Origin of the sequence: Actinoallomurus sp. NPDC052274, assembly GCF_040679475.1 — a bacterium.
Classification (GTDB): domain Bacteria; phylum Actinomycetota; class Actinomycetes; order Streptosporangiales; family Streptosporangiaceae; genus Actinoallomurus; species Actinoallomurus liliacearum.
Window position 1 is genome coordinate 170083 of sequence record NZ_JBFAUT010000005.1, and the last position, 56717, is coordinate 226799.

Below are 56717 nucleotides of genomic sequence, written 5' to 3' on the forward strand. Positions count from 1 at the left end.
ACCCGCCTGACCCGCGCCGGGTGCGCCGTGCTGTGGCTCACCCCCGACAAGACGAGCCATCCAATGGACGGCGCGCACGTGGTCACCCTGACCGACCCCGCCGAGACCGCCGCCACCATCGGCCGCGCCGCCGCCCGTGCCCTGGCCGCCACCTGACCACCCCGCCGGGGCGGCCCTGCGCCAGCACGCCGCCCCGGACAGGTCACGCCATCACCACCCACTACCGGTGCCGCACACCGGGCCACTGACGCACAGGAGTCACAGATGAACGAGTTCACGCAATACCTGTTCCACCTCCGCGACGAGGCACTCGAAGCCGCCGGTAACACACGCGGCCGCCTGATCCGCCTCCTGGAGGAGGCCGACGATGACCTCGCCGAGACCGTCGCCGACGTCACGGTCAACCAGTCCTACGCCCACTGGTGGATGGCCGTGACCGACCACATCGAACACGGCGGCCTTGACCCCGTCACCGCCCTGACCCGGGTACGCCAGGCCGCCTACCGCGCTGTGCTACGCGGCCCGGGCCCGCACACACCGGCGCACCAACACGCCCAATCCCTGGCCCGCACCGACGCCGCCCGCCTGTTCTACAACGACACCACCGCACTCGACCCGGCCACCGTCACCGGCTCGGCCTCTATCGCGCCCGCCGGGTGACCACCACACCGCCCGGGCACACGAAACCCCCGTGCTGGCGGAGCCGGGTTTCCCGGTCGACTTGTGTCGGCGCATCGAGACACGCCACGCTCCCGCCCCGCCCGGTCCCCGGTGCGGGCCGAACACCCATCCACGAACAAGGGGAGAAGCGATGCAGCCTTTCGCCCAGCATCTGTTCACCTTGCGCGACAACGCCAAAGACGCCGCCGAGGAGGCATGCACCCGGCTCATCGGCCAACTGCGCGTCGCCGCACCTGACCTCGGCCCGGCCGTTGCCGAGGTCGCGCACCTGCAGGCCTACGCCCGCTGGTGGACCACCCTGACCAACCACATCGAACACGCCCACGTCGACGCCGTAACCGCGCTGGTTCGCACCCGCGAGGCCGCGCGCCGTCTCCTGCTCGAAAACGTCATCCCCCGTAGCGAGTGCCCCTTCACCGACGCCCAGGCCATCGCCAACCTCGAGGCGGCCCGGCACTTCTACCACGACACCCACGTTCTGGAAGTCGTCCCGCTCCCCCCGCCCGGGCCCACAACACCCACCAGCGGCCCGGCCACCCCGCCGCCTGCCACCGGCCCGGCTATCCCGCCCACCGGCACCTACCCGGCCATCGACCCTCGGAGGCCGATGTGACCACCGCGCCTGACCTGGTCTGGCTGTTCCCCGGCGAGGCCGCACGCACCGAACCGATAGCGAACCACCACCGTGCCCTGACCGAGGCGATCGAGCACCTCGCCTCGGCCCGCGATGTGGAAGTCAGCCAGGCAGTCATCGAAGGCCTCACCTCGCGCGTCGTCACCATCGCCACCGAGTTCGCCTCGGCGATCGAGCCGCTGATCATCCACCTGCCCGCCATCACCTCCGCGCTACGAGACGCGGCCTACTACCGGCATCTGGACAGCGAATGCTGCGCGCAGGATCCCGACTGCCGGGTCGACGTTCCCTGTGGCGCACCGGCACACGGCCTTCAGCAGAACCTGGCCGATGCCTACACCACCGCCTTGCACGCCATCACCGGGTGAAATCGCACCGGCCGCAGACCGGGGGCGGGCCGGGCACCAGCACACGAGGGGGCTGCTGGTGCCCGGCCCATCCCCACCAAGGTCTTCGCCACCACCTCGGCCGGCATCGACTCCTTCCAGGCCATCTCGCACCAAGAGCACACCGGCCGCCTGCGGCGGCCCTCACCACGACGTTCATGCCGGAACGGACGCCCACGCCAGTGGCCCACCGACTGCTACCTCAAAGAACCGAGACACTGATGAGAACGATCCGTATCGACGATGAAGTCCTCGCCTGCCTCCAACAGCACGCCCGCCCCGGCGACACCCCCAACCAGATGGTGCGGCGTTTCCTAGGCCTGAACGACCTGCCGCCCAGGGCGTACGCCCCTTACGCCGTGACAGCGGCGTTGCAGGCCAACCCCGGCTCGACCGCCGCCGAAATCGCCCGCGCGGCAAAGGTCGGCTACTCCACTGCGGTCCGTGTCCTCACCGCCCTCGCCGATGACGGCACGGCAACCCGCAAACCGGGCGAACGCACCGGCCCCGACCGCCGAGGGAACACCGGATACCGCTGGTGGCCCGCCCAGCAATGACCGGCACTCCTCAAAGCCACACAAGGAGGCTCGACCATGACCTGTGCAACGCGCTGCCGCACCGACCCCGGGACACCTCGTCCCCGATCTCCCTCCCCCCGATCGGGCCGACGACACCCACCACCGAACTGGGCGCCCGCCGCCTGTCACCGATACGGGCCAGCGATCCCGCCCACCGGCACCTATCCCTCCATCACGCGCACGCCGATGCGAGCACCACCCCGGGCAGCGCCGTCCTGGTCCCCGGGCAACGTGGCAACGCCCAGACGCGTCGGCTGAGCCGTCGGCGCGCCGCGCCGACCGGAGCACTCGTTTCATCTCGCGGGCCGCAGACTCGCCGGCCGGAGGGTACTCGCCCGCATGCCATCGCCACCGCAGACCGGCGACCACGTACGGGCGCTGATCGCGCACCTGCCCGCCGTACGGCCCGGCTACGCTGCCGGACGCGGTTGATGAGGGACCAAAAGGACCGGACAGGCCAGGCACCAGCACACGAGGGGGCTGCTGGAGCCTGGCCCGTCCTACTCCAACGAGCCGTTCGTCTGCGCGGAGACGAACGGGCCCGGTGGCGTGGTGACGATAGGCGTCGATCCAGGCTCGGCTCACCCACGCACGTCAAGGCCCGGCTACCCGCCCCGTGGGCAGGCGTGGGCGTGCGTGCACGACGTCGGGCGAGGCAAGCAGCGAATCAACCTGGGCCCGTGGAACCGTTCACCGAACGTGGCTAGGCCACCGACCGGGCGGCCGGATGCCGCGACCGAGTCCGTGACCACCGTCAGGCGGCGGAATCGTATCAGCCGATCGAATGCGACCCACGCGGATGCTCATCCGGCAGGGTCACCGACCGTCTCCCGCGCTCGAGGTACCGCCCGAAGAGGCTTCAGATTTCCTGAACCTGTCATAAGGGCGGGTGAACCCGACAGCGCCTCCGGGATAGGTCTTGTACGACTGGATGCGGACGCGCGCGCCGGTGTGGGGCGCGACGATCATGATTCCGGTGGCGGGGTTTTCGACGATGCCGACGTGGCCGGGTCCGGTGTGGCCGGGCTTGTAGTCGAAGAAGACCAGGTCGCCGGGCTGTTCGGTTCCGGCGGGGATGTGCGTGCCGAACCAGTACTGGGCATCCGACAGGCGAGGGATCGTGATGCGGGCGGCGCGGTAGGCCATCATCGCCAACCCCGAGCAGTCGAACCCGTCCGGCCCGGTGCCGCCGGAGACATACGGTTTGCCGATTTGGGCGCGGGCGTAGGCGATGACGGTCCCAGGCACGCCGCCCGGCGCGCCCGCGAACGCGTCCACGTCCCCCGGGCACGCCTGTGGGCCGGTTCCCGGGTCGGTGATGGCGGGGCTGTTGGCGGTGGCGTAGCGGGCGGCTTGGGCCATGACGTGCCGGACGTAGGCGGGGTCGGGGTTGTAGGCGAACACCGCACGGTCCAGGTGGGTGGGTGCGCCGTGGGCGAGCAGGAACCGTGCGGCGCCGGGGATGGCGTCGGCGGGGGCGTGGACGTCGACCCAGCCGTCGCCGTTGCCGTCGATGCCGACGCCGCCGGTGTGCTGGCCAGCGGGGTGGCGGGGCGTGCCGCCCCAGTTGTTCCCGGCCCGGCCGCCGACGCCGATCTGCATCGGCCCGGCCGCTCCCGCCGAGTTCGCGCCCGAATGGACGCCGGGGCTGGTGTCGCGGCCGTGGTCGGATTCGGTCTTGCCGATGGCGGCGAGCAGGTTCCACGGGATCCCGTAGCGCTGCCCTGCGGCCTGGTATAGGCGCAGGTAGACGGCGGGGATGTCGCCGGTGGCGGCGGGTGCGATGCCGGGCTGCGGCATCGCCCGCTGGCCGCATGCGGCCTGGGCGCCATCACGGTGTCCGAGTAAGGCCGCGCCGAACAGGACAGGCAAACCCAGCAGCGCCGCGACGGCGATCACGAGGATCGTCTGCGCCGACCCGGTGTCCGTAGCCCCGGCCCTGGGCGATGCGGCCGTCATGGGATACCTCCGTCTGAGTCGCCGGCCTGCCCGGTGGCGGCGAGTTCGACGTCGTACACCTTCCAGCCACCACCGGTGGTGGGGACGAGGGTGATGGCGTAGCGGACGGTGTCCTGCCGGGTGGCGTAGGCGGTGGTGATGTGCTCGGTCACGGTGACCACGAAGGTGATCGAGGCAGACCCCAGTTCCCGGATCGCTTCGGCCCGGGCCTCGCCGACGCAGACTTCCTGGACGCGTTGCCGCTGCACCACGACAGCCGGATCGGCGGCGGCGCGTTCGAGGACGGCGCGCAGCGAGGGACTCATCATCGGCGCGAGCCGCTGAAGGTATTCCGCGGGAGACTCGTTGTAGCGGTGGGTGCTGTAAGCCGCGGCGAAGGTTTCCGCGAGCCTTGCGGCTTGGCTGATCTGTTCGGGTGGGAACGGCAGCAGGCGTCCGGCGTCTCGCGCCGTACGGGACCACCGCGATGCCGTCGCGCCCGCTGGTGCACGAGGAGACGTGCCGTGCGGGGTGTGGGCTGGTCGCGTGGGGCGGCGGGTGGACCAGGTCAGGCAGACCAGCACGAGCACGAGTCCGGCGGCGCCGGCCAGGAGCAGTCCGCGGTTCACTGCGCGCCTCCGGCCAGGTCGATGAGCCGCCGCCGGGATTGCGCGCCGATGGTCCGCCAGACCTTCCCGGCCGGTCCGCCTTCCTCGCCCAGGACGGCGGGTGTGGCGGTGGCGATCAGTGGCGTCCTGGTAGTGATCCGGTCGTGCAGGTGCTCTTCGCGGGCCTGGGCATGCAGCGCGAACAGGACGGGCGTGCTGATGCCGGTCAGGTCGGTCAGGCAGCCGTAGTCGGCGATCTTGCCGAGGAGGCGGTGCAGGGGTTCTGTGCCGGTGTCGTATTCGACGAAGAAGTCGACCTGACGGCCGTCTTGTCGCCAGCGCCCGAACCCGTCGGGCCGGACGGTCTTTCCCCAGGCGCTCTGGCAGCGGCGTTCGGACCACCAGGCGGCCAATTCGGTGTCGGGGTGGGTGCGGGCGTGGGCGGCCAGGGCGGTGAACAGGCCGTTGCAGCCGACCAGGTGCGTGGCCTTGTCGGAGTGGGCGATGGCCAGTGTGGTGTCGATGCGGTACCCGAACTGGGCCACGGTCAGTCCGCGGCGGGCGGCGAGCACGGCGGCGCCGGACGGGCCCAGGACGTAGTGCATGGGCGCGGAGCCGGTGGCCCGGGCGGGGCGGAACCGTTCGACGGCCCGCAGCTGCCACAGCGCCAGGAGGCGGTGGGTGGTGGTGCTGATGGAGGGGAAGGCCAGCTCGCGGATCTGGTGGGTGGTCAGCACGCGGTGCTCGTGGAGGATCTCCAGCAGCCAGCGGTCGCGTTCGGTCAGGCGGGTGGCCAAAGAGGCGATCAGTTCGGGGGTGACCTGCGGGCGGGCCGACAGGCGGGTCCGACCCGACCCCACGTAGGTGGTGCGTGGCCGGGGTCTGTTCTTCGGTGCCGTCATGGGATGGTGCTCCTTCCTCGTGGACATGGGCTCGGGCGGAAGCCGGGCGCGGGGTCAGGACGGGGGTTGTGCCGATGGGGCGTCGCTCTGCGGCACGGTCGTGGGCATGGACTCATCCGACGTGCCGTCCGAAGACGCAGGGTCGCGGCGGGGGTCGTGGATCTCCAGGCGCTGCCGGGTACTCTTCGCGTTCACACCTGCGGCTTGGCGCAGTAGGTCGGCGCGGCCGGGTGCCGGGTTGGGCAGGGGCCGGGTGGTGAAGGTGAACGCGGGTGTTTCGGTGTTGTGCACGATGAGGCGGGCGGCGGCCTGGTAGGCGGCCAGGTTCGCCAGATCATGGGCCGTGAGGTTCGGTGCGGTGACGGTGGCGAGTTGGCGGGCGTCGTGGGCGGAGATCGAGAAGATGATTTTGTTGCGGGCGTTGGCGGCGACCGCCTCGCGCATCCCGGCGGGGAACTGGGCCAGGTTCTGGTGCGCGAGGACGATGGACAGCCGGTGAGCGCGGGCTTCGGCGAGCATCTCCTCGAGTCCGTGGGGCAGGTTGAGGAAGCTGTGCGCCTCATCCACATACAGGGCGGCATCGCGGCGGGTTGCTTCGGGTTGGCGGGCGCGGCGGGTGGTGGCTTCCCAGACTTTGGCGATGACGAAGGAGCCGAGTAGCCGGGCGGTGTCGTCTCCGAGCGTGCCTTTGGGGACCCGGACGAGGAGGATGCCGCCGGTGTTGAGGAGGTGGTCGGTGTCGAGGCCCGGGCCGTGGGCGCCGACCACGGCGCGGACGAAGGGGCGGAGCAGGAAGTGGCGGAGTTTGTTCATCACCGGCCCGATCGCCGCCGCGCGTGCCTCGGGGGATAGGCCGGTGTACCAGGCCCAGAACCCGGCGAGGACCTCATCGCGCAGGCGCCCGGTCGCGCGGAGCCGGTAGGCCTCGTCGGTCAGCAGCCGGGGAATGTCGGCCAGGGTCGCGCCGGGGGTCTGCTGGAGGGTCAGGACGGCGGATCGGAGGATGTCGTCGGTGCGTGGCCCCCAGGAGTCGGCGAAGATCCGGGCGAAGATCCCGACCAGGTTGTCCGAGGCCAGGTTCGCGTCCTTGCCGGCGAGGACTCCGAGGGCGGGGGGTGGCGTGGTGTCGGGGTCGATCAGCCAGACCCGGTCGGCGGCCTGTTCGGGAAGCCGGTCGAGCAGGTCGTTGATCAGGTCCCCGCGCGGGTCGATCACCACTACCGCTCGCCCCGCGCCGGCGTCGGTAAGGATCATCTGGGCGATCAGCGTGGACTTGCCCGCCCCGGTCGCGCCAAGGACGTGCAGGTGCTGGCGCGCGTCGGTGACGCGCAGTGCGATGGGGCGGGCGGGTCCGGCGTCGGCGTCCCCGAGCGGTTTGCTGCCCTTCCCGCCGGTCGGCACGTTCGGTGGCGGGGGAACTGAGTTCGCGCCGGCCCTAGACAGGCCGGGCACCGCGGGGTCATGCGGCAGGTGCGCGATCGCGGCGAGTTCGGCGACCGACAGCAGGTCTCCCCAGCCCAGTCGCCGCTGGTTCAGCGTCTGGGTGGGGTGGTGGAGGCGGTGCCGGTCGAAGTAGTTCCGGCCGGCGAAGACCGCGAACGCTGACGCGAGTGCGTGTGCCCGGCCGCGTGCCCATGCCCGCGCCGCCTGGACTTCCTCGGCGTGGGTGGTGGCTGCGGCGTATCGGATGGTGACGGCGAAGCGTGGCTGGGCGGCCTTGTCGAGAATCGCCTTGATCTCTCCGGCGCGTTCGGGATGCGCCGCCGCGACAGTGCCCGGCCGGGCCGGTCGAGCAGGTGGGCCGGGGGTGAGCAGGTCCAGGAGCCGCCCGGTCAGTGTGGGCTGGGTGGTGCCGCGCAGGTGGGCGGCGGCGCGGTGCGCGCGTGCCAGACGCCGCCCGGTGATGGGACGGGCCAGCACCTGCACCACCGCCCGCTGCCCGCCGGTGATGCCGGTGGCGGCGCCGAGCAGGGCCCGGAGCGGGTCGTCTTTGTGGCCGGTGGCGATGGGGTGGTGGTCGGGTCGGGCGAGCCGGAGCGTCCCGCCGGTCGCGACGGCGCCCGTGGGGATGAGGTCGGTGGGGGTGGTGATGGTGGTGCGGGCGGCCGGCCAGGCCGCTTCGATGGCGCGGGCGACCAGCATGGCCGGGACCGCCCCGGACACCCAGACCTGGATGCCGAGTTCGGGCCCGTCCCAGTGGTACTCGAAGCAGATGTGCGGCTGCCCGAAGACCCAGCGCCGCCAGCGGGGGCGCAACAGCCCGATCAGGTTCGCCCAGAACGTCGCGGCAGCGGAGGCGTCGACCTGGGGCGGCACCCGCATCTGCACCAGCTGTGCGCCGTCAAGGAGCCGGCGGTGCTGCCACCGGCTCAGCAGGACGCGTGCGGCGAGGATCAGAACGATCGCGCCGACCGCGGCCGGGGCCGTGACCGGCAGGTGAGTGATGAGGAAGTGGCCGGTCTGCTGCCCCAATCGGGTGAGTGTGCCGAGCGGGTCGGTGAGGAGCTGCCCGAGCGGCGAGTCGCCGCGCGGGTGAGCTGGAACGGCTTCGGGCGCCTGGATGTGTCCGGCGAGGATATGCGGGGCGTTCATAGGTCGTCGTCCTCCTCATCAGGCAGCGCGTACGATCCGCTGCGAGGCGAGCCGGGGCCGGTGAAGACCCCAGTGGGCTGGTGACCGGAAAGTTCTGCGAGGAACTTCGGGTCGGTGGTGGCCAGGGCGTGTTCGGCGGGGCTGGCCACGACGTCGAAGGCGACGCGATCGGAGCCAGCGGCGAGCAGTCCTTGGCCGCGGTGGGCTGAGGCCAGCAGTTGGCGTTCGCCGTCGGTGAGGTTGAACGCCTCGGTGATCTGGTCCAGGGCCTGGGGGGCTTGGCGCAACAAGATCTGGGTGGCGGCGTTGGCGACGACGGCCTGGCCGAGGTCGGAGCCCAGGACGTCGGCGGCGTCTTGGGTGATCACGGACAGGCCGGCCCAGTGTTTGCGGCTGGCTTTGGCCATGCGGAACAGGAAGCGGGCGCCTTCGGGCTGGCGCATCAGCAGCCAGCCTTCGTCGACCACCACCAGGCGGGGCCTACGAGTGCTGGGGTCGGTGACGCGGCGCCAGACGGCATCGAGGGTGAGGAGCGTGCCGACGGTCTTGAGCTCCTCGGGCAGGTCCCGGAGGGAGAAGACGATGAGGTGGGAGTCGGGGCGGGTGGTGGTGGGGCCGTCGAACAGCTGTCGCCAGGTCCCGGTCACGTACGGGGCCAGCCGGGCGGCCAGCTCACCGGCCGCCGGGTCACCGTCGGTCTGAAGGGTGTGGGCGAGGTCGGCGAGGACCGGGGGCTGGCGGGTCCACGTGCGCGGGTCGGCGGTCAGCCCCTTGCCGTGGTAGGCCGCGACGATCGCCCGGTCCAACGCCGCACGGTCGGCGGGAGTGAGCGGGGTCTCCAGCAGGACGGAGATGAAGGTGTGGATGAACAACGCCCGCCTCATCAACGCGTCCCCGCTGCTGCGGTGCGCGCCGGGTGGCAGGTCGAACGGGTTCAGCCGAACGCCCAGGGCGCCGAGGGCGATGTGTGCGCCGCCGACCGCGTGGGCGAGGCGTTCGTATTCGTTTTCCGGGTCGATGACGCAGACCTCGACGCCGGTGAACAGCGACCGCAGGATGTCGAGCTTGGCCAGGTAGGACTTGCCCGCCCCCGAGCGGGCGAGGATGACGGAGTTGTGGTTGTCGCAGGTGAACCGGTCCCACATCACCAGCGACGAGGAGGCGGCGTTCACCCCGTACAGGACGGCGTGTTCGCCGAGGTCGGCGTGCAGGTCCGGTGAGGTGAACGGGAACGCTGCTGCCAGCGCGCTGGTGTCGAAGGTGCGCTTGACGTCGAGCAGGTCGACGCCGAGGGGCAGGGTGGTGATCCAGCCCTGCAGCGATCGGAACGTGGCGGGTTTGGCATCGATGAGCAGACCCGCGGCCAGGGCCCGGACCCGGGCGATCTCATCGTCGAGCTGGGCGGTGGTGTGGGCGTGGATGGTGAGGGTCAGGCCGACGCGGAACAGCCGCACTTCGCTGCGGGCCAGGCGGGCGGCCAGGTCTTGGGCGTCGCCGGCGGCGGTGTCGGCGCCGAAGTCGACCAGCCGGCCGTGCTCGAAGTCCGAGCGGGCACCTGCCTCGAGGCGGGCGAGCTGGCGGCGCAGCCGGGTCGCGGCCAACTGAGGCGGGATCGGCTCGACATGCACGGCGACGTCCAGACGGCCCGGGTAGGTCAGCAGCGGTTCGAGCCAGCCGAGGCCGACCTCGCGCGGATACCCCGTGACTAGCAGCGATGCGCAGACCCCCTCCCCCAGGTCCAGGCGGCGCGGTTGCACCGCGATGCCCGGCGGCCCGATCGGTGACGGGGCGGCCGCAGGTTCGGCGGCGGTACGGGTGCGGGCCCGCAGGCGTCGTGCGCTCATCGCGTGCCCCCGGCCGTCGTCGTGGTGATGGGCGCCTCGGGGGCGGCCTGGCCGAAGTCCATGGGTGGGGCGGTCGGGTCGGCGGCTGCCGCGAGCACGGCCGCGGTCTGGGCGCCGTCCAGGAGGTAGGCGTTGATCCCGGCGGCGGCCAGCGCCCGTGTGGTCTGCTCGGCGCGCCGGAGCACACGCTGGGCTGCTCCGTCGGCATTGCGTCTCCCCCGCCCGTTCGAGCCGGTCTCGGTGGGGCCGTAAGGTTCGCGGAGCACGATGAGGACCTGGCGGTCCAGCAGTTCGCGGGTGGTGGCCAGCTCGGTGAGGAAGCCGGCGTGGTCGTGGGCGGCGGCCTCCAGCGCCGGGTGAGGCAGTCCGGCGGCACGCTCCCGCAGCAGGCTGATCGCAGGGGTCAGGTTGACCGGCTGGGCGTGGACCAGGATTTGCGCCGGGCCGGTGAGGGAATTTAGCCAGCCGCCGAACGCACCGACCAGGGCGGCCTGCTCGCCGGGGGTGCGCAGGGCGAAGCTGACGGTGGTGCAGGCGATGATGACCGCAACGCCCTCACCGCCGAGGCTGATGGCTCCGTCGGCGCGGATCGCGCGGGCCGGCAACCGCAGCGGTGCCGGAAGCGGCGACGCTTGGTCCGGGGCGGTGGCCCAGGCGGGCAGCGCGGGGACCCCATCGGGGGCGACCACGAGGCGACACGGCTGACTGGCCTGTCTGATCGCGTAGGCCAGGAGGCGGTCCAGGGGGATGCCGTCACGTTCGACCAGCGCGAGCGCCGCCGCCACCCCGAGGACCACCACGACGAGTACCGCGAAGACCGGCAACGGCAGGACGTTAGCGGTGCCCAGGTACAGGGCCCACACCAACGCGACGGCGGGGGTGAGGATGGCGAGCTGGCGGGCGGTGAAGTTCGCCAGCACCCGGTCGGGCTTTTCGATGTCGGCGGGGATCGTCACCGAATACGGCGTGCTCATCGGTTCCTCCACGGGTTCGAAGACGGAACGGTCGTGCTGGCTTGGGCGCGGGCTTCGGCGTCGCGCAGCGCCGCGGTATCGGCGAGGCGACGCGGGGAGCGGCCGGCCTGTGGGCTGCCCGGTGGCGGGAAATGCAGGGGCAGTTCCGGCTGGGTGTGGCCCCGCGCGGGTGGGGCGGGCAGCCGGGTCTGGGTGTAGCGGGGACGGATCGGCAGCGCGGTCTGCTGCCAGCGCGATGGCCTGCCCGAGGTGGCGGGCAGCCGAAGCTGTGTCCACCCCGGGGAGGGCGTGGCGGACTGGGGTGGTGGCGTGATCGGCAGCTGCAACTGGGTCCCGCCGGCCGGTGGTGAAGGCGGAAACGGCAGTTGCGGCTGCACCCACGTCGGCGGATTCGACGGCGGCACAGGCGGCGGCAGATTCGGTGGGGGCGGGGGCAGCCTCGGAGGCCGACGCGGTCCGCCGGCCGCGCGGCCGGCCTTGAGCGCACCCACGTTGCGGAAGATCAGAAGCGCTGCGATGGTGCGGGCTGCCCGGACGATGGGGCTGCGGCCCAGGCCACCGCGGAAGATCATCTGGGAGACCCAGAACGGGATCCGCGCCAGGATGTACAGCAGGCAGATCACCAAGATCAGGTCGAACGTGCCCCTGCCGGACCGGGCGCCGAACAGGTCGGTTTGGTCGGAGGTGAAGAACACCCGCAGCGCGGTGGCCAGCACCAGGGCCTGGGCGACCTGGATCGCCAGCACCCCGGCGACGGCGCGCCACCACATCCGGGCCAGTCCCTCTGCCTGCGGGAGGGCGTGGCAGGCCAGCGCGAGTGGCGCGGCGGCGGTCAGCAGCACCAGCAGCATGACCCGGATCGCGAAGGTGAACAGCACCACCAGACCGGCGATCACGGCGACCAACGCCAGCAGGCCGGTGAAGGGGTCGGTGGCGTCGGTCAGGGCGTGCAGGATCAGGCCCTTGAGCGTGTTGGCCGCCTGGGCCTCATCGACGCCACGCCCCATGAACGTCTGAGAAAGCGCGTTGGCGAACTCGATGGCCTGCCCGATCAGCGGCAGGTTCATGTTCGCCGCGACGATCGCGACCACCAGGCGCGGACCGAGATCCTTGGCAGTGAAGGACGTCTGCAGGGTCTGGTGACCCATGATGAACAAGCCGCCGAGGAGCACCAGGAGGACGAAGCTGGTGTCGGCGATCCAGGCCGAGGTTGTCCACAGGCTGTGGACACGGCCCATCTGGTCGACGCGCGGGGTGGACAGGACCGAGCGGGCCAGGAACCGGAACACCGGGTTGAGGGCGTAGGAGACCAGGCCGCGGAAGAACCCGTTGACCGCCTGACCGAACTCACACCCCAGGTCGAAGAACCCGCACCCACCCGACCCGCCGGCCGGTCCCGTCGACGGGCCCTGGCCGGGTGCAGGCGCGGGTGTCGAGGAGACCGGCGGCGGAACGGTCGCAGGCGTGGTGGTCGAGCTCGGTGCGGCCGGAGCCGTGGCCGGGGCCGAGGAAGGCGCCGAGGGTGGTGAGGGGGTCGGCGACGGAGTGGCCGCCATCTGACGCGCGCCCGTAAGCGTGTGGGCGTGCGCAGCACCGGTAGTGCCGGTGACCGCGGTGGCGGCCAGCCCGGCAGCGGCGATTATGAGCAGGGCCTTGGTCCAGGCGGGCAGGAGCGTTCGCATCGCGCTCACGCCCCGACGAAGCCTTTGAGGATCTGCACCAGCACCGGGGCCAGCACAGCGACGCCGTAACCGATCGCGGCGTACTTCAGGGTGTCCTTGGCCTTGGCGACCTCCCCGGGGTCACCACCGGCCAGCAGGTACCGGACCCCGCCGATCGTCAAGAACAACGTGGCCAGCGCGACCAGCATCCCCACCAGCCACCTGGTGATGTTGCCGATCACCGCGTTCAGATCCTTGGCCACCGCGTAGGCCGCGGCCTCGGCAGCCGGGGCCGTGGCGATGACGACCGCGGCAGCGGCCATCACCACCACCGCGCACCCGGCGGCCAAGACGACGCCAGCCACGCGCGAGGCGGGGCGGGATGGGCGGTTCATGACGCATCGCCGTCGGGTCGCCGGGCTCGGCCGTCTCCGGGACGGCGGGTGCAGGTCCGGGGTCCCCGGTAGTGGCGCCGGCCAGCGTCCCGATACCGACGGCGTACGCCCCGGGCGGGGGTGGCCTCCGGTGAGGCGGCGGGGTTGGGGGTGGGGTGGGGTGCGGGACCCGTGCAGAAGGCTCCTTCCTCGTTGGGGTCCTTGGCGGATCCATCCGTGTCGGGTGTGCCGTCCGAGATGGTGGATCGGCCCCGCACCCGCCCCTGCTCGAGGTTTCCTCCGCTCGCCTTGTGAAGACCGGGATTGGGTCGGTGAGCGGACAGGCGATGTTCGACATCACCGTTCTTCATCGCGGCGACCAGCCGGGCCTCACCGCGCTGCCGTGCCTTGCACGCCGCCTCGTAGGCGATGCCGAGTTCGGCGGCGGCGTCCTTGAGGGTGAGGTCTTCGAGCCGGCTGCGGCCGATCAGCTCGGCCTGCAGCGGCGAAAGGACGCCCTTGGCGACCGCGTCGAACAAGATCAGGTCCGGGTGACCCCACGGCACGGGCGGCGGCTGCGACTCCGCCGGCGGGAGGGACATGGGCATGAGACCGTCGCGGGTGTACCGGATGGTGATCCCGGCCCGGTAGGCGCACCACCGCAACCGGGTGATCACCCCCGGCCGGTCGACCTCGATCCGGCGCAGGCCCTCCAGGAACCCGGTCAGCACGGCCGAGTCGATGTCGGCCGCGTCACCGCCGTAGCCCTCGGCGAGATCGGTGGCCATCTTCCGCAACGCGGGCAGGGCGACGCCAGCGGCGGCGATCGTCCAGGCCGGACGCTGGGAGCGGGCCTGGTTGATCAGGTGCCGCCACGCCGCGTCCCGGCACGCCCGCCCGGTCGCCGGGTGCAACAGGATCGCGCGCAGTTCCCCCAGCGGGATCGGCCGGCGCGGCAATCCGTGCCCGATGGCCCTGCCGTCGAGGGTGATGGGGTTGGGGCCGGCGGTCAGCAGGTAGAACGTCGAGGCCACCGTCTGCAGCGAAGAAGACGGCCTCTGGCGTGTCCGGCGACGCCGTTGCGGGCCGTCTTCAGGTGCACCGGGGTTGCTCTGGTTCGGGCGAGGGTAATCAGGACTGACCATCGTGAGGCTCCTTCGATCCGCAGTGGTTCGGGAGCTCTCATGCAGCCAGCCGCCATAGGCATTTCTTAGGCACACCACCTGACCTGCACGTATAGGAGGGCGTGCCTACCAAATGCCCATGCCGCACACACGTCTGAACGCGCGCCTACGCCCCCGCCCACAGCGACAAGAAGCGCTACACGTTCGGTAGGGCGTGGGGGCGCTCACCTGTCTGGCCGTCGGGTTGCGGCTACGGCATGGCAATCGCTACGACCGTCCGCCGAGCTTTACCGTCGGGGTTCATGGCGATGCCGCTGCGCGCATGCTGCTCGGCCGAGGCCAAGCTGACGAAGGACGAACGCGCGGCGCTGCCCGATACGGCCGAGACCAGTTCGCAGCGGGCCCGACTGCTGTGCGAACGGACACACCGGACCGCACTGGAAGGCTGTGTCAGTGAGTTGGGCACCACCGGGATAGTGACGGTGGGGCATTGCGGTGCTACTCCGTATGGGGAGGACGCCGTACGCGTTGGCTACGCCAGACTGGGCCAGTGCAGCCAGAGGAGGTTGACGGCATCGCTGCGGCGCTTGGCAGCGCCGTGGTGGGGACGACAACGTTGGCGGGCGGGTTCTCGCACGAGACATGCCTGCTCACGCTGACCGACGGCCAGGTCGTCGCCCGGCTCGGCGGAGCGGCCCCCGCCGTCGAAGCCGCAGTCATTGCGGTGGCCCGCCGGCACGTGCCGGTCCCCCAGGTGCTAATCGTCACGGCATCCGCGGCGATGGGTGACGGCACACGTCCGGCCATGGTCCTGGAATACATCTCGGGGACACCGCTCAGGCCACGTGCTTTCCGAGGAGGAGCTCAGCGGGACATCCCTGGGTGATCTCGGCGCCGAGGTGGGGCGTGTGGTAGCGGGAATCGGCGCGGTGACGCTCGATCGCCGGGGCTTCTTCGCTGATGAGTATCTGTCCGTCCGTGCGGAACGCCCGTGGTCCCAGCAGTTGCCCGAGGTCGCCGAGACCTGCATGGCCGCTACTCCCGAGACCCGTCTGGACCACGGCACGCGGCAGGCCTGGGTGGACCTGTGCACGGCCCACGCCCCCGCTCTGGTCAGCATCGATGATCACACCCGATTGGTGCACGCGGACATCAACCCCAAGAACATTCTGGTGACCCGCACGCGTAGCGGCTGGCGGGTGGACGCGGTGCTGGACTGGGAGTTCAGCTATTCCGGATGCCCCTACGGCGACGCCGCGAACATGGCTCGGTTCGGCGGCGACTACCCAGCCGGTTTCCTCGACGGTTTCCGTACCGCCTTCGCCGATCACCAGCCCGCTGATCTGCCGCTCGTCGACGACTGGGCCTACCTGGGCCGCGTCCTGGACATGTTCGCTCTCAGCGACCTTGCCACCCGTCCTGTCGGGCATGCCATCGCTGACCAAGCCGCACTCCAGATCCGGCGCTGGGTCACCGAAGGCATACCTCACCTCAGTTAATCTGCACGCCGAGAACGCCGGCGCCCCTGCTCGCCGCCTACAGCGCCTCGCGTGGGCTCGCTGGCGCCTGACGATCGGCCGATGGTCACGGCCTGCACTGGCCCCGCGCAGCGCCGGAAACGGTCGGTCCGGCGACATGGCCGAGCCAAGCGTTGACCCACGAGGCGGCTCTGGCGGTGGCATAGACCGTGCGCTGTTCGGCGCGCTTCCCCACGATCCGCAACGTGCCTAAGCATGCGGGAACGCGCTCATCGCTTGCCTACGATGTGCCTAAGGTCGTGCCTACAGGGCGGGCGGCTTGCCTACGTCCGCGTATCCGGCCATCAACGTGCTCACCGATTACTTCCCGCGTGCCTACGCCCGTGCCCAAGGCATGCGCCGCGTGCCTAAGTCGGTGCCTAAGATCATCGCCGGCCTATTCGGGGTCTGCTGGTGGGATGCTCAAGGGCCGTGCCTAAGAAATGCTTACGCGGCCGGGTCACCTGGGGGCGTGCCGTTCGAGACGGGTGGACGCGCAGAAGCACCCGTCATGAATCTCAACCCTGACCAGCCTGACCGCCGCAACGCGGGCCGGCCCGACCACACCCGCCGCACCCACCGCGACTCCGCACCACACGCCGGCCCGGCCGAGCCGGTGCCGCTGTCGGTGTGGGCGTGCGCGCAGCAACCCGCCATCACCCAGCGGAAAGGCCGCTACCTGGCCGCGGCGACCGCGCACCCGGCCAAGATGCTGCCCACCCTGGCCGCCACCGCCATCACCTCCTACACCCGCCCCGGTGAGCTCGTTCTCGACCCGATGTGCGGGATCGGCACCACCCTCGTCGAAGCCGTCCATCTGGGCCGGGACGCGATCGGGATCGAATGCGAACCCCGCTGGGCCCATCTGGCCCGCGCCGGCCTCGACCACGCCCGCGACCAGGGCGCGGCCGGGACGAGCGCGGTCATCACCGGCGACGCCCGCAACGCCAGTTCTCTGCTCACCGACCCGCACGTCGCCGGACGGGTGGCGCTGCTGCTGACCTCACCCCCGTACGGGCAGGCCACGCACGGGCAAGTCCGCTCCACCCGCGCAACCGGCCGCCCCGGCGTCCAAAAGACCGACTACAGCTACGGCACGCAGGCCGGCAACCTCGCCCGCACCAGCCACGACCGGCTGCTGGCCGGGTTCACCGACATCCTGCTCGGGTGCCTGCCGCTGCTGCGGCCCGGCGGGATCGTCGCTATCACCACCCGCCCGTTCCGCCACCACGGCCGCTACGTGGACTTCCCCGCCCAGGTCTGGGCCGCCGCGCAAGACGCCGGCCTGGAGCCGGTGCAGCGCCTGGTCGCGCTGCTGTGCGGGATCAAGGACGACCGGCTGGTGACACGGGCGTCGTTCTTCGCCATGCACGAGACCCGCAAAGCCCGCGCCGCCGGACTCCCCCTGCACGTCAACGCCCACGAAGAAGTCCTCATCCTCCGGCGCCCACAGCCCGAGGACCAGGTATCCAGCCCGGGCGGGATGTCATGAGGGTGGCCAGGGTCGACCTCGGCGGCGTCGTGCTGTGGACCGGTGACGCCTGCACCGTACTGGCGCTACTGCCGGACACCTCAATCGACTGTGTGGTGACCAGCCCGCCGTATTGGGGGCTGCGGGACTACGGCGTGGCCGACCAATACGGCCGCGAAGACACCCTTGAGGATTACGTCAACCACCTGCGCGCCGTATTCGCCGAGCTGCGGCGCGTCCTGAAGCCAGCGGGGACCGTGTGGCTGAACCTCGGCGACAGCTACAGCGCCCGGCGCAGCGGCTCACCCGGACGCACCTGCCGGATCGGCCGGACCGCCGCCGAGCAGGCCACGGCCCGGCGGGACGCTCAGATCGCGCGCAAGAACCTGCTGGGAGTGCCCTGGCGGGTGGCGCTGGCGCTGCAGGACGACGGGTGGATCCTGCGCTCGGAGATCATCTGGCACAAGCCCAACGGCATGCCCGAATCGGTCCACGACCAGCCCGCCCGCAAACACGAACACCTGTTCCTGCTCACCAAGAACCCTCGCTACTACTTCGACCTGGACGCCATCCGCCGGCCCTACACCGGCGACCGGCCCATCTCCCGTCGCGCCAGGCGCGGCGGAACGAGACCCCACAGCATCAGCACCGCGTGGCCGACCGAGCATGCCCGCGCTCAGGCGGTACCGCTGGGACACACCCCGCAGGCCATCAATCGGCACGGACGCCACGACGGCGCGCACGCCAACGGTGCCAACCCGGGAACGGTGTGGTCGCTGCCCGCCCGCCCCTGCCGCCACCACCATTACGCCGCGTTCCCCATCGACATTCCGCTACGGGCCATCGCGACTGGATGCCCACCTGGCGGGGTCGTGCTGGACCCGTTCTCCGGGTCGGGCACCACCCTGCTGGCCGCCCGCCGTCTCGGCCGCGAGGCGATCGGCATCGACCTCAATCCCGCCTTCCAACTCATCGCCCAGCGACGCCTCGCCGAAGACACCGCCGCTCAGCTGAACGGCCCGGCAGGTGCGCCATGAACCCGCCTGCGACCGCACCCGACAGCCCGGGTCGCATCGACTTGACCAGCGTGATCGAGGTGGGCGTACATGGGCCGTGCCCTGGGCGGCAGGCCAGCCGGATGGGGCCACCGCATGGGAAGCGGTGGCCGTCAGAGGGCCATCCGGGCCGCGGTCACCGCCCAGGGCACCTGCCGTCTCCCCTCCCGGCCACGGCCCGGCGACGAGCCACCGGGACTGGCCGGCCGAAGAACGCTGTTCACGCCGTGGCGGCACGGATCGGCGCCCTGCCGGACATCGCCGGTCCAACGCTCATGTTCGGGAGCATCGGTCAAACGCCGACGGGATCGGTTCGTCCGGCCGGATCCTTCATGCGGCCGGCCTGCGCCGGCCCGCAGCGGACCCTCCTGCCCCGGTCTCGAGCGCGGACAGACCACTTCGACCCCGGTCCTCGCCGATGGACCTGCCGGCCCTCCGCGCGGCGATGGCGTCCGCCCCGGGATGCCGCCGTAGCGGATGCCGGCATGTGCGGCCCGCAACCGGCGAGCACCCAGCGGCGACCCGCAATCGTGGCCTGCGGTGACCAGCGGATTCGGCTTGACCCCGCCCATGGAGGCGAGCGTCGATGTCCCCCGCCCCACACCACCGCCCACGCCATGGACGGTGACCCGGCGCACCGGAACCGAACCGTTCCCAGTAGCGCCTGCGGGGTGCCAGCGGCGACCGCACCCGCCCCCGGCGGCTCCCCGATCGGGGGGTGGCCGTGGTGAGGGCCGGGATGTCGCTGGCCGAGCTGGGCGAGTTGCCCACGGTGGTCGACCTGGTCACCGCGGGCAGAGCCCTGGGGCTGGGCCGCACCAAGACCTACGAACTCGCCCAAGCCGGTGAGTTCCCCTGCCGGATCATCCGCATCGGCAAGAAGTACCTGGTGCCCACCCCCGAACTACTCGCCCTGCTCGGCTACCAACCAACCCATTCCGAACCCGGGGAGTGAGTGATCCGAGATGGCCAGTGGGCGAACGTTCAAACGATGCAGCTGCCGCGACCCCGAAACCGGACGCCGCCTGGAAACCAAATGCCCGAAACTCCGCCGCGCCGACGGCCGGTGGAGCCCCCACCACGGCACGTGGTCCTACCAGCTCGAACTCCCCCCGACCCTCGACGGCAGACGCCGCAACCCACTACGGCGCGGCGGCTTTACGACCCAAATGGCGGCCGAGGAGGACCTGGGTAAGGCCCAGGAGCTTCTGGCGATCAGCAACGATCGGCGGATCAGATACAAGGTCACCGACTTCGTCCTCGACACCGTCAAGAAAACCGGAGAGCTACCCGACGCCGACACCGTGCGGAACAAGGTCCGAACCGGCCAGCAGCTCGACCGCAAGATCCTGCTCGGCGACTGGCTCGACATCTGGCTCGAGGGCAAAAAGAAGATCACCGCCACCACCAAGGCCCGGTACGCCAGCGACATCCGCCTCTACCTCAAACCACACCTCGGCCACATCCCCGTCGAAGAACTCCGGGTCGCCGACATCTCCGGAATGTTCGACGACATCGCCGACTACAACGAGCTCATCCGCCAAGCCCGCGCCAGCAACGACCCCACCCTCCGCGCCAAGGTCAAATGGCGGCGGGTGGTGAACCCGCCCACCCTGCGCAACATCCGCGCGACCCTGCGGCATGCCCTGAACATCGCGATGAAACAAGAACGCCTCATCGACTTCAACCCCGCCGCCGTCGCCGAACTGCCACCCGCCACCCGGCCCAAGCCGGTGGTATGGACCGACGAACGCGTCCGCGCCTGGCAGACCGCCCACCGCCAGCACCTCGCCGCCGTCCGGGAACGCGCGGGCGGTAAACGCATCAACGTCATCGAGGCCTACATCGGCACCCCACGCCCCTCACCGGTCATGGTGTGGACCCCAGAACAAACCCGCCGATTCCTGCAACGCGCCACCCGCCACCGGCTCTACCCCCTGTTCCGCCTCATCGCCCTGCGCGGCCTGCGCCGCGGCGAAGCATGCGGCATCCACACCACCAGCGTCGACCTCAAAAACGGGACAATCGCGGTGTCCTGGCAGATCACCCAGCTCGGCTGGAACCCCCACCACGGCAAACCCAAAAGCGACGCCGGCGACCGCACCATCGACCTCGACCAAGAAACCATCAAGATCCTTCGCACCCACCGGGCCCGGCAAAACCGCGAACGCCTCGCCGCCGGACTCGGAGAATCAGAGTTCTTCTTCACCGACGAAAACGGTGACCCCCTCCACCCCGCGCACGTCACCGACCAATTCCAATGGCTGGCCTACGAGACAGGCCTTCCACCCATCCGCCTGCACGACCTACGCCACGGAGCCGCATCCCTCATGCTCGCCGCCGGTGTCGACATCAAAATCGTCCAGCACACCCTCGGCCACGTCACCAGCGCCTTCACCCGCGACACCTACACCAGCGTCTACCCCCAAATCTCCCGCACCGCCGCCGAACACACCGCCGCACTCATCGCACCGGACACGACCGCGATGCCATAACTGGACCTTGACCTCGCCGGGTGCCCATGGCCGGTGGTGGTTCAGAGGCAGTCGGCAACGCGCAGCCGGGCCAGGGTGCGGCGGCCGCGTTCGACGAGTTCCAGATCGCCGTGCGCCGTGCCGTACCAGATGCCGGAAACGGCGTCGAGCACGGCGTCGACGACGAGGCGATCTTCCTCAGCCGGGGTGAGCGGCCTGCCGTAGCCCGCCATGACCGCGTCGTACAGGTCCGGGCGGGCGGCCAGGCGTCGGACAGGCGTACGAAGTCACGGCGACGACGTCCTCGTGCGGGCCCATCCAGGTGGCCCGATGGCAGATGCCACAGCCCTGTGGCGTAGATCTGCCCGGCCCGGCGGGACAGCAGCCGCAGTGCCGTCGCGGCGCAGGATCAGGTGGACATCGACCGGCTCGGTGTGCCGTGGCTTGTCAGCGGGGTCAGCGAGGAGCAGACGCAGGGCGGAGGCATCCCGTTGCAACTGCTGTTCGTCCTGGCGACCGTGGTCAAGGAAGGTGAAGGGAAGCGGGCCGCGACGGTGGCGATCCTGACCATCGTCTATGGGCCGTGGCTGTTGCTCGGTCTTCCGGTGATCGCGCTGATCGGCTGGTCGGGGGTCCGTCTCGCCCACCACACTCCCGCCCAGGTCATCGCCGGCACGCCGGTGGGCGCGCTCGCCGCGCGGCCGCCCTCTTCCTGCTCACACGCTGAGACGATCCCCTATCCACGTCTGGAGCCGGGGCCCTCCGCCATCGCGCGAAGCGCCACCAGGTAAAGCCGGGCGACCGGAATCCGCACGTCCAGCTCGACGGCTCGGCGGCTCGGCGGCTCAGCGCAACCGCCGCGCCTGACGGTATTCACGGATCAGCACCGCGGCGGCAGGCACCGAAGCTCGCGTCGATCGGCCCAGCACAGCGACGCCTTTCGTCGCGGCCGCCTCGAGGGTGAGCTCCTCCAGGGAGATCAAGGACCTCACAAGCGGGCGGTTCGCGGGCGGGGTCAGGTCAACCAGCGTCCGGCCGGCCTCGAGGCTGCGCCGGGCTCGCTCCAGCAGATCCTGCACCAGTGCCCTCGTGCCCGGCGTATCACGGGCGCCTTCGAGGTCAGCGCGGACGACGCCATGATGTTCGAGGATTTCAGTGGGGATGGTGAACCGTCCGCCGCGCAGGTCCGCGCTGAGGTCCTTCAGGTTGTCTAGCCGTTGAGCTGCATCAATGTAGGAACGGCAGGCTGACCGGTACGCCGGGTCGTCGGCGGGGCCGACCAGACATGCAATGAGCATGAAGGCTGGCAACGAGTAGGCGTCAATGTAGTGCTGGTAGGCCGCCTCGGTGGCGAACCCCGAGGCGTCCAGGTCCGTCGGCGCCGTGGCGAGGTAGCTCTCAAGCTGCCGCTGTAGGGCGGGATGCGCGGAGACAGTGTGCAGCAACGCACGGATCAACGGTCGATCGCCCTCGCTAGTGGCCAAGCCGAGGCGAACCTGCTTCTCCCAGCCCTCGTAGGCCGTAACGCGCTCGGCACGGGGACGATCCGCATCGAGGATTGTGTCGGTGTGGTGCATGAACGCGGTAGCGGCGATTACATGCGGAAGCAGGGGAGGAGGCAACAGCAGCCGGGCTGCGAGATAAGGACCGCGCCGGAACTGGGAGACAAGCCTGCGCTGCTCGGTGTAGTCCTCGCGCAGCCGCGGGTCAGCGACGCCCGCAGTGTCAAGCGCCCTTTTCCATCCGGTCATCGAACGAACTCTCGTCGGGGGACTCCTGAGGAGCGGGAGCCTATCGGACGCTGAGTCAGCCTCCCCTGTGGCGATTCGTCGCTGGACCGCTGGCTTCAGCCGAAGGCGAGCGCTCGCAACCCGTCACCCTGCGCATCGAGTGCCGCCGTTACTCGTTGCGGGGATCACGTCCCAGCCGGTGGGGTGGTGGGTGCGAGCCGGGCGCGGGTTTCTTCGGCTTCAGGAGCACCGAGCTCGGTATAGATCTCCAGCGCCGCGGTCAGGTGGCGACGCTCGCTCGGCCGGTCACCCCGAGCTGCGTCGAGCGCGGCGAGTTCGCGGTGCACTTCGGCCTGTTGGGGTCGGTTGCGTAGGTCGATGAAGGTCTCCAGGGCCTGCTGCAGCTGATCGGCGGCAAGGTCGAGCTGCCCGGTCTCCCGGTAAGCGGTGGCGAGGGGGACGCGTGCTCGGCCCTGAAGGTAGGGCTCGCCTTGCTCGTGGTGCTGGTCGATGATTCGCTGGAGGCGTTCGATCGCTTCGTGGTGGCGGTCTAGCGCGACGAGAGCTTCGCATGCGTGGCGCTCTTGGAGAGTGGCGCCGCGTTGGTCACCGAGATGAACATGGTCGTCGCGGGATTCGGTGAAGGCGCGGAGTGCTCGCTCAGGCCGGCCGGTACGGAGGTGGCACAGGCCGAGCCCTTCTTTGGCGGATGCGGCACCGGCTAGGTGCCCGGCCCGGATCTCCAGGTCCAGGGCGGTCGCGTAGTGCTCCTCGGCTGCTGGGTATTCGCGGAGGTTCAGGTGGGTGATGGCGATGCCCTCAAGTGCTCGCGCTTGCATCCGTAGGTCGCCGGTCCGTACGGCTGCGGCGTGCCCGAGGCGGCATATCTCGCGCCACCACGTGTACGGCTTGGCGTACACGAAGTGGCCCCAGCACGCCTCAGTGAACACCGGGAGGAGGTCGTCGTGGATCTGTTGCTGTTCGGCTTCGGTGGCGAGCGTGAGCAGGTTGTCCTGTTCGGTGTCGTACCAGGCGCGGGCCTCGGCGGTGTCCGCGAAGGCGTACGCAGGGCGGCGGAAGCGGTCGTCGTTGTACCAGCGGCCGGGGATGAGCGTCAGCTGCGCGGCGACGGTGACGTCGAGGTAGCGCGTGAGCACGCGTGTGAACGCGGCGTGCAGCGCCTCGGGGGTGTCCTGCTCGGTAGCCCGGTCGTGGGCGTAGGCGCGGACGTCGTCGAGCAGGCGATATCGGTGGTCGTGGTGCTCGAGCAGGCCGGCCGTGGCGATGGCGGTCAGGAGCCGCCTTGCTTCGGCCCGGTCGGTGCCGGTGAGCGCGCCGGCGGTTAGCGGGGTGACGTTCTGGCCGGGGAAGACGCTGAGCAGCCGAAAAAGGTCGCGGGCGTCGTTGGGCAGGGTGGTGTAGGCCAGGTCGAGATTCCGTCGCATGGTGCCATCCGGTCCTGGGGGCGGGGAGACGAAGTCGAAGTCGGCGAGGAAAGCGGCGATCGGCATGCCGGGCTGGCTGGCCAGTTGGGCGGCCGCGGTGCGCAGCGGGAGCGGGATGCGGCCGCAGCGGTCGAGCAGCGGCCGGATGGACCAGTACTCGCCGCGTAGCCGGTCCTCGCCGAGCAGGTTGCGCAGTAGTTCGAGTGCACCCGGCTCATCGAGCGCGTTCAGCAGAAGCCGCCGGGCGCCATCTAGGACGAGGTCCGATAGGGGACGGCGGGTGGTGACCAGGACCAGGGACGTTTCGGCGGCGGGGAGCAGCGGGCGGACCTGGTCGACGGAGCTGGCGTTGTCGAGCAGGATGAGCATGCGCCGGTCGCTCGTCCATGACCGCCAGTGCGCCGCGAGCTCGTCGACGTCGCCGCCCAGGTCCTGCGGGCCGGCGCCGACGGACCGCAGAAGACGCTCCAGAACGATGCCTGGGTGCGCTGGCCGCGCCGGGCTGGGCGTGCTTCCGCGCAGATCCACGAACAGCTGTCCGGCGGGATAGTGGTGCCGGATGCGCTGGGCGGCCCGAAGCGCCAGGGCCGTCTTGCCGACCCCGCCCTTCCCTTCGATGATGACCACCGCCGGCGCACCGGGGGTGCCGGACGGGTGGACCAGCTTGGTCAGCCGCTGGAGCTCGTAGCGGCGGTCGGCGAAGTGCACCGGCACGGGCGGCAGCTCGGCCGGGACCGGCCTGGGCGGGCTCGCGATGGTGATGTTTCCGCGGATCGTACGGGCCTGCGCGATCGCTCCGGTGGTTGTCCCGTCGATGCGATTGCTCGACGTCACGGGCTGCTTCCTCCTTCTGGCGCGCACGGCCGGAACAACCCGGGGGGCAGGCCAGCCGGTGAGTTCACGGTCATCCCTTTTCGGGGCTGGGCGGCTGTGGCGTTGCCGGCGAGGGGTGAGCGTGCCGCCGTAATCCACGTCGTGCAGGCGATCGCATCGCGCCCCGGAGTGCTCGCGTCATTGGCTCGGGCGTGTCTCACGAGACGGTGTTGGCGGCCGTGACTACGGTGATCGGGCGGGGCCGTAGCCCCGCCGCGCGATCGGCGGCCTGCTCGGCGGCGGACGCGGGCTGCTGGCTGAGATGGACGGCGGTGTCCGGCGTGGTCAACAGCCACCACGTCGCGAGCGTGGTGTAGATCAGTGCGACACCCGAGGAATCAATGTCGTGCTCGGTGTCCGCGTCGGCAGGATCCGGTGGCGGGGCGGTCGCGTCGTGGGGCCGCAGCAACTGCTGGTGGTCGTACCACAGCGGCCCGAATATCGGCAGGAGCCCGGTGCTCAGGATTCGCGCCATGTCACGAGTGTCGGCTTCGGCCGCGTAGCTTCTGGCCATGGCACGGGTGTCCGACCACCACACCAGCCAGCGCCCTTTGCCGGCAGCTGGCCCCCAGTGACAGGCCAGGATCGGCGCGCCGCGCTCGTTGTAGCCGATCCCATGGGGGTCGCGCCACCGAAGGAACCCTGATGCGGCTGGTGCGCGGATGCCCACGGTGTCGACGACGGTGGGTCGCCCGGCCAGCGCTACCGCCTCCTCGTGCCGGTTTTCGCGGATCGCGGCGCCGAGGAGCGTCGCCCGCTCGGTGACTTCAAGGCTCAGGTCGTACAAGGCCGCGTCGGCAAGCCGCTGGGCCTCCTGCCGGGCGTGGGTCCGCAAGCGCCTGCGTGCGGGCAGTGCCTCAATCTCCGGCGGCATGAAAATCTGCCAGCGGTCATTGCCATGCTGATGTTCCCAGGCGCCGACCGCGTTGAGGCGGAGAAAGTCATAGGCGCTCCGGCGAAGCCGGGGCAGGTCCTGGGGGGAGAAGTCACGCATGAACGTCCTCGTGTGAGGCGGAGGCTTTCGCGATGGTCCTGGAGGCGTGTGGTGAGCGGCGGGAGAAGACCCACCGCTCAACCACTGACGAGGTCTTCACTGCACATCGCGTCGTGGTCCAGGAGTGGCCCGTGAGGTCAACGGCGTGAGCACGCGGTCGGGCCGGTCGAGCCATATCTGCGTCCCGTCCGAGGTGACGGTGATGCCGAATCGGTCGCGGGTGGGTTGGCCATAGCCGACCCAGGTGAAGAACGCCTCTTGGATCTCGCGCCCCAGATCCCGCCGCCCCTGCTGTCGCACGCGGGGGCGATTGAAGTCGGGGCCGTACTCCACGGTGAGTTGTGAGTCGCTGGTCCAGGCCAGCAGGCGGAAGTGTCGACCGTTGTCGTGGGTTTCGTAGGTGCCGGATACGCCCGGGAGCAGACCAGCGATGGCGACGTCAGCGCCCCAGCCGGCGAAGACGATTCGGCGAGGATCCACCGATGCCTCCTCCTGCCCGCAGGTCCCGTTCAGGCGGGTCAGGTCGGCGGGTTGAGGGCGCTGGGAGCGCATCATCATGTACTCGGTGCTGTCGACGAACCGGCCGATCGCCGTCCGATCCTGCTGCACGGTCAGCGTCACGGTGTGCCCGCCAACCCAGTCGGCCATCCACGGCAGCACGATCACCCCACCGGGTCGGGTCTGTTCCACCCAGGCGTACGGGATGGTCGTGACACCGCACGTCACATGCACCCGGTCGTAGGGGGCACGCTCCGGGCAGCCGGACGCGCCATCACCGACGATCAGGTGCGGGGTGTAGCCGAAGCGCGCCAGGTTCGCGGCGGCCTGCTTCGACAGGCTCTCATCGACTTCGGCCGAGGTGACGTTGCCGCATCCCAGGCGGTGGCTCAGCAGCCCGGTGGTGTAGCCGACGCCGGTGCCGACCTCCAGCACCTGGTCACCGTCGTAGGGATGCAGGCGCTGCAGCATGTTCAGTACCGAGGTCACGCGCGACAGTGAGGAGGTCACCCTGCCCTCACCACTCGTCAGGTCGCCGTGGCCGTCGTTGATCTGGGTGACGATCACATCACCGCTGTAGACCGCCGCCATCCACCCGAGCGGATCGTTGCGCCTATCGATCGCGTGGCCGTTGCCGCCGTCGGGCGGTCGGCGCCACGCCCGGTCCGGCACGAAGACGTGCCGCGGCACCTCACGCAGGGCATCGGCCCATTCCTCTTGAGTGAGGTGCTCGTCTTCCCGCAGCGCCTTGATCATCGTTTCCAGGAGGCTGGGTGGGCGGGTGTCGGGTTTGGTGAAGACCGGCGGCCTGTTCGGGATGAGGCCGCGTTCGTCGAAGTCGTGCTGGTTCATGTCCTTCACCGGGGTCGTCGTCTCAACGCTGGTCGTGACCCGCCGGCCCACGCGTAGCGGGCCAGCGGTGAGTCGTAGGCCCGTCCGACCGGCAGCCGCCTGCCGGTCGGACGGGCCATGCCCTTGTTCCGGGATTGATGAGGTTGAGCACCGTGCGGCCCGCCGTGACGTGCGGACCGCACGGGAATCCTCAGCGGCTTGAACGGACCGCTGCGGCCAGTGCAGGCGCGAAGCGGCGGGCGTCCCCGACCGTCCCTACGCCGGAGGCCAGGTCGTAACCAGGCCGGGCGCAAAAGCCCGCGACGCCGGTCACGCTGTTGCAGCCCTCGACGACGTCGGCGATCCCGGCGGCCGCCCGTGACCGGGCGCTGCGGGCCACCTCGTAGAGCGCCGGGTCGGCGGCGGCCCGGGTGCCGCGATCGTCCAGGTGCAGCTCGGTGGCCGAGACGCCCGTGACGTAGGGGCTGGCGGCCATGAACGCCGGTGTCGTCTCGGGGTAGAGCGCGGTGCCGTTCAGGTTCGGGCCGGTGGGGCCGGTGTCCCCGTCCGCGCTGGTCACGGTCAGGTGGTGGCGCCGGATCACCCGGCCGAGCTGGTCGCTTTGCGCCCGCAGGGCGGCGGCCGCCGTGGCCTGGTCACCGCCGTAGTACTCGAGATAGTTCTGTTCGAACCAGCCGTAGGAGAAGCTCACCGCGTCGAGGTGGCGGCGCTGGGCGAGCCACTCCAGCTCGGTGCCGATGCGGGCGAAGGCGGCGGGGCCGTTGAGCACGTCCGGGGAGAGCTGCAGGTAGACCAGGTGGGTGCGGGGCGCGGCGGTGAGGATCATCTGCGCGTCCAGCAGGCCCTCTTCGGCGACGATCGCCTGGCCGGGGTCGTCCGGGTCAGCGACCGGCACCTGGCCGTGGGTCATCACGGTCAGGTGCGGGCGCGGCAGCCCGAACTTCTGGGCGTAGGTCCGTACGTCATCGCCGACGGTCGGGTTCTTGAACGGCATGATCAGTGCCGTGACGGTGCCCCGGCCGTCGACGCGGCCCAGGCGGTCCAGGCCGTAGGCGCGGCGCAGGGCGGTGGCGCCGTAGCAGGGCACGCCGATCTGGTCGCGGCACTGCTGCGGAGACAGCGGGTGCTCCAGCGTCGTGCCGGCGGGCGCCGCCTTGGTGGTCAGGCGGCCGGCCTTGGCCGCCGCCCTCGTGGCGGCGACGTTCAGCACATCGTGGTCGGCCGGCGAGGGTGCCGGGGCGTGCGCGGGCAGATGCGTATTGGTGGTGGCCGCGCTGGCGAAAGCGGTCGCGGCCAGTACGGATCCGCCGCCGAGAATGGCGCATGCCGTGAGCAGGGACAGCGGTCTTCTACGAGACAACGTCGGTCTTTCTACTGGTTGGGTTGGGGGTCCCCCGAACCCAGCGGCACTCGGTGCGGCTGGGAGTTCATGTGCGCGCTGGCGGGCCCGGCATGGTGGACTCAGAAGCTGGCCGACGATCCGGGCTCAGCCGGTGCCTTATGGCGTCGCGGCCAGCGTGTTCAGGTAGTCGGCGGCCTTGGCCGGGTCAAGGAACCAGCGTCCGAAGTCGGCGGGGTCGGCGTAGCCGCCTGCGAACCGGTGGGCGACGGCCGCGTTGGTCGCCGCGGCGGCCAGGAGACGCTGGGCGTGCTCGGGCAGGGGGCCCAGCAGGGCGTTGCTGAACGCGGTGGAGTGCTGGGCGTAGGCCCAGTAGGCCTCGAAGGTCTGCCGCATCCAGGCCGGATCGAAGGGCCGGTCACCGCGCTCGATGATCGCCTGTTCGTAGATGGCGGCGCAGTGCGCGGCGTTGTTGGCCCCTTGCCCGGCGATCGGGTCGTTGGCGACGACGACGTCGCCCATGCCGAGCACGTACGCGCCGCCGGGCAACTCTCCGACGGGGTGGCGCACGATCGGGGTGTAGGCCCCGGTGAGGGTGCAGCGCTCATCGGCCGGTTCGACGTGCCGGCAGCGTTCGAATTCGTGCGGCGCGTACTGGCGCATCAGCTCCAGGGCGAGCTGGAGGTGATGCTGCGGTTTGAGCGGGGTGTTCGTCCAGCGATCGAGCGGCCCGTGGGGAACGGCTTCGAAGAAGAGGATGTCGCATCGGCCGGTGGTGGTCAGGGCGGGCATGGTGAACAGCTCACCGGCGCCGGGGATGACGGTGATGCCGATGTGCTCGTCGACCAGTCCGGTCCGGGGGGCCATGCCGTGGACGTAGATGACCGACAGGTGACGCTGCGGCCGCTCGTACGGTGAGCGCGCCGGATCGCGGTTGAACAGGTCGACCAGCGCGCCTTTGCCGGCTGCGATGATCGTCAGGTCGAACAGCCTGGTCAGGTCCGCCAGTTCGGAGGTCGCCACGGTGCGGTCGATGACCTTGCCGCCTCGGTCTTCGAACATCTTCAGCCAGGCGGACATCTTCACCCGCTGGTCGACCGATTGGGCGTAGGCGTCGAGGTGGGCGGTGAAGTGGAGCGGGCCGGTGTCGGACGGGCCGGCCACGGTCACCTCCATCGCGGTCACGGCGGGGGCCTCGCGTTCCCAAAAGTGCAGGCCTCGGGCGCGTTCGAGGTCCAAGGCGGGGCCGAACATCATTTGGGTCGATCGGACCCGGCCGCCACGGATCTCCTCGGCGGTGTTGGCGGTCATGACGGTGACGTCGTAGTCGTCGGTGGACAGGCTGTTGGCGAGCATGAGCCCGGCCTGGCCTGCTCCGATGATCAAGATCCTTCGTCGCATCGATGCCTTCTTTTCGGGTTATCGGCGCAAGGCGGGGGTGGTCTGGCGGAGGGAGTGCTCCACGGCGGTGATCAGCGCCTGGACCACCGAGGGTTTGTCGCGGGCGTCGCAGGCGATCAGTGGCACCTGGTCGGGGAGATCGAGCGCGGCCTGGACGTCCCGCAGGGGATGGGTCTGGACGCCGTCGAAGAGGTTGACGGCCACGGCGAAGGGGATGTCGAGGTCGTTTTCGAAGTAGTTGACCGCCAGGAACGAGTCCGCCAGGCGCTGGTCGCGGGTGTCGACCAGGACGAGCGCGGCGCTGGCGCCCCGGCACAGCTCATCCCACATCGGCAAGAATCTGGCCTGGCCGGGGGTGCCGAACAGGTACAAGAGCAGGTGGTCGCCGAGGGTGATGCGGCCGAAGTCCATTGCGACGGTGGTGTGGGTCTTGGCGTCGCTGGGGGCGAGCGGGTCCAGGCGTGTGCTGGCTTCGGTCATCTGCGCTTCGGTGCTGACCGGTTCGATCTCGGAGGCGGTGGCGACCAGGGTGGTCTTGCCGACGCCGAAGCCGCCGGCCACGACGATCTTGACCGAGGTCAGCTGGGGGGTGAGGTCAGCGGAGGGCGTGAAGGCCATCGAGCACCTCCATCAGCAGCCGCGGGTCTCGGGGTGAGTTGTAGGTCTGGCGAGTGGTCCGCACCAGGCCGCGCTCAAGCAGGTCACCGAGCAGGACGAAGGTGACGGCCAGGGAAAGGCGGCAGCGGGCGGCCAGCTCGGCGATCGACTCGGCGCCCGACCCGGTGCCGGCGTGGGCCCGCTCGTACAGGGCCCGCGCTTCGGGCAGCAGCCGAGCGGCGGCCGCGGAGTCGTAGGACGGGGCGCAGATCAGCGTGTGCAGGTACAGGCGCTGGCGGGAGCTGGTGCGGCCCCGGGCCAGGACGTAGGGCCGGACCCAGGGGGCCGTCATGGTCGCCGCCCGGCGGTGGCCGCGTCGCTCAGGTCTTGCCGGGCCTGGGGGGTCAGCCAGCGGCCGACGCTTTCGACGAGCCGGGCCATCTGGGAGGCGACCAGTCCGATCTGGGCTTTCTCGTTCGCCAGGACGCCGAGGCCGGCGAGGTTACCGACCCGCATGAACACGAAGTGGCCTGCCGGGAAGCGCAGATGGATGTGCTCGCAGCCGGGTTGCCCGACGCAGGTGGCGACGTTGGCGCCCAGGGCCAGCAGCCCGCTGATCGAGGCCGCGAGCTTGTCCTCGATCTCGGGAGTCATCCCGCAGGCGGTCAGGGGGAGACCGTCGGAGCTGAGGAGCAGGGTGTGGGTGACGCCGGGCGTGGTCTGGGTGAACTGGTCGATCAGGTACGCGAAATCCTGGGGGCGGTGCGGCTGTGAGGCGTTGTTGGTCATGAGGGAACCGGTCCTGCGTCGTCGTCGGGGCGGGGGCGATCGGGCTCACGGCCGGGGCCGAGGCCGGAGGCGAAGTCGGTTAGATCAGCGGCGAAGGCGCGGGCATCGGCCGCTGGAGGGTGCCGGGGCGGGTCCGGAGATGTGGGGAGGGGCGTCTGCGCGCGGACGCTCGTCCGCTGTCGGCGGGGCAGCCCGTGCACGGCCTGGTCCGGCGATGTGGTTCCCCCGTCGGTGACGGCACGGGACGGATCGGGAGCGACGGTCAGGTGCCCGGGGAGTGGATTGGTTTCGGCCGGCCGCGCGAAGGTCTCACCAGACGCAGAACCCTGCTCGGGAGCCGGTGCTGGTGCCGGAATCGCGCATAGCAGGGACGGCGGGAGCACGACCGTCACGATGGTGCCGCTGGCGCCGCTGGGGTGAGGCGGTCGGCACGCGAGCCGCACGAAGATGCCGTGCCGGCGCGCCAGACGGTGCGCGACCGGCAAGCCGGTTTGCTTACCCATCTGCTCATCGACCGGCCCGCACGGTCCGGCGAACATCGCGTTCACGGCCGCCAGCCACCGGGGATGAAAACCCGGGCCGCTGTCGTCGATGCGGACCAGCACCTGACCGGCCTCCAGCAGATGGGCGCTGATGTGCACCTGCGCGCGGGAGTAGCGGGTGGCGTTGTCCAGCAGTGCGGCCAGCAGCGACGCCACGTCGGCGGCGGCGTAATCCACCACCGCCAGTTCAGGGAAGGCGTCGATGTTCACGCGGGTGAAGAACTCGATCGCCGATTGCGCCGTCCGGATCACATCCACCAGCGCAGTCGTCTGACCAGCCAGGCCTTCGTCATCGCGGTCGGCCAGGATCCGCATGCTCCGGGCGCGCTCACGCATCCGGGCGATGCCGTGGTCCAGCTGCCACAACTTCGTCACCTTGTCCGGATCGCCCTCACCGGCTTCCAGGCTCTCCAGGACCGGGCGCAGCTGCTCGGCCAGCCAGATCACATACAGCGCGAAGTCCTGACTGATCTTCGGCCAGGGGTTCGGTGAAGGCGGCTGGACGGGTGAGTGTTCGGCAGATGACGCCGCATGCCGGGGCCGGCGCGACGGCGGCCTGCGCCAGCGGCCTAGCACGACAGCCTCCCGTCCCCGTCGGTCTCAAGGATCGGGACACCGAGTTCGGCAGCGAGCGTGAGTGCCTCGGCCAGCGCCGGATGGTCCGACCGGGTGCCGGCGGCGTGGTAGATGCTCAGGGCCGACTGGGCGTGCTGGCCAGCGGGCACGGACTCCCCCAGGTCCCGGTACGCCTTGCTCATCAGGACGTGCACGCCGGCGAGGGAGTAGGGCCGGCCGCAAGGAGTCAGCAACGTGATGGCGTCCTCCAGCCTCGCGACCGCCTCCCGCGCGTGGCCGGCGGTCCGCTCGGCCGCGGCGAGCTCGGTGAGCGCCAATCCCTCCTGGTGGTCATCCCCGAGTGCGGCGGCGATGGCGATCGCGATGCCGAACTCGCGTCGCGCCGTGTCCAGGTCGCCCATCATCGCCGTGGCGGTCCCGATTCTGCGGCGCACCACCGCCAGCAGCCAGGCGCAGTCGGTGTCCTCCCCCGCCAGCTCCTGCGCGGCTTGCAGAACACCCAAAGCCTCGACGGGTTTGCCGTCGGCGAGGTGGAGCGCGCCGAGGTCGGCGTATGCCTCGGCCTCACCGATTTGGTCACCGACCGACCGGAACAACCCCACGGCCTGATCGATGAGCGTTCGCGCCGCCTGATGACGGCCCCGGTCGTAATGCAGACGGGCGAGCTGGTGCATGGCGACGGCCGAGGTGATGAAACTGCAGCAGAAGTCGGCGGCGTCGATGGCCCGCTGGCAGACCAGGGGCCCGACCTTCGGGTCGCGCCGGGCATCCAGCCATTGAGCCAACAGCACCGGGAACGGATGGGCCAGCTCGGTCATGCCGATGTCGAACGCAGCCTGCTGGGCCGCGACCAGGTTGGGCATCGCAGCGTCGAACCACTCAAGAGCCGCGGCCTCGGCGCCGACATCGAAACAGGTCGGTTCGGTCAACCGGCCGTACCCCCAGCGGTGCCGCGGCGCGTGCGGGCTCACGCGGGCATCGACGGCGGCAGCCGCCCGCAGGTGATAGGTGATCACCCGCGCGAGCGCCGCGTCCCGCTCACCGGGATCCTCACGGGCAGCGAGGTCATCGACGCGCTCCCGGGCCAGCCCGAGGAGGTAGTAGCGCTCGTCGTCCTCAGAGCCGAGCACGTCCGCGTTGTACAGGCGGTCGACCAGGTCCTCAGCGGCCTCGGAGCCGGTGCCCAGCAGCGCGGCCGCCGCACCGACGGTCACATACGACTCCGGCCCGCGGCCGAGCCATACCGATAGACGGGACAGGCCCCAACGGAACTTGTCGTCGAGGTCCTCAATCCGAGGCGCCGAGGCCTTGGCGCTATCAGGGGCTGATCGCCGAGCTGTGGGTTCGGGGTCGACGGGTCTCGCCACGGGGGTCTCCTTGGTCACTTCGAAGGCCTGGGGGAAACAAGGGGCTTCGCCGCGGCACCGCCGACAAGCCAGATCTGCTCGTCCGGTTCCTCAGGCGGATCCAGCTCCTCCCCGTTCGGATTCCACTTGGTGACCTTCTCGATCCCGGGACCCTGCACGATCAGCTTGTTGCCGGTCGCCAGCGCCTCGATCGCCTCCTTCGACCGCGGATACACCTGATAGTTCGCGTCCTTGTAGGCGTCCTTGGCGACAGCCACCGCGGCAGGGTTCTCATCGGTGACGTGCGTGTACACCAAGATCGATCCGGGCGGCAGCCGGTCCATGTACTCCCCCACCAGCCCGGCGGGGTCGTCCTCATCGGGAACGAAGTGCAGCACCGCGCACATCACCAGAGCGATCGGCTCCCCGTGCTCGAGGAGCGTGCGGGCGGCGGCGCTGTCCAGGACCTCATCGGGCCGGCGGAGATCGGCGGCGAGGCACTCAACGGCGGGACACTGCCTGGTCAGGGCGATGGCGTGTGTCTGTACGACAGGGTCCTGGTCGACATAGAGGACGGAGCAATCATCGAGTTTGCGCTGCTGCAGCACCTCGTGGATCTGTCCCCCGGTGGGCAGGCCGGTGCCCAGATCGAGGAATCGACGAATGCCATATTCGCTGGCGGCCCAGCGGACCGCCCGGCCCAAGAACCTCCGGTTCTCCTGCGCTATCGCGCGGACCGAGGGGAAGGCGTCCAAGAGCTTTTTGGCGACCACCCGGTCCGCCTTGTAGTTGTCCTTGCCGCCGAGGATGCAGTCATAGACGCGGGTGACGTTCGCCGTGCTCGTATCGATAGCGCAGTCCAACGCGCTCGAGGTGGGGGCCATCACGGTCTTCTTCCTAGGTACGAAGATGCGGGGAGGCGGGCCGGGCTCCGGGGGCCATCCCGGCCCGCCCGTCGACGGCCAGGGGATTCAGTCGTCGCGCCAGCTGCACCGCGCGGCACGCACGCCGGACCGTGCGCCCCCGGGCGGCAACTGGGAACTCTCTGCCAGCCGTCGGCGGCCGTGTCCGTACGCTGGGCCGGAACGGGTCGGCCGAAGGTAGAGCCGGTTCGCCGGTACGACGCTGGTCAAAGTCCCTCCTGAGCGTGGGTCCGCGACGTAGAACAGAGCTGCACAGCTGCGTGTCGGGCAACCTGCGCGTCCGCAGCCGTCGTGTGGAAGAAGGTGTCGTGCGAGGCCGGTCACCAACAACTGCCATAAGTCACCGGTCGTCTCAGAACAGTGACTTCTCACAGCGGTGGGGTGAGGAAGAAGGAAAAAGTCACTGATCGCTCGAACGGGACCGTGCCTTCGCTTACCCTTCCCGGGAGAAGCCCACTCCAGGAGGTGCAGTGCCCGAAAAGCACGGAATGGCGTGTGCCCGGCGGTGGCGGGATCGCGCCGCTGTAGAGGGATGGCCGCTCTCGCAGATGGTGCTGGAAATCCATTCCTGCTGCCAGGTGAGTCTCCTACGCGCCCAGCGGTTGGCCAGAGGCTGGACGTTGAAGGATGCGGCTCAAGCGTGTCGAGATCTTTGTAGCCGCGAGAACTTAAGTCCACGGGTCGACGCAGAACAGCTCGGAGCATGGGAGACCGGTAGACGACAGCCTCGCGGTACCACTGTGGACATGCTGTGCCGCGTCTATCAGACGGACGCCCAGGGCTTGGGGTTGGCTGGTGACTACCGGGGTGGCGACTTTCAGCAGGATTCTCCGACGCATCATGGCGTGGGAGCTCGGCCTTCTTCTCCTCCCTTCTGGGGAAGGCAAAGAGGGTCATTCGATCAGGAGATAGAGTCCCTTCGCCGCGTTGTGGACCGTACCCTGGCGGCGGGGACCGTGAGCCAGAACCAGATGGACCTTCTGGAGGAGCGGGTCTCTCTCCATTCTGGGCAGTACATCCACACCCCACCGCAGGCAATGCTAGGACTGCTGCTCCCCGACCTGGAAGAAGTCCAGACGCTTGCCAGCGATCGGCAACCTGCCGTGGTCCAGTGCCGGCTGTCAGAGATGACGGCGGTCATGGCCATCCTGGTGGCGGACGCCTTGATGAAACTTGGCCGCCTTCCCGAGTCTCGGGCTTGGTATGCGACCGCGCGAGCCGCAGCCGACGACGGCGGCAATCTCGACTTGCGTGCGCGGGTGCGTGCCCAAGCAGCGATGCTGCCGTATTACTACGGGCCGCTGAACGAGGCCGTCCGGCTGGCCCGAGACGCGCGGATGATGGTTCGCCATCCTTCCCCCACGGCGGCGCTGGCCGCAGCAGCGGAAGCGCGTGCTCTCGCGCGACAAGGCGACGCCGGCCGGGCGCTGGAAGCAATCAATCGGGCGATGGCCATGCACGAGCAAGCCCAACACCCGGAAGACGAACAGGACGCCTTCGCGTTCCCTCACCGTCGCCTGCTGTTCTACCTCAGCGGCGCATACACCTTCCTCGGCCAGACCGGCCGGGCGCGAAGAGTACAGCGGCAAGCTCTGGACCTCTATCACGACGAGAGCGTGATAGATCCGGCTTTGTTGCATCTGGAGGCTGCCATCTGCCTGGCGCGTGAGCATTCTGTAAGCGAGGCGTGTGAACTGGCGGGGGCTACCTATCTACAGATTCCCGAAGAACATCGAACATCCATCGTCTCCGCACGAGCACGCCACGTGATGGAGGTGATCCCGCCCTCGAAGCGGTCGGGCAGGGCTGCTCGAGAACTTACGGAGATCTTGGCCCTGCCACCCGCCCGGATGTGACATTTCGAGCATCGGTGCGTCAGCCTGACAGCATGACGCCACTCCATGGGGGCTATCCCGCACTCGAGATGCAGCATGTCCTGCAGTCAGCTTGCGCCAGAGTCGGCCTCGATAGCACAGACGCGATCCTCTTGCGGGGCCACACCAACGCGGTATTCCGGCTCGTGCAACAGCCCGTCGTCGTCAAGATCGCCCGGCGAGGCTCGTCACTCGCCGAAGTCGCCAGGACTGTCCGGTTCGTCCAGTGGCTGATGAAGCAGGGCTTCCCAACGGCTCCTCTTCACCCGGTTGCTGATCAGCCGGTCGTTGTCGATGGGCACGGGGTGACGTTCTGGACCTACCTACCCCAGCCGGATCACCCGGTGTCGGCAGCGCAGATCGCCAGCCCCCTGCGCGCGCTGCACTCACTGCCGGCACCCCCGTTCCCCATTCGACCGCTGGATAACGTCGCCGCCATACGGTCATCGCTGGGTGCTGCAGATTCTCTTTCCCCCGAGACGCACCGATTCTTGTCTGCCCGGCTCGATCACCTTGAGGATGCCCTTAAGTCAGTGAAATTCCAGCTGTCCGAGGGACTCCTCCAGGGGGACCCCCAGCACCGCAATGCCCTCCATCACGGGCACCATGCCGTTCTGTGCGACTGGGATACCGTCGTCCGAGGGAACGCCGAATGGGATCTAGTTACCATCGAAATTCACTGTAGACGATTCGGATACGGCTATCGTCATTACCGAGACTTTGTCGATGCTTACGGCTATGACGTCACAGATTGGGAGCACTACCCCGTTCTCCGTGACTTGCGAGAACTTCGCATGATAACGACAAATGCGCGAAAAATAGCATTTGCCCCAGATACTGCCGAAGAAGTAAATCGCCGAATCAAGGGACTGCTCAATGAGGACACTTCCTTGCAATGGAAGATCCTCTGATGTGTCCCATGCCACTTGTCCCTATTATGGACGCCCAATAAAGGCCCTCGCGTCGGCGCGCAACCTTCTTTGGCGTGAAGTTTTCATTGCGTCCGACACTAAGCCGGTGACATGTCACTGAATCAGCGGGAGCAGTGACATGTCACCGTGGCCAATGGGCGCGGGACGCGAGAAGCTCGATGCCGTGACAAGAGGGCGCTTCGGTCGGCGCGCCCCGTCGCGGCGCATCCACTGGGGCTGACGACGCCCAAACGGTTCGCTCAGCCGGCCGAAGCAGCAGACGAGGAGAATACCTATGTCCCCGATGGTCGGCACATCCGAACACTCCGCAGCGATGCAATTCCGCGACGCCCTGGCGGACAAGCTCGTGCAGGACGGCGTGATCACCTCCGCGGCCGTCGAGCGGGCCGTTCGTACGGTGCCCCGGCATCGGTTCGTCCCGGCCGGCACCTCGCTGGAGGTCGCCTACAACGCCTACCAGTCGGTGCAGACCAAGACGGACCAGCACGGCGTCCGCATCTCCTCAGTCAGCGAGCCGTTCATCCAGGCCCGCATGATCGAGCAGGCTGAGCTCGTACCGGGCGGACGCGTACTGGAGATCGGATCGGGCGGCTACAACGCCGCGCTGCTCGCCGAGGTCGTCGGCGTGGACGGTCGCGTGGTCAGCGTCGACATCGACGAGGAGGTGACCAGCCGGGCCCGCGAGGCGCTGGAGGCCACCGGTTACGGCTCTCGGGTCACGGTGGTGACGGCCGATGCCACCGGCGGGATCTCGGTGGACGGACCGTACGACGCGGTCATCGTGACGGTCGGCGCGTGGGATATCCACCGGTCGTGGACCGAGCTGCTGGCCGAGGACGGGCGGCTGGTGGTGCCGCTGCGGATGAACGGGATTACCCGCGTGATCGCCTTCCGGCCGGCCGGGGATCACCTGGTGAGCACGTCGGCCACCGTGGCCGGGTTCGTCCCGGTGCAGGGCGTCGGCGAGCATCGCGAGCGCGTGTTCTCTTTACCCGATCCTCAGAGCCGCCGCAGCGTCAAGCTGCAGTTCGACGACGAGATCCCGGACGACCTGGACCTGCTGCATGGGGTCCTGGCGACGCCGTGGTCCGAGGTGTGGTCCGGCGTCACGACCGGGTCCGGCGAATCGTTCGCCGACCTGCATCTGTGGTTCGCCTGCCACCTGCCCGGCTTTTGCCGGGTGGCCGCCGACGAGGGGATCGAGCTGGGTGAGCGCGGGCGGTGGTTCCCGTTCGGTGCCGTACGCGGCGACTCGTTCGCCTACCTCGTCGTGCGCTCCCGCGCGGAGGGTGGTTTCGAGTTCGGGGCCCGCGCGTACGGCGTCCACGGCGAGGACGCAGCGGCCGGGATGGTCGCCCAGATCCAGGAGTGGGACATCCAAGCCCAGCACGGCGACTCCCCCACCTTCGGCTACTGGCCGGCCGGCAGCGACCCCTGGCCGCTGGCCGCAGGCACGACCGTCTTGGAGAAGCCCGAAGGGTTGGTCACGATCTCCTGGCCCGTGGCGAGCTGAGCGACACCGTCCGCGCCGGCCAGGATCACCACACCTCACCCCCGGGAAATCGAAAGGAGGTGTACTTCGATGAGCCCACTGGCCCTCGACACCCACGCCCCCGGCTCGGCGGCCCCCGCCGCCGATGAGGAGTTCATGCTGGACATGCGCGTGGTCGAGCAGCTGACGCCGATCGCGTCGATGATGTGCGGCACCGGCGACGGATGCGGCAGCACCTGTAGCACCAGCGCCTGCGCCACCGGTTCCAACGACCCGTCCTGACCCGAGCAGATCCGCTGTGCTGTCGGCGCCTGAGTCCTTTCGGGTGCCGGCGAGGACCACGCCGAGTGCCGGGTCCCTGGAGTTTCCGAGTGGAAGGCTCAGCTCCTGTCCGTCGGTTCGGACTCGGTCACCGCCGTTCTCATCGAGCCCGTTCTGAGCGTGGGCGGGGTCATCGTCCCTCCGCCTGGGGAACTGGCCGGCCTGCGCGCCCTGTGCGACCGCCACGGGATCTCGCTGGTCGCCGACGAGGTGGCCACCGGATTCGGCCATACGGGCCGCACGTTCGGCTTCGAGCACGACCTCGGTGCCGACGGGGCCGGGAGCGTGCGCAGGCGTTCGGCCGGCTCCGTTGCCGAGGAGATCGTCGAGCTGTCGAGGAGGCACCCGAGCTGGGAGAGCTCGGCCAGCTCCACTCAAGGGATGCGGCGTCCGCGCCATGAATCCCAGGACCGAGCCGGCCTGCCCGCGTCCCCGAAGAGCGATGACACCTCCCGCGCGTGCCTGTGAGAAATGGAGGCCCAGATGAGCCCGAACAGTACCTATTGGATGAACTATGTCATTGGCATCGCACAAAGGGCGCCGCAAACAGGTCGGCGGGTCGGAGTTGCGCTCGTTTCCGAACAGGACGAGTTGATTTGCTCCGCCTTCGAGGGCGAAGTCCGCGGCGCATCCTGGTATCGCACTCTGCGGAGTAGGATTAAAGAACTCGGAACATCCAGCGCACACAGCGCATATCTGACGATCAACACCCTGTCGGCAGATAAGTCGTTTGAGCTCGCCGAGCTCCTGAAGGAAATGCGCATCGACAGGATTTACATCGGTCTGCCAGACCCCGCGCTGACGAGTTACCTCGACGACGATCCCGTCACAGCACGAGGTCATGTACACCGCTTCCCCGACGATCTGCAGCGCGAGATCCTCGAGCAGAACCAAGACTTCTACGCAGTGAGCGAGCAAAATATCGAGTGCAACCCCCACTACTCCACACATCGCATCAGTGAAACCGTCTCCTCCAGGTTGAAGTCGAAGGGGTTCGCGCTTTCCAGGAGTGATGTCAATGCGAACAGGGGGAGGTTAGCGCTCGCTTCGCTTATCTGCCAGAGGTATGGGATCGAGTACAAAGAGGCTGATCGCGCCGTAAACGACGCGCTGTCCGAAGCGTTTGACGCGAAGTACGGCACCTATGACTACGCGTACGACGCTCGTGCCGCCAACTTGAGGTGGGCCGACGACTTCATGTCGGTATACAGGAGGTCGTCCACAAGGTCTCTGTCTACCGTCAACATCCTCAACGTCGGCGTCGGAGCCGGCTACGAAGCAGCAGCTTTGTTTTCAGATTGCCCACAGATCACCTTTGTCGACGTTGCGGAACGCGGCCTCGCAAATATAAGCGGACTCATTCCCTCGTCGAGAACGGTCATCTCCAGCGCCGAAGACCTGTCCGCCCTTCCGGAGAACAGTTACGATCTGTATGTCTCCTTGAGAACGTACAATTCGTCGTTCTTTGATACGTCCGCAGCGGCCTCGGAGGCGCACAGAGTACTGAAACCCGGCGCGGTGATTATCGTCTCCGTAGCCAACGGATTTCTGTATACTCAGCGGGGCTGCGTCGTGCCAGGACTGCTCATCCCCGGCACCGACTTCGTCGACCTCTATCGCGGGATGGACACAGCCAATCTGATTGGCCAGGAACTCGACTGTGCCGGATTCAAAGATATTCGAATGTTCCCAACAAGTACCGAGATCTACCTGTCGGCTGTCGTCGCCAAACGTCTCCACCGCCCCTCCATCCGGCCGCGTCCACAACGTCCCATCGGTTCTGCGGAAAGGCTGAATCACAGACAGCCGAGTGCGACCGGACTGTTCAGAGTGACCAGCGTGAAGGAAGGACTTCTGCAATGAACGGGCGAACGACTGTTGCCTATCGGATCCTGCAGTTCAACGAGGAACTTGCGGAAACGACGCTTGAACTGCCTCCCGGGTTCACGGTCATCAATCCGTTCAGCGGCCCCCAGAAGGACCGCGTTCGGGAGGTGACGACGGCGTTCTACCACAAGTACTACGACGACGATAAGCCGCGCCGTCTGGTACTGGGGAGCTCGCCCGCCCGCCGCGGCACGGCCGTGACCGGGGTCCCGTTCGAAGATGCCAAGCTCCTCGAAAGCGAAACGGGAGTCGATGTCGACGGCTATGCGGTGAGCCGGCCTTCCGCCGGGTTTCTGCACGACGTCATCAGGCGCTACGGGGGCCGTGGCAAGTTCTATGCCGACTTCGTCATGAGTTTTGTGTGTCCCCTTGGCCTGGTGAGAACGAATCCCAAGGGAAGAGAGATCAACTGCAACTACTACGAGAACAAGAAGCTGCTGGAGATACTGCACTCTTTCCTCGTGGACACACTGGAACGCCAGCTGACATTCGGAACTGACACCTCGGTGTGCTATTGCATTGGCAGTGGCGAGAACTTCGCGTTCCTCTCGAAGGTGAACGAGGGCCAGCGTTTCTTCCGAAAGATCGTACCCTTGGAGCACCCGCGTTTCATCACCCAATACAACCGGGACAGAGAGGAAGAATTCGCCGAAAAGTACCTCAGCGCCTTCCGTGGACTAGACGATTAGTCGTTGCGTCCTCCGGAACGCTTGCCAACCTCTCAGCTGATTAGACGAAGGCCGTAGGCTCCCAACGCGCTGGAACGAGAAGAAGGAGAGCGGTGCATTGGCGGCAGGAGGCAGGGTCCTGGTCCACTTCGACTTGGAACGCGTGAGCGTTTACCGCTCCCGGAGCGGCGAGTTGGAACTACTCAGAAGGGAGCGGCTCGCGTTCGAAGACAGCCGCGCCCACGAGGTGCTGGCAGACAGAGTCGGCGAGTTCTGCGCCGGGCTCGCGGAGTTCAACGAGGTCGTTGACAACAAGACCACGCGCCTGCACGCCACCGGAGTCTTTCAGCAGCTCCCGCAGTCGGAAGCGGCCGCACTGGTCAACAGCCTCTATGTCGACACCGGCCTCTACTTCAACATAGTCGAGGCTGATCTGGAGCAGTTCTATCTGAAAACGGGCATGTCCGCGTGCGGATCGAACGACATGGTGGAAGGCCTGATCCGGCGGGAGTTCCGGAGTGCTGTTGTCTGCGGCAGCTTCCAGCAATCTCTGGGGTACATCGAGGACACCATCGCCCGTCTGCGCGAGAGTGGCACCGCAGTGCTGAGCCCTCGGTCCACACGGATCAAGCCAGAAACCGCGGGCACCGACTTCATCCTCTTCGACTACCAGGATCTCCTGAAGAACGAACGCGACACGTGGCGGCACAAGTACGTGCACATGGACGCGTTCAGGCAGGCCGACGCTGTTGTCGTATGCAACCCCGGCGGACTCGTCGGAAAGGGCACAATCTTCGAGCTCGGCTTCATGTCCGCGCTTTCCAAGAGGGTCATCTTCACGGAGGAGCCCTTGGGCGTTTCTGTCTTGTTCCCCTGTGAGGTCGGCCTGGAAGCCTGAGCACTCCCGCTGAGCGCCGCGGCACCCTATCCCGTTCTTGAATCCCCGACCGGCCGGAACCAAGCGACGTTCCGGCGAAAGGGACAGGAACGGGAGCAGATCTCCGGATCACCCTCGCTCTCTTTCCAACCAGATCTCAGCTACGAAGATACGGAAAGGACCCCCGCCGGTGCGCGATGCAGAACCCACCAATAAAGTCCTCGACAGGCTGCGAGAGATCGTGGCGTCTGTCCTCGAAGTCAAAAAGGAAGACATCGAGTCCGGTGCCCTGTTCTATGAGGAACTCGGCATCAGCTCCTTGGAAAAGGTTGCGATCGCGGCAGCGATCGAGCGCGAGTTCGGAGCCCTGTCCGCTGAGGAAGCGGCAGCCCTCACCAGCCTGGACGCCGCGGTGTCCGTGCTCAGCGAGCGGGCGACAGGCCTCCGCGGGGTCGACCTGATCGACCGCCTAGTGGCGGGTCATGTCTCCGCCGGCCGGGGTGAAAGAACCAGCTACCTCGACCCCCAGGCGGGGGAGATCACCTACGCCGCCCTCCTGGAGGCAGCACGTGGGTACGCGGGCGCCCTCAGGGCAGCAGGCGTGCCGGAGGGCACCCGCGGCCTCCTGGTCGCCGACGACTCCGTGGCGACCGTCATCGCCGTCCTCGGCCTGTGGTGGCACGGCTGCGTCCCCGTGGTGATCAGCCCGATGCTCATGGACGACGAAGTCCGCTACATCGCCGAGAACTGCGCCGCCGCGATGGTGCACCTCGACGCAGCCCCCAAGCGGCGACGCGCCCTGGAGGAGCTGTTCGAGACGACAACCCAGCTCGCCGGCGCTGACGTCCGCGCCGCTCTGGCCACGGCCGAGCCCGGCCCCGCACGCCGCCCGCAGGAGGCCGGGCCACCGGCCGTGTGGAGTGCCGGGCGTGAGGCGCTCGTGCAGTACACCTCCGGAAGCACCGGCATGCCCAAGGGAGTCCGGCACTCGGCCGGTGCGATCGCGGCCATGGCCAACGGCATCGGCACCGTACTGGCACTGACTCCCGAGGACACCGTGCTGTCCACCGCCCGGATGTCCTTCGGCTACGGCTTCGGCAGTTCCGTCCTGTGCCCTCTGGCGGCCGGCTCCCGCGTTGCGCTCATCCGCGGCACGGTCGATGTTCACTCACTCGCCGCCGCGATGCGGCACGACCAACCCACCGTGCTGTTCTCCGTCCCACGGCTGTACGCCGCGCTGCTGAACGCATCCGAGACGGCGGCACTCGCCTCCGACTCCGTGCGGCTGTGCGTGGCGGCGGGCGAGAATCTGTCGGCTTCGCTCAGCGAGCGGATCCGCACCGCCTTCCAGGCCGAGCTGCTCAACGGTCTCGGCGCTACCGAGGTGCTCTACATAGTCGTCGGCACGCCGCCAGGGAAAGAGCGTCCGGGCACCTTCGGGGTCCCGGTGCCCGGGATCACCGCGACCGTCCGCGCTGTGGACGGCACGCCCGTCGCCGACGGGGAGGAGGGCCGGCTCCACATCGCCGGCCCGACCGTCGCCCTCGGCTATATCGGCCGCCCGGAGGCCGCAGCGGTCACCTTCGCCGACGGCGGTGCCTACACCGGCGATGTGGTGCGCCGTGCGCCGGACGGCACGTTCACCCATCTCTGCCGCGCCGATGACCTGCTCAACCTGGGCGGCTACAAGGTCGTGCCGAGTGAGATCGAGAGCGTCATCCGCGGCGCTGAAGGGGTCCAGGACTGCGTGGTGGTCGGCGGCCGCGATGCTGACGGCCTGGAGCAGGCCGTGGCGTATCTGGTGGCCCGGCCGGGATTCGACGAGGCCGTGGTGCGGCGCGCGGTGATCGCCGCGATCCGTGGCGGTCTTGCCGCCTACAAGCGGCCCGCCCGTCTGGAGTTCCTCGACGAGCTCCCGACCACGTCGACCGGCAAGCTGGCCGCCTTCGAGCTGAGGAAGACGGCTACATAACCGTGACCTGGGACATTACGGGCATGGCCGCCGTGGCCAACATCGGTGCCAGCCCCGAAGAGATATTCGCCGCGTTGTGCGCGGGCCAGGAGAGCCGCAAGCCTCTGAAGGCCTTCGACCCCGACAAGTACAGGGCGGCCTACGCCTACGAGATCGACGACCGGCCCGAGGGCGGTGGCGACATCCCGCGGCGCGCCACCCGCTGGCTCACCAACGTGGTTCGTCAGGCAGTCGCTGACGCGGGCCTGGGCGAGGACATGTCACACGTACCCGTGCTGGTCGGGACCACCATGCGCGAGCAGCGCAGCCTCGAACTGTGGTGGCGTGACCACGCGGAAGTCGCCCTCGAAGACCTGCACTTCGGCACCGCCCTGAAGGAGACCTTCGGCGCGTCCACCACGTACACCTTCGCCAACGCCTGCTCAGCCACGCTGTACGCGCTCGGCATGGCCACCGACATGATCGAGGTCGGAATGGCCGACACGGTCGTCGTCGCCGGCACCGACGCCGCCACCGAGAGCGGCTTCGGCATGCTCGACCGGGTGCAGAACGACATCCCCGACGCGCTCCGCCCCTTCGACGCCACGCACAAGGGCATGCTGATGGGTGAGGGCGCGGCAGCCGTCGTCGTCCAGCGCGCCGGCACCGGAAACGGCCCCGTGCACGCCCGCGTGCGCGGGGTGTCCATGAACTGCGACGCTCACCACGCCACCGCGCCCGACCCCGACGGCATCACACGCGCGGTCCAGGACGCCTACAGCAGAGCCGGGGTACGGGCGCAGGACATCGACCTGGTGATGCTGCACGGCAGCGGCACCCCCCGCAACGACGCGACGGAGTCGAGCGTCCTGCGCCATATCTTCCACGGCGCCGGAACCGGTCCACGGATGACCGCCATCAAGGCGATGACCGGCCACACCCTGGGCGGCTCGGGACTCCTCAGCCTCCTGATGGCGGTGCTCGCCATGAGGGAAGGGACGGTACCCCCGGTCCTGGGACTCACCGACCCGATCCCCGAGGCCGTAGGACTGGGCCTGGCACAGGGTGCCCCCGCGTCCGGCGACCTGACCATCGCGCAGATCGACGCGTTCGGCTTCGGAGGGATCAACGCCGTCGCGATCGTGGAGGCAGCCCGATGAGCGGGACGAGTACCGCACGGATGAGCAACAACCCGAGCGCCGGGGAGGTCGTCGTTACGGGCATCGGACTGGCGCTCCCCGGTGTCGCGACGTACGGCGACCTCCTCGGACCGCTGCCGGGTGAGGGCGGCTTCGACCCGGCAACCGGACTCAGCGGACGCGAGATGCGCCACAAGGACCGCGCGTCTCGGCTAGCCCTGCGGGCTGCCGCGGCCGCCCTCCACGACGCGGGCCTGACCGACGCCAACGCGACGTTCACGGGCGTGGCCGATTCGACCGCCGTCGTGGTCAGCACCAACCTGGGCAACGCGGACAGCGTCTGCGAAGCCACCGACACCATCGCCAGGGAAGGCGTCAGGGGCCTCAGTCCCTTAGGCCTGCCCCAGACATCAAGCAACGTCATCGCCGGCTGGGTGGCCATCCGCTACGGGCTGCGCGGCCCCAACCTCACCGTCTGCAACGGCGTCACGAGCGGTCTGGACGCCCTCGCCTGGGCCCGAAACCTCATCGTGGCCGGGCGCGCCGAAGCCGCCGTCGTCGTCGGCGTCGAACCAGCCAATGACGTGTCCACGAAGCTGCTCGGCGAGCAGTCCACCGACGCGGCGGTCGCGCTCGTCCTTGAACCAGCGAACGCAGCCGCTTCCCGTGGCACACGGCCGCGCGCCACGATCGCCGGGTACGCACGGGCCCGCGATCACGCCACGGCGCTGACCTCCGCCGGTGCGACGGAGGAGAAGCCCGTCGGACTGTGGCTCGTGGACGAGGCGGTTGCCGGGGCGGGCCAATTGCTCGCGGCCACGCGCCGGATCGACCTGGAATCCCAGCTGGGCCCGCTGTCCGGGGCACTGGGCGTCCTGCAGTGCGCTGCCGCGGCTGCCCATCTGGAGAGCGACGCCACCGGGAACGTGCTCGCCACGGCTGGAGGCCCTCGCCACGACGCGGTAGCCGCTCTGCTGCTGACCCCTTGACCGACCACTCGTCAATCCACGTAGGAGCCAGGGGAAACACCAATGACCACTGCGTCCGTGAACATCGAGGATCTCCGCGCTCTGATAGCCGGAGTACTGGAGATCGAACCCGACGAGGTCACCGACGAGGCGCACTTCTCCGACGAACTCGAGATCGACTCGCTGCTGATGCTCGAGATCTCAACCCGCGTGGAGACTGCGTTCGGCGTCCCGGACAACACCGTGGTCGTCCGCGGTGCCAAGACCCTCGCCGAGCTGCACGCCTTCGTCATCTCCAAGCTCGTCGGCGAGACGTCTGCCGGCCCGGTCATCCGCCCGAGGCCGCTGAGCGACCCAGCGGCGCGCCTGTTCCTGTTCCACCACGCCGGCGGCTCACACCTGCTCTACCGGGGCTGGGCGGAGCACTTCCCCCAGGACTGGGAACTCTGCCTCCTGGAGGCTCCCGGCCGAGGCCAGCTGCAGACGTTGCCCCTGATCGACGACTGCGACCGGCTGGTCGACTACTTCCACGCCGCTATCGCTCCCTTGCTCGACCGGCCCTTCGGGTTCTTCGGCCACAGCATGGGCTCACTCATCGCCTATCAGCTCACCCGCCGACTTCACCACAAGGGGGACCCGCTCCCGGCCTGGCTGGGTGTGTCCGCCTACGGCGCCCCGCGAGCCGAGGCCGGCGCCGACGGCCGCCCTCACCTGATGTCCGACGACCAACTGCGTGGCTGGCTGCGGAACGTGGGCGGCAGCCCACCGCAGCTCCTCGACGACGACGCCGTCTGGTGCAAGTTCGCCCCGGTGTTCCGTAACGACTTCAAACTCCTGGACACCTGGGCTCCTCCCCGCGACCCCGAGCCGCTGCCCGTTCCGCTCTCGGTATTCGGGGGCCGCCGCGACAGGCTGATCGGCGAGGACCGTCTGCTCTCCTGGCAAGCGTTCACGACGCACTTCCGCGGACTCGAGAGGTACGAGGGCGACCACTTCTATGTGATGAACCACCGGCGGCCTCTCGCTGCCGCCATAATGGCCGCGATGCGTTCCGCCGCTGCTTGAGCTCGCTTTCACCACCACGCCACCCGCTGGATGATCTATTCCAAGGGGCCTGCGGAGGGTGTGGGGGTGGGCCCTCAGGCGTCGGGGTCGACCTCGGGGTGTGTGAACCGCACGGGCCTGCCCAACGACCGGGCGTAGGCGATTCGGCGACCTTGCGGCCCCGCTGCACCCGGCGCGGCCCGCCGCAGCTCGCTGAGCACTTGGCGACCACGGTCCATGCCCGCGTTCTGATCGACCTGACCACCTGCCGCCCTGCTCATCATCTGACCACTATCGCTGTGCGCTTCGACGAGGAGACCATGTCCACCGCATCTGACCAGCCCGCCACCAAGCCTGTCGCCGCGTCTTCCACACCCGGCCGCACCGCGGAGGGGGAGCAGATCACGGCGGTCGCCGACACGCTGGTGCTCGCGTACGGACTGCACCCGGCAGAAATAACGCGAATCCTGGAGGGCACCTCGACGGACAACTACGCCATCGTGGACCAGACGGGCCGTCGGTACTTCGTCAAGGTCTATCGCACTCGAAATAGCTTGGATCTGGAGCGGGCGTCCGTCGAACTGTCCGAGTACGCCGCCGACGGAGGTGTCGCGACCGCGCGGGCAATCCGCACGCGCGAGCACGAACTCATCGAGACCCACGGCCGCCTGCCAATGGCCCTATGGTCGTACGTGCCACACACCGAGACTGCCGAGGGCACCCTGACTGGTGCACGGTGGGCAGCGGTCGGCACAGCGATGGGCCGTCTCCACAACCGACTCGCCGCTCACCCCACCGCCGCACCCACCCTGGAACCTGGTGCCGCGGTGTGCGACGTGGCCGCCGCACGTGACCGCTTCGAGAGACTGATTCTCGCGTACCAGCACAGGCCCAGGCTTGGGGAGTTCGAGACATGGGCTCTGCAGGCGGCGCGTGAGCGACAAGCCGCCTTGGGGGACGTCGAGCGCATCCTCGCTTCACTTCCACAGCTGACGGTCCAGGTCATGCACGGCGACCTGGCCGGTCCCAACGTCCTGTTGAAGAACGACGATGTCGCCGCGATCGTGGACTTCGGACCACCCACACCTGGGTACCTCGCCTGGGAAATCGTGCGTCTTGGCTGTGACCCCAAGAGCGTCCTGTCCAACGGTGTGGAGAGCTGGCTCAAGGGATACACCGATCTAGCCCTGGCCTATCGAGACGCCAACCCCAAGGCGCCCGCGGACGACCTCTTGTTCTCGCTTCGTGTCGGCTGTGCAGCCAAGCTCTGCTCGACCTTTCCGTTGTCGGCACCAGTGGAACGACCGCACATCGTCGACGCCGCACTCGAGTCCTACGCGCGGGCACGGCACGAGGCAGCTCTGATGCTGCTGGACCGGCTACCTGTCTTGGAGGAGGCCCTGCGTGACACTCTTCGCTGAGTTCATGACCCTCATGGCCGGCGTAACTTACGCAAGACCCGTGGGTCATCCGCCGTGCCCGCGCCTTCACCGGAACTCGGCCCAGGGCCTCCAGGCACTCCTGGAGGCAACCGGCACCCGCCCCCTCGCCAGCTTCGACAACCGTCCCACCTGGGACGACTGGAGCAAGAAGTCCTAGCCCGCCCTGCCATCCAGGCGGCCCGGCGAACCGGGCCGCCCGCAGCGGAAGACGCGCGGCTCGCCTGTCAGCGGCTTCAGGGCGCCACGGTGAGGTGGGCGGGCCTCCTGCTGACCTCACGGCCTCAACGACCGAGCATCGGCGTTTCGGCCAACCGTCCCCGAGCCGCGTGTCCTTGCGCGGCAAGGGTCGGTGCACCGCGCACCTTCGGAAACCTGCTGAATCACAGGGTGCACAACCCGTCCGAAAGGAACAGGTGCTCGAAATCATGCGGCGTCTGTCAACGACGCCGTCCCCGACATCAGCGCCACCAGCCTGAATGACCGGCTGCGCGACCTCATCGACGCCGGCCTCGTCACCCGCCACGCCTTCCCTGGCCCACCGCTGTCCAGCTCGTATGAGGTCACCGCGGCCGGAGCACTGGTCGGCGCCCACCTGAATCGCATGCTCGATGCGATCCTCGCCGACCTGCACGGGTAACAGCCCGACCAACCGAGGCGGCGTGTGGGGGCGTTTCGCCTCGCGCCGCCCCGCCGGCCTGGCACGATCAGCACCGGCATGATCTCGGGGAAGGAAGACCGCCGTGACGCTCGAACCCACCGATCTGGACGAACTGGAGCTGGCCGAGCTGCTGCTTGATGCCGACCGCAGCGATGACCGGACCTGGACCGCCGAAGACTACGACTGGACGGCCTGAACCCGGCCACTCACTTGTCGCGGGTGGCCTCGACGATGAGCGTGCCGACGTGGTCGTCCTCGGGCGCGCGGGCTTGATGCGGGTGTTCACGCCGGTGAACCCGCGCCCATACAGCAGGTCCGCCAAGGTGGACGGTTCGTACGCCCATCGATAGGGCCCACACCTGAGATCTAATTCTTTGGAAGTTGCGCGCCTCAGGGCGCGACGGAGACGAAGATAGCCCTGTGCGGCCGATCAGCCATCCGCTTGATCAGTTTGATCCGTCACTGGCTCCGGGTCGATTAGCGGCGATCGCCGCGCGAGGAAGGTTCATGAAATGATAGACCGCATCTCGCTTATCACCGGAAACGAGGGAAAAGCGCGTGAGTACGAGAGTCTTCTCGGCATAAAAGTCACTGCGGTCAAAGAGAATCTGATCGAGATTCAGGAACTCGACGTGGTAAGGGTGGTAGAGCGGAAAGCGCAGGACGCGTACTCCATGCTGCGACGTCCTGTGCTGGTGGACGATACCGGCCTAACGCTCACTGAGTGGAATGGTCTGCCTGGCGCGCTCGTCTTCTGGTTTCTTGACACCATAGGCCCGCAGGGAATCCTGAAGATGGCTGCGAACGTGACCAACCGGCGCGCCACTGTAACGACGGCCATCGGATACGCGGACGAGTCCGGTGTCCAGGTCTTCACCGGCACGCTGAATGGAACACTGACCACCGAGCTACGCGGCACGACCGGCTTCGGCTACGACCCCATCTTCATTCCCGATGGCCACGATCGAACGTTCGCCGAGATGTCGAGCGAGGAGAAGAATTCGGTTTCGCATCGTCGGCTAGCTGTCGACGAGCTACGAAAAGCGCTGAACGCCCGGTACCAAACCGGCACCGCTGGGCGCCGGTCGCTGGCGCGGCGCACCGGCACCACTCCCCAGGCCGGTGGCCGGAGCGTGCTGAATGTGATCGGCGCCCACCTGTATGTGGAGGACGCTGACGGCCGGGTCCTGCTCGGGCTGCGACACCCCGACTCGGCGTACGCTCCCTCGACGCATCACTTCCTTGCCGGGCATTGCGAGCAGGAGTCCGCCATCGCATGCATCGTCCGTGAAGCCCGGGAGGAAGCCGGATTGGAGATCGACCCGGACGATGTCGAGTTCGCACACGCCGTGCACCTTGTTGATGCGCCGGGAACGCAGCCGCGGATGCAGATGGTCTTCCGTGCCCGCCGCTGGAAGGGCACACCGACAGTCCTCGAACCAGGCAAGTGCCTCAGCTGGAACTGGTGGCACCCGGACGCACTGCCGGAACCAATCGTCGGCTACACCCGCGTGGCGATCGAGGGTATCCAGGCCGGTCGTCTCTACAGCGAGATCGGGTGGCCCTGACCAGCCGCCCCTGGCGCCGTCCGTCCCGCAGGAAGGTTCTCGCTCGTGCCCGAAGACGTTCCGTCCGCCTGGGTGACCGCTCATTCCCCGGCCGAGCACGACGGTGCGGCCGCCTGGTCGTCAAGCCGAAGACCACAACCGGCAATCGCAGCGCGCCGGTCGACGGTGCAGGGCACCCTGCTGCTGACACGCACGGACCGTTGGGGAGGCGGGAGCAGCCATGACCTACACGCGCGGTGACCTGAATCTGACCGATCCAGATAGGGGTTATGTCCACTTCGTTCTGTATGCCGAACCGGACAAAGGCGCCGTATCCGCGATCAACGCATCGATCAGCGTCGAAAAGCGGACCCCCCTTGCCCGCGAGTGGTTCGACAGGCTTGAACGCATTGAACCGAACGCTCTTCACACGACTCTCGTCAGTCCGGGCGATATCTCGAAGTTGTTCCACGCGTGCGTCTACGAGGATAAGGACAGCCCTGCCGCCGTGGGCGGATCAGGCTGTACCTGCTTCCAGACCTTCTACGACCCCGAATTCCGACTCCCTGTAATTGGCAACCACTTCCGCACCGTCAGCGGAAACATCGAGACCTGGACGTACAACACATACGCCCCCCTCGACCTCCGTCCCAACGACCGCTTCGGCTCGCTGATCATTGACTACCGAAGTTCCGGCAGTACCGACTTTTGGATCAGGACAACTGACGGCCTCCTGTCCTTCTTGCCAGAACAGGAAGGACACGGCTACGGCATCGGATACGGCGGAGGAGGGCCAGGCGCGTTGGCGCAGTACGTGCAGCAGCTCATCGCTTCGGACGGTCAGGACACCGCCGCGATCAACAACCGCAGCAGCCAAGTAGACGACCGGATCTCGTCGTGGGCGTACAGCGCCACCAACGCTCGAAGTCAAGAGCTGACACTCCCAGATCTGAGAAGAATCCTGGATTGCTGACGGTCGTACCGGACTGGTCCCTCCCCGAGCCGGAGCCGCGAAGGCGTCAGCCACGGCACGGCTGACCCCTTCAGGTTTGGCGGGTGGCTTCGACGATGAGTGTGCCGACGTGGTCGACTTCGGGGGCGGGCTCGATACGGGCGTTCACGTTGGTGAGGCCGTACCCGTTCAGCAGGTCCGCCCAGGTGGAGGGCTCGTAGGCCCACCGGTAGGCCCACACCTGCCGGCCGGTGAACCCGGCGGCGTAGATGCCCTGGACGCCGTAGCTGCCCGGCACGGCCGGAGCGTGGGAGAACACCAGCTTCCCGCCCGGGACCAGCCGCTCGTAGACCAGGGGGAACAGCCGGGCCGGGTCGGTGAACCACACCGCGCCCCAGATCGAGTAGATCGCCTCCCACCGCTGCTCGGTCGCGGTGAGGTAGTCCACGACGTCGGCGTCGATGTAGCGGGCGCTGGGCAGGTGCCCCCAGCAGCGGCGGGCGCGTTCGCACTGGGCCGGTGAGATGTCGAGCCCGGTCGCGTCGATGCCCTTGGCGGCCAGCGCTGCCACCGCGTTGCCGCGTCCGGAGCCGAGTTCGAGAGCGGTGGCCGGGTCGGCGAGCAGTTCATCGCCGGGGCCGTGGCCGTCGTACTGGGTCCAGCCGAAAGCGTTCTTTAACGCCTCCTCGGGTGATTCCTCGGTGACGCCGGCGGCGTAGCGGTCCCAGTAGCCGGTGTAGTCGGTGATGGCCATGTGAGCCCTCGTGTGACGCGAGTGACTGGACCCGCGTCACCGTACCGGCCCCGACGACGGCGAGGGGCCGGAACGCTTCGGTTCCGGCCCCTCGCAGGGGTGTGGGTGCGCCTCAGTGGCAGTCACTGCCGGGGTAGCAGGGGGTGCACTTGGCGAAGTCGGCCTCCCACAGCGGCCAGTCGACCTTGAACCCGTTCGCCTCGATGACGCGGGCGGTGCGCTCGACCGACCCGTCGTACTTGCGGTCGATCTCCGGGACGTGCTCGAGGAACTTCCCGTCGAAGTACTTGTGGCAGAACCGCCGGTAGTTGACGGTGTCGAGGATGAAGGCGTGCACCGCGGTGTCGACCAGCTCACCGCAGCCGATCTCCAGGTGCTGGCCGAACTTCTCCATCGCGGTGATCAGGTAGGCGACGGCCTGGCCGAACAGCCGCTCGGCCATCACCACATCGAAGGGGTGGTCGCGGACCAAGAGCTTGATCTGCCGCTCCCACACGCCCGGCTCCACGAACGCCTTCGGGTCGCGCCAGGTGGTGGTGCCGCCGGTCTCACTGACCGGTGCCGGTGCCGGTGCTGAGATCGTCATGAGGACCTCCCTCGTCCTTGGGGTGGGTGACGTACCTCCAGAACGCCGCAGATCCGCCCGGACGCCAAGGCGTCCTTGCCGGTGGCGGCAACGGCTTGCATGCCGCGCAAACACCCTGGCCTGTGCCCGAGCCGGTGGTTACGGTGAGGCGGGGACTCCTCGCCCTGCGGAGCAGCCGATGAACCCACACCGCCGCCGCGACGCCGGCGCGCTCGTACGGTCCGCCCGCCACGCCCAGCGCCTGACGCTGGCCGAGCTCGGCCGCCGGACCGGATACTCGCCCTCCCAGGTCTCCCGGTACGAACGCGGCCTCGCGCCGCTGACCGACACCACGGTGCTGCGCCGGTTCGCCGCCGCCCTCGCCTTACCGCCCCAGTCCTTCGGGCTCCTCCCCGAGACCGCTGACCCGGGCGGGGAATTGATCGGCCCCCCAACACCGTGCCCGGCCGGGCCAGTGCGCCTACTGTGGTGGGCGAGGCCTTCTGGGAGGACGGTGAAGACCCGATGCGTCGACGCGAACTACTCACCGGCGCCGCCGGTCTGGCCGCCGCCGGCGCACTCGGCCTGCCCCGCACCGCCCGCGCCTCTCAGGCGCCGGCTCCGGCGCTCGGCCTGGAGGACCTGCTGTACGGACCGGACCCCAGCGCCGACCCGGTACCACTGGCCGCGCTGCGGACTGCGACCGCCCGGGCTCGCGCCCTGTTCCAGGCCGCCCGCTACGACCAGCTGGCCGCCGACCTGCCGCACCTGATCGCCACCGCGACCTCCACCCGCGACCATACCGACGGCAACGACCGCCTGGCCGCCGACGCGCTGCTCGCCGAGACCTACATCGTGGCCTCCGGCTTCATGGTCAAGCTGAACGACGACCAGCTCGCCTGGGCGACCGCCGACCGCGCCGCCCAAGCCGCCGCAGCCTCCGGCGACGCGCTCACGCTCGCTGACGCCCGCCGCAGCGTCGCCACGGTGATGCGCCGCACCGGCCGGCCCGGCCGGGCCCGCGCGCTGCTCATCGACGCCGCCGACCAGATCGCCCCCGCACGAGCGGCAACGCCCGAGCAAGTCTCGATGTACGGGACCCTGCTGCAGGTCGCCGCCTACACCGCCGCCGTCGACGGCGACCGCGCCCAAGCCCACGACCTCATCAGCGAGGCCGCGGCCGCAGCCAACCGTCTCGGCCGCGACGCGAACCATCGCCACACCGTGTTCGGGCCGACCAACGTCGGGCTGTACCAGGTCAGCATCGCCCAGGTCCTCGGCGACAACGGCACCGCCATCGCCCACGCCAAGAGCCTCAACCCCGCAGCGATCCCGACCGCCGAACGCCGGGGCCGGTACTGGATCGACGTCGCCCGCGCCTGGCACCAGTGGGGAAAGCCCGAAGCCTGCTACCGGTCGCTGCTGGCCGCCGAACGCGCCGCCCCCGCCGAAGTCCGCTACCGGCCCCCGGTCCGCCGCATGACCGCCGACCTACTTCGCGCCGATCGGCGCGGCGCCCTGCCCGGACTGCGCGCGTTCGCGACCCGCGTCGGCGTCCCGGCCTGACCGGCCCAAGGCGATGGACGCCCGCGCGGAGATCCGCTGGCTGCGCGCCGTCGAGGCCTGGCCGCACGCCCGCGACCGGGCGATCGCACTGCTGCCCTTCTACGCAGGGCTGCGCATCGGCGAGATCGCCGCCCTCGACGTCGACGACGTACGGCTGTCGGCCCGCAAGGGCAACCTGCGCGTGTTCGGCAAAGGCGGCAAACCCCGCGACGTCCCCGTCCACCCCGCCCTCGGGGCGGTCCTGCAGGCCTGGCTGGACGAACGCGCCACCTGGCCCGGCGCCGCCACCGAGCGGGCGCTGTTCCTCTCGCGCCGCGGCGGACGGCTCACCACCCGGACGGCCTCTGACGTCTTCACCGCCATCATCGAAGCGGCCGGGCTGGAGGATCGAAACACCGCGCACGTCGGACGACACACCTTCGTCACCCGGCTGATTCGCGGCGGCGAAGACCTCGTCACCGTCGCCGAAATCGCCGGGCACGCCCGGCTGGAGACCCTGAAGGTCTACAGCCAGCCCACCGATGAGGACAAGCACAACGCCCTGCGCCACCTGACCGTCGACCGATGAGTGGGCCGCCCGCCGACACGACCCCTAAGGACCTGAGATGACCGACCACGGCACCGAACGTTCTCCACTGGCCGCCCGCGTACTCGCCATGGCCGAGGACATCAAAGCCGCCGCCAAGGGCAGACCGCCGGCCCCCGTCGTGCTCGCCCACGCCCGCCGGGGTTTCGTGATCGGCGGAGTGGTCAGCAACGTCCTGGACGACTACGCCGTCGTCCGCCGTGACAACTACCCCGTATGCGACGACTTCTGCCGCCGTACTGCCAAGATGCTCCACGACGTCCTCGGCCCCCACCTGATCCGCCGCTACAACACCGGTACCACCGACGCCGAGATCTTCCAGCTCGCCGACGTCGGTGAGGCTGAGCTGCGCGAGTCCACCGTCGAGGACATCGACCACATCGCCGGAGCGTTAATCACCCTCGGTGCGACACTCCTGGACATCACCGGCCCACTGGCAGACCGTCCAGAACTTCCACCCGCGATCCGTGGCGCGGCCCGCGTAGCCGCTGACTCCGCCAAGATCCTGTGGTCCCACTACGGCGGCGACTCCGGCGGCTGGTAAGCCCCCGACGGCGTCCTCGCGCAGTGGAGCCGCGCCCGGGTATGGGCGAAGCTGTACCGGGTGATCCTGGAACGTATCGGTCAGGCGCTCACTCGGCCTGGGCCGCGTCCGAAACTGCCGAAGCAACCCACGATGGTGACCACATCCGACAAGATCACGACCAAAGAGCACCCAGGGAGCACCCACGCCCCCTAAACGATCACTCCAAGATCCGCCGATGCCAAGAAACCAC

55 protein-coding genes and 2 pseudogenes (1 of these 57 running past the window's edge) are annotated in these 56717 nt (G+C 69.0%); 32 read left to right on the plus strand and 25 right to left on the minus strand.

The genetic code is table 11. The annotated features are described in order from the left end of the window. The 5 genes from AB0K82_RS06660 to AB0K82_RS06680 form a co-directional block, all read left to right on the plus strand. On the plus strand, nt 1–156 hold the 3' end of the coding sequence (locus AB0K82_RS06660) for a VWA domain-containing protein (RefSeq protein ID WP_364393557.1). It extends 1695 nt beyond the left edge of the window; the window shows 156 of its 1851 coding nt (coding positions 1696–1851); its start codon lies off the left edge, out of view; it ends in the stop codon at nt 154–156. 108 nt (nt 157–264) lie between these two features. Next, nucleotides 265–660, plus strand: a complete 396-nt coding sequence (locus AB0K82_RS06665) for a hypothetical protein (RefSeq protein ID WP_364393560.1) — start codon at nt 265–267, stop codon at nt 658–660. Between the two features lie 151 nt (nt 661–811). Next, nucleotides 812–1294, plus strand: a complete 483-nt coding sequence (locus AB0K82_RS06670) for a hypothetical protein (protein WP_364393563.1) — start codon at nt 812–814, stop codon at nt 1292–1294. Next, the gene (locus AB0K82_RS06675; RefSeq protein ID WP_364393566.1) at nt 1291–1683 is read left to right on the plus strand and encodes a hypothetical protein; all 393 of its coding nucleotides are present in this window, start codon (nt 1291–1293) and stop codon (nt 1681–1683) included. The genes AB0K82_RS06670 and AB0K82_RS06675 overlap by 4 nt, the downstream gene beginning before the upstream one ends. A gap of 239 nt (nt 1684–1922) precedes the next feature. Next, nucleotides 1923–2258, plus strand: coding sequence for a hypothetical protein (locus tag AB0K82_RS06680; RefSeq protein ID WP_364393569.1), 336 nt, complete (start codon nt 1923–1925; stop codon nt 2256–2258). A gap of 837 nt (nt 2259–3095) precedes the next feature. Here AB0K82_RS06680 and AB0K82_RS06685 read toward each other — a convergent pair. The 9 genes from AB0K82_RS06685 to AB0K82_RS06725 form a co-directional block, all read right to left on the minus strand. Then, nucleotides 3096–4238, minus strand: coding sequence for an NlpC/P60 family protein (locus AB0K82_RS06685; RefSeq protein WP_364393571.1), 1143 nt, complete (start codon nt 4236–4238; stop codon nt 3096–3098). Beyond that, on the minus strand, nt 4235–4846 hold the full coding sequence (locus AB0K82_RS06690) for a hypothetical protein (protein WP_364393573.1): 612 nt from the start codon (nt 4844–4846) through the stop codon (nt 4235–4237). Before AB0K82_RS06690 ends, AB0K82_RS06685 begins: the two co-directional genes overlap by 4 nt. Next, nucleotides 4843–5727 carry a replication-relaxation family protein gene (locus tag AB0K82_RS06695; protein ID WP_364393576.1) on the minus strand — a complete coding sequence of 295 codons (885 nt, stop codon included), beginning with the start codon at nt 5725–5727 and terminating at the stop codon, nt 4843–4845. The genes AB0K82_RS06690 and AB0K82_RS06695 overlap by 4 nt, the downstream gene beginning before the upstream one ends. A gap of 54 nt (nt 5728–5781) precedes the next feature. Next, on the minus strand, nt 5782–8319 hold the full coding sequence (locus AB0K82_RS06700) for a DUF87 domain-containing protein (protein ID WP_364393579.1): 2538 nt from the start codon (nt 8317–8319) through the stop codon (nt 5782–5784). Beyond that, a complete protein-coding gene (locus AB0K82_RS06705; RefSeq protein WP_364393582.1) occupies nt 8316–10163 on the minus strand; it encodes a DUF87 domain-containing protein in 1848 nt (615 codons plus the stop codon). The genes AB0K82_RS06700 and AB0K82_RS06705 overlap by 4 nt, the downstream gene beginning before the upstream one ends. Further along, the gene (locus tag AB0K82_RS06710) at nt 10160–11137 is read right to left on the minus strand and encodes a PrgI family protein (protein WP_364393584.1); all 978 of its coding nucleotides are present in this window, start codon (nt 11135–11137) and stop codon (nt 10160–10162) included. The genes AB0K82_RS06705 and AB0K82_RS06710 overlap by 4 nt, the downstream gene beginning before the upstream one ends. Then, nucleotides 11134–12828, minus strand: a complete 1695-nt coding sequence (locus tag AB0K82_RS06715) for a hypothetical protein (RefSeq protein ID WP_364393587.1) — start codon at nt 12826–12828, stop codon at nt 11134–11136. The genes AB0K82_RS06710 and AB0K82_RS06715 overlap by 4 nt, the downstream gene beginning before the upstream one ends. Further along, nucleotides 12825–13121 (minus strand): pilin, encoded by a 297-nt coding sequence (locus AB0K82_RS06720; protein WP_364393590.1) that lies wholly within the window; start codon nt 13119–13121, stop codon nt 12825–12827. Before AB0K82_RS06720 ends, AB0K82_RS06715 begins: the two co-directional genes overlap by 4 nt. A gap of 68 nt (nt 13122–13189) precedes the next feature. After that, entirely contained in the window at nt 13190–14206 is a 1017-nt protein-coding gene (locus AB0K82_RS06725; RefSeq protein ID WP_364393592.1) for a hypothetical protein, read from the minus strand. An 875-nt stretch (nt 14207–15081) separates the two neighbouring features. On the opposite strand from AB0K82_RS06725, the gene AB0K82_RS06730 reads away from it, so the two are divergent. From AB0K82_RS06730 to AB0K82_RS06750, 5 genes are all read left to right on the plus strand, one after another. Beyond that, the gene (locus tag AB0K82_RS06730; RefSeq protein ID WP_364393595.1) at nt 15082–15795 is read left to right on the plus strand and encodes a phosphotransferase; all 714 of its coding nucleotides are present in this window, start codon (nt 15082–15084) and stop codon (nt 15793–15795) included. A gap of 529 nt (nt 15796–16324) precedes the next feature. After that, the gene (locus AB0K82_RS06735) at nt 16325–17305 is read left to right on the plus strand and encodes a DNA methyltransferase (protein ID WP_364393597.1); all 981 of its coding nucleotides are present in this window, start codon (nt 16325–16327) and stop codon (nt 17303–17305) included. Then, nucleotides 17302–18321, plus strand: coding sequence for a site-specific DNA-methyltransferase (locus AB0K82_RS06740; RefSeq protein ID WP_364393600.1), 1020 nt, complete (start codon nt 17302–17304; stop codon nt 18319–18321). Before AB0K82_RS06735 ends, AB0K82_RS06740 begins: the two co-directional genes overlap by 4 nt. Before the next feature lie 736 nt (nt 18322–19057). Continuing rightward, the gene (locus tag AB0K82_RS06745) at nt 19058–19294 is read left to right on the plus strand and encodes a DNA-binding protein (RefSeq protein ID WP_364393602.1); all 237 of its coding nucleotides are present in this window, start codon (nt 19058–19060) and stop codon (nt 19292–19294) included. 214 nt (nt 19295–19508) lie between these two features. Then, on the plus strand, nt 19509–20834 hold the full coding sequence (locus tag AB0K82_RS06750) for a tyrosine-type recombinase/integrase (protein ID WP_364393604.1): 1326 nt from the start codon (nt 19509–19511) through the stop codon (nt 20832–20834). Nucleotides 20835–20875: 41 nt separating this feature from the next. Here the strand turns inward: AB0K82_RS06750 and AB0K82_RS06755 are convergent, their stop codons facing one another. Beyond that, nucleotides 20876–21046, minus strand: coding sequence for a hypothetical protein (locus tag AB0K82_RS06755; RefSeq protein ID WP_364393606.1), 171 nt, complete (start codon nt 21044–21046; stop codon nt 20876–20878). 180 nt (nt 21047–21226) lie between these two features. Here AB0K82_RS06755 and AB0K82_RS06760 point away from each other — a divergent pair, with 180 nt between their 5' ends. Continuing rightward, complete coding sequence (locus AB0K82_RS06760) at nt 21227–21604, plus strand: phosphatase PAP2 family protein (RefSeq protein WP_364393609.1); 378 nt, start codon at nt 21227–21229, stop codon at nt 21602–21604. 54 nt (nt 21605–21658) lie between these two features. Here AB0K82_RS06760 and AB0K82_RS06765 read toward each other — a convergent pair whose 3' ends face one another. The 12 genes from AB0K82_RS06765 to AB0K82_RS06820 all read right to left on the minus strand — a co-directional run bounded on the left by AB0K82_RS06765 (nt 21659) and on the right by AB0K82_RS06820 (nt 34679). Then, nucleotides 21659–22564: a squalene/phytoene synthase family protein gene (locus AB0K82_RS06765; RefSeq protein WP_364393612.1), complete on the minus strand. Its 906-nt coding sequence runs from the start codon at nt 22562–22564 to the stop codon at nt 21659–21661. A gap of 164 nt (nt 22565–22728) precedes the next feature. Then, entirely contained in the window at nt 22729–24822 is a 2094-nt protein-coding gene (locus tag AB0K82_RS06770; RefSeq protein WP_364393614.1) for a tetratricopeptide repeat protein, read from the minus strand. 196 nt (nt 24823–25018) lie between these two features. Then, on the minus strand, nt 25019–25855 hold the full coding sequence (locus AB0K82_RS06775) for a hypothetical protein (protein WP_364393616.1): 837 nt from the start codon (nt 25853–25855) through the stop codon (nt 25019–25021). Between the two features lie 96 nt (nt 25856–25951). Further along, nucleotides 25952–27205: a protein-L-isoaspartate(D-aspartate) O-methyltransferase gene (locus tag AB0K82_RS06780; RefSeq protein WP_364393719.1), complete on the minus strand. Its 1254-nt coding sequence runs from the start codon at nt 27203–27205 to the stop codon at nt 25952–25954. Nucleotides 27206–27395: 190 nt separating this feature from the next. Further along, nucleotides 27396–28565 carry a hypothetical protein gene (locus AB0K82_RS06785; protein ID WP_364393619.1) on the minus strand — a complete coding sequence of 390 codons (1170 nt, stop codon included), beginning with the start codon at nt 28563–28565 and terminating at the stop codon, nt 27396–27398. 138 nt (nt 28566–28703) lie between these two features. Continuing rightward, entirely contained in the window at nt 28704–29945 is a 1242-nt protein-coding gene (locus tag AB0K82_RS06790; protein ID WP_364393622.1) for a styrene monooxygenase/indole monooxygenase family protein, read from the minus strand. An 18-nt stretch (nt 29946–29963) separates the two neighbouring features. After that, on the minus strand, nt 29964–30563 hold the full coding sequence (locus tag AB0K82_RS06795; RefSeq protein WP_364393624.1) for an ATP/GTP-binding protein: 600 nt from the start codon (nt 30561–30563) through the stop codon (nt 29964–29966). Then, nucleotides 30541–30894, minus strand: a complete 354-nt coding sequence (locus AB0K82_RS06800; RefSeq protein ID WP_364393626.1) for a DUF742 domain-containing protein — start codon at nt 30892–30894, stop codon at nt 30541–30543. Before AB0K82_RS06800 ends, AB0K82_RS06795 begins: the two co-directional genes overlap by 23 nt. Then, on the minus strand, nt 30891–31331 hold the full coding sequence (locus tag AB0K82_RS06805) for a roadblock/LC7 domain-containing protein (RefSeq protein ID WP_364393629.1): 441 nt from the start codon (nt 31329–31331) through the stop codon (nt 30891–30893). The genes AB0K82_RS06800 and AB0K82_RS06805 overlap by 4 nt, the downstream gene beginning before the upstream one ends. Next, nucleotides 31328–32320 (minus strand): ATP-binding protein, encoded by a 993-nt coding sequence (locus AB0K82_RS06810; protein WP_364393631.1) that lies wholly within the window; start codon nt 32318–32320, stop codon nt 31328–31330. The genes AB0K82_RS06805 and AB0K82_RS06810 overlap by 4 nt, the downstream gene beginning before the upstream one ends. A gap of 122 nt (nt 32321–32442) precedes the next feature. Further along, complete coding sequence (locus AB0K82_RS06815) at nt 32443–33663, minus strand: tetratricopeptide repeat protein (RefSeq protein ID WP_364393634.1); 1221 nt, start codon at nt 33661–33663, stop codon at nt 32443–32445. A 167-nt stretch (nt 33664–33830) separates the two neighbouring features. Continuing rightward, nucleotides 33831–34679 (minus strand): SAM-dependent methyltransferase, encoded by an 849-nt coding sequence (locus AB0K82_RS06820; RefSeq protein ID WP_364393636.1) that lies wholly within the window; start codon nt 34677–34679, stop codon nt 33831–33833. Nucleotides 34680–35266: 587 nt separating this feature from the next. Between AB0K82_RS06820 and AB0K82_RS06825 the strand changes: the two are divergent. From AB0K82_RS06825 to AB0K82_RS06895, 15 genes and pseudogenes are all read left to right on the plus strand, one after another. Then, nucleotides 35267–35482 (plus strand): annotated as a pseudogene (locus AB0K82_RS06825) (helix-turn-helix transcriptional regulator); the annotation flags it as partial. Between the two features lie 192 nt (nt 35483–35674). Beyond that, nucleotides 35675–36574, plus strand: coding sequence for a hypothetical protein (locus AB0K82_RS06830; protein ID WP_364393726.1), 900 nt, complete (start codon nt 35675–35677; stop codon nt 36572–36574). A gap of 32 nt (nt 36575–36606) precedes the next feature. After that, a complete protein-coding gene (locus tag AB0K82_RS06835; protein WP_364393639.1) occupies nt 36607–37503 on the plus strand; it encodes a phosphotransferase in 897 nt (298 codons plus the stop codon). 334 nt (nt 37504–37837) lie between these two features. Further along, a complete protein-coding gene (fxlM, locus tag AB0K82_RS06840; RefSeq protein WP_364393641.1) occupies nt 37838–39037 on the plus strand; it encodes a methyltransferase, FxLD system in 1200 nt (399 codons plus the stop codon). A gap of 69 nt (nt 39038–39106) precedes the next feature. Then, the gene (locus AB0K82_RS06845; protein ID WP_364393643.1) at nt 39107–39298 is read left to right on the plus strand and encodes an FxLD family lanthipeptide; all 192 of its coding nucleotides are present in this window, start codon (nt 39107–39109) and stop codon (nt 39296–39298) included. Nucleotides 39299–39403: 105 nt separating this feature from the next. Beyond that, on the plus strand, nt 39404–39805 hold the full coding sequence (locus AB0K82_RS06850; protein WP_364393721.1) for an aminotransferase class III-fold pyridoxal phosphate-dependent enzyme: 402 nt from the start codon (nt 39404–39406) through the stop codon (nt 39803–39805). 15 nt (nt 39806–39820) lie between these two features. Beyond that, nucleotides 39821–41200: a class I SAM-dependent methyltransferase gene (locus AB0K82_RS06855; RefSeq protein WP_364393645.1), complete on the plus strand. Its 1380-nt coding sequence runs from the start codon at nt 39821–39823 to the stop codon at nt 41198–41200. After that, a complete protein-coding gene (locus AB0K82_RS06860; RefSeq protein WP_364393648.1) occupies nt 41197–41913 on the plus strand; it encodes a uracil-DNA glycosylase family protein in 717 nt (238 codons plus the stop codon). The genes AB0K82_RS06855 and AB0K82_RS06860 overlap by 4 nt, the downstream gene beginning before the upstream one ends. Before the next feature lie 97 nt (nt 41914–42010). Beyond that, entirely contained in the window at nt 42011–42790 is a 780-nt protein-coding gene (locus AB0K82_RS06865; RefSeq protein ID WP_364393651.1) for a hypothetical protein, read from the plus strand. Between the two features lie 169 nt (nt 42791–42959). Continuing rightward, entirely contained in the window at nt 42960–44741 is a 1782-nt protein-coding gene (locus tag AB0K82_RS06870; RefSeq protein WP_364393653.1) for an AMP-binding protein, read from the plus strand. A gap of 23 nt (nt 44742–44764) precedes the next feature. Further along, nucleotides 44765–45880 carry a beta-ketoacyl synthase N-terminal-like domain-containing protein gene (locus tag AB0K82_RS06875; RefSeq protein ID WP_364393656.1) on the plus strand — a complete coding sequence of 372 codons (1116 nt, stop codon included), beginning with the start codon at nt 44765–44767 and terminating at the stop codon, nt 45878–45880. 20 nt (nt 45881–45900) lie between these two features. After that, on the plus strand, nt 45901–46848 hold the full coding sequence (locus AB0K82_RS06880) for a beta-ketoacyl synthase N-terminal-like domain-containing protein (protein ID WP_364393658.1): 948 nt from the start codon (nt 45901–45903) through the stop codon (nt 46846–46848). A gap of 42 nt (nt 46849–46890) precedes the next feature. Next, entirely contained in the window at nt 46891–47892 is a 1002-nt protein-coding gene (locus AB0K82_RS06885; protein ID WP_364393661.1) for a thioesterase domain-containing protein, read from the plus strand. A 200-nt stretch (nt 47893–48092) separates the two neighbouring features. Continuing rightward, nucleotides 48093–49292, plus strand: coding sequence for a phosphotransferase (locus tag AB0K82_RS06890; protein WP_364393663.1), 1200 nt, complete (start codon nt 48093–48095; stop codon nt 49290–49292). 400 nt (nt 49293–49692) lie between these two features. Continuing rightward, nucleotides 49693–49950, plus strand: coding sequence for a winged helix-turn-helix transcriptional regulator (locus AB0K82_RS06895; protein WP_364393723.1), 258 nt, complete (start codon nt 49693–49695; stop codon nt 49948–49950). Between the two features lie 227 nt (nt 49951–50177). Here the strand turns inward: AB0K82_RS06895 and AB0K82_RS06900 are convergent, their stop codons facing one another. Continuing rightward, on the minus strand, nt 50178–50315 hold the full coding sequence (locus AB0K82_RS06900) for a hypothetical protein (RefSeq protein WP_364393666.1): 138 nt from the start codon (nt 50313–50315) through the stop codon (nt 50178–50180). Nucleotides 50316–50483: 168 nt separating this feature from the next. On the opposite strand from AB0K82_RS06900, the gene rdgB reads away from it, so the two are divergent. Together rdgB and AB0K82_RS06910 are read left to right on the plus strand one after the other, a co-directional pair. After that, on the plus strand, nt 50484–51539 hold the full coding sequence (gene rdgB, locus AB0K82_RS06905) for an RdgB/HAM1 family non-canonical purine NTP pyrophosphatase (RefSeq protein WP_364393668.1): 1056 nt from the start codon (nt 50484–50486) through the stop codon (nt 51537–51539). A 220-nt stretch (nt 51540–51759) separates the two neighbouring features. Further along, nucleotides 51760–52491 (plus strand): hypothetical protein, encoded by a 732-nt coding sequence (locus AB0K82_RS06910; protein WP_364393670.1) that lies wholly within the window; start codon nt 51760–51762, stop codon nt 52489–52491. 70 nt (nt 52492–52561) lie between these two features. Here the strand turns inward: AB0K82_RS06910 and AB0K82_RS06915 are convergent, their stop codons facing one another. Both AB0K82_RS06915 and AB0K82_RS06920 read right to left on the minus strand, forming a co-directional pair. Further along, entirely contained in the window at nt 52562–53224 is a 663-nt protein-coding gene (locus AB0K82_RS06915) for a class I SAM-dependent methyltransferase (RefSeq protein ID WP_364393672.1), read from the minus strand. Between the two features lie 112 nt (nt 53225–53336). Next, nucleotides 53337–53810, minus strand: a complete 474-nt coding sequence (locus AB0K82_RS06920; protein ID WP_364393674.1) for a hypothetical protein — start codon at nt 53808–53810, stop codon at nt 53337–53339. Between the two features lie 178 nt (nt 53811–53988). Between AB0K82_RS06920 and AB0K82_RS06925 the strand changes: the two are divergent. The 4 genes and pseudogenes from AB0K82_RS06925 to AB0K82_RS06940 all read left to right on the plus strand — a co-directional run. Further along, nucleotides 53989–54174 (plus strand): annotated as a pseudogene (locus AB0K82_RS06925) (helix-turn-helix transcriptional regulator); the annotation flags it as partial. A 140-nt stretch (nt 54175–54314) separates the two neighbouring features. Continuing rightward, on the plus strand, nt 54315–55355 hold the full coding sequence (locus AB0K82_RS06930) for a hypothetical protein (protein ID WP_364393676.1): 1041 nt from the start codon (nt 54315–54317) through the stop codon (nt 55353–55355). Nucleotides 55356–55368: 13 nt separating this feature from the next. After that, nucleotides 55369–55923: a tyrosine-type recombinase/integrase gene (locus AB0K82_RS06935; protein ID WP_364393679.1), complete on the plus strand. Its 555-nt coding sequence runs from the start codon at nt 55369–55371 to the stop codon at nt 55921–55923. A 37-nt stretch (nt 55924–55960) separates the two neighbouring features. Beyond that, on the plus strand, nt 55961–56485 hold the full coding sequence (locus AB0K82_RS06940) for a hypothetical protein (protein ID WP_364393681.1): 525 nt from the start codon (nt 55961–55963) through the stop codon (nt 56483–56485). Nucleotides 56486–56717 lie beyond the last annotated feature (232 nt).

What these genes read in the sequence shown, in the direction of transcription:
- AB0K82_RS06665 (WP_364393560.1), top strand. Translation starts at nt 265, where the DNA reads ATGAACGAGTTCACGCAATACCTGTTCCACCTCCGCGACGAGGCACTC.
- AB0K82_RS06670 (WP_364393563.1), top strand. Translation starts at nt 812, where the DNA reads ATGCAGCCTTTCGCCCAGCATCTGTTCACCTTGCGCGACAACGCCAAA.
- AB0K82_RS06680 (WP_364393569.1), top strand. Translation starts at nt 1,923, where the DNA reads ATGAGAACGATCCGTATCGACGATGAAGTCCTCGCCTGCCTCCAACAG.
- AB0K82_RS06685 (WP_364393571.1), bottom strand. Translation starts at nt 4,238, where the DNA reads ATGACGGCCGCATCGCCCAGGGCCGGGGCTACGGACACCGGGTCGGCG.
- AB0K82_RS06695 (WP_364393576.1), bottom strand. Translation starts at nt 5,727, where the DNA reads ATGACGGCACCGAAGAACAGACCCCGGCCACGCACCACCTACGTGGGG.
- AB0K82_RS06700 (WP_364393579.1), bottom strand. Translation starts at nt 8,319, where the DNA reads ATGAACGCCCCGCATATCCTCGCCGGACACATCCAGGCGCCCGAAGCC.
- AB0K82_RS06705 (WP_364393582.1), bottom strand. Translation starts at nt 10,163, where the DNA reads ATGAGCGCACGACGCCTGCGGGCCCGCACCCGTACCGCCGCCGAACCT.
- AB0K82_RS06710 (WP_364393584.1), bottom strand. Translation starts at nt 11,137, where the DNA reads ATGAGCACGCCGTATTCGGTGACGATCCCCGCCGACATCGAAAAGCCC.
- AB0K82_RS06720 (WP_364393590.1), bottom strand. Translation starts at nt 13,121, where the DNA reads ATGGCCGCTGCCGCGGTCGTCATCGCCACGGCCCCGGCTGCCGAGGCC.
- AB0K82_RS06735 (WP_364393597.1), top strand. Translation starts at nt 16,325, where the DNA reads ATGAATCTCAACCCTGACCAGCCTGACCGCCGCAACGCGGGCCGGCCC.
- AB0K82_RS06740 (WP_364393600.1), top strand. Translation starts at nt 17,302, where the DNA reads ATGAGGGTGGCCAGGGTCGACCTCGGCGGCGTCGTGCTGTGGACCGGT.
- AB0K82_RS06750 (WP_364393604.1), top strand. Translation starts at nt 19,509, where the DNA reads ATGGCGGCCGAGGAGGACCTGGGTAAGGCCCAGGAGCTTCTGGCGATC.
- AB0K82_RS06755 (WP_364393606.1), bottom strand. Translation starts at nt 21,046, where the DNA reads ATGGCGGGCTACGGCAGGCCGCTCACCCCGGCTGAGGAAGATCGCCTC.
- AB0K82_RS06765 (WP_364393612.1), bottom strand. Translation starts at nt 22,564, where the DNA reads ATGACCGGATGGAAAAGGGCGCTTGACACTGCGGGCGTCGCTGACCCG.
- AB0K82_RS06775 (WP_364393616.1), bottom strand. Translation starts at nt 25,855, where the DNA reads ATGCGTGACTTCTCCCCCCAGGACCTGCCCCGGCTTCGCCGGAGCGCC.
- AB0K82_RS06780 (WP_364393719.1), bottom strand. Translation starts at nt 27,205, where the DNA reads ATGAACCAGCACGACTTCGACGAACGCGGCCTCATCCCGAACAGGCCG.
- AB0K82_RS06790 (WP_364393622.1), bottom strand. Translation starts at nt 29,945, where the DNA reads ATGCGACGAAGGATCTTGATCATCGGAGCAGGCCAGGCCGGGCTCATG.
- AB0K82_RS06795 (WP_364393624.1), bottom strand. Translation starts at nt 30,563, where the DNA reads ATGGCCTTCACGCCCTCCGCTGACCTCACCCCCCAGCTGACCTCGGTC.
- AB0K82_RS06800 (WP_364393626.1), bottom strand. Translation starts at nt 30,894, where the DNA reads ATGACGGCCCCCTGGGTCCGGCCCTACGTCCTGGCCCGGGGCCGCACC.
- AB0K82_RS06805 (WP_364393629.1), bottom strand. Translation starts at nt 31,331, where the DNA reads ATGACCAACAACGCCTCACAGCCGCACCGCCCCCAGGATTTCGCGTAC.
- AB0K82_RS06820 (WP_364393636.1), bottom strand. Translation starts at nt 34,679, where the DNA reads ATGGCCCCCACCTCGAGCGCGTTGGACTGCGCTATCGATACGAGCACG.
- AB0K82_RS06835 (WP_364393639.1), top strand. Translation starts at nt 36,607, where the DNA reads ATGACGCCACTCCATGGGGGCTATCCCGCACTCGAGATGCAGCATGTC.
- fxlM (WP_364393641.1), top strand. Translation starts at nt 37,838, where the DNA reads ATGCAATTCCGCGACGCCCTGGCGGACAAGCTCGTGCAGGACGGCGTG.
- AB0K82_RS06845 (WP_364393643.1), top strand. Translation starts at nt 39,107, where the DNA reads ATGAGCCCACTGGCCCTCGACACCCACGCCCCCGGCTCGGCGGCCCCC.
- AB0K82_RS06855 (WP_364393645.1), top strand. Translation starts at nt 39,821, where the DNA reads ATGAGCCCGAACAGTACCTATTGGATGAACTATGTCATTGGCATCGCA.
- AB0K82_RS06860 (WP_364393648.1), top strand. Translation starts at nt 41,197, where the DNA reads ATGAACGGGCGAACGACTGTTGCCTATCGGATCCTGCAGTTCAACGAG.
- AB0K82_RS06875 (WP_364393656.1), top strand. Translation starts at nt 44,765, where the DNA reads ATGGCCGCCGTGGCCAACATCGGTGCCAGCCCCGAAGAGATATTCGCC.
- AB0K82_RS06880 (WP_364393658.1), top strand. Translation starts at nt 45,901, where the DNA reads ATGAGCAACAACCCGAGCGCCGGGGAGGTCGTCGTTACGGGCATCGGA.
- AB0K82_RS06885 (WP_364393661.1), top strand. Translation starts at nt 46,891, where the DNA reads ATGACCACTGCGTCCGTGAACATCGAGGATCTCCGCGCTCTGATAGCC.
- AB0K82_RS06900 (WP_364393666.1), bottom strand. Translation starts at nt 50,315, where the DNA reads ATGGGCGTACGAACCGTCCACCTTGGCGGACCTGCTGTATGGGCGCGG.
- rdgB (WP_364393668.1), top strand. Translation starts at nt 50,484, where the DNA reads ATGATAGACCGCATCTCGCTTATCACCGGAAACGAGGGAAAAGCGCGT.
- AB0K82_RS06910 (WP_364393670.1), top strand. Translation starts at nt 51,760, where the DNA reads ATGACCTACACGCGCGGTGACCTGAATCTGACCGATCCAGATAGGGGT.
- AB0K82_RS06915 (WP_364393672.1), bottom strand. Translation starts at nt 53,224, where the DNA reads ATGGCCATCACCGACTACACCGGCTACTGGGACCGCTACGCCGCCGGC.
- AB0K82_RS06920 (WP_364393674.1), bottom strand. Translation starts at nt 53,810, where the DNA reads ATGACGATCTCAGCACCGGCACCGGCACCGGTCAGTGAGACCGGCGGC.
- AB0K82_RS06930 (WP_364393676.1), top strand. Translation starts at nt 54,315, where the DNA reads ATGCGTCGACGCGAACTACTCACCGGCGCCGCCGGTCTGGCCGCCGCC.
- AB0K82_RS06935 (WP_364393679.1), top strand. Translation starts at nt 55,369, where the DNA reads ATGGACGCCCGCGCGGAGATCCGCTGGCTGCGCGCCGTCGAGGCCTGG.
- AB0K82_RS06940 (WP_364393681.1), top strand. Translation starts at nt 55,961, where the DNA reads ATGACCGACCACGGCACCGAACGTTCTCCACTGGCCGCCCGCGTACTC.